Raw genomic sequence first — 57,671 nt, forward strand, 5'->3', positions numbered from 1 at the left:
CGTGTCCGTGTCTTTCAATCATCTCTTCAAAGGTGTGGATATTGCCGACACGCACTAAGTGATACAACTCTTGGCGAGAGTAAGCGAAATGCCCGCAGATGTGATTTTTGACTTCAATACCACGTTTTTTGAGTTCAGATACTAACGTATCTTTGACGATTTGGGCACAACCGCCACAGCCTGTACTGGCCTTAGTGCAGATCTTGATGTCTTCATAAGTCATGGCCCCATTGTCCACGGCTGCGCAGATTTGACCTTTACTAACGTTATAGCACGAGCATAGCGTTGCGCTATCGGGCAGATTCTCTACGCCCATAACAGGCTTTTCGACATTCGGTAAAATCAAACTTTCAGGTTGTAGTGGCAAATCAATACCGTTTAAAAACAACTGCAGCAGATTGCTATAATCTTCCGTATCACCCACAAGTACCGCACCCAGCAAGCGTTTGCCATCGTCCGAGGTGACTAACTTTTTATACACGCCTGTTTTTGGGTTTTGGTAGACAAAGCTTAAACTGTCTTTGATTTTGCCATGGGCATCGCCAATACTGCCGACATCGACGCCCATGAGTTTAAGTTTGGTACTCATGTCCGCACCGTCAAATAGGCTGTCATGCTCGCCTGCCAGTTGTGACGCACACACGCTTGCCATAGTGTAGCCTGGGGCGACTAGCCCATAAATTTTATTGTCCCACAACGCACATTCACCAATGGCATACACGTCTGGCACGCTGGTTTGGCAAGTGTCGTTGATAACGATACCACCACGCTCACCCAGCTTGAGTCCAGAGCTGCGAGCAAGACTGTCTTGAGGGCGAATCCCTGCGCTAAACAAAATCAAATCAGTATCAAGTAGCGTACCATCGGCAAATTGCATGGTTAAAAAACTGGCGTCATCGTCATGGTTATCGATGATTTTTTGGGTGTTTTTGCCTGTCAAAACGGTGACGCCCAAGTCTTCGATTTTCTTTTTCAGCAACTCACCACCTGCAGTGTCAAGCTGAACGCCCATCAATTGTGGGGCAAACTCGACTACATAGGTGGTTAAACCCAGTGTCACTAAGGCTTTGGCGGCTTCTAATCCCAATAAACCACCGCCCACAACCACGCCACGCTGTACTCGAGAATTGGCGGCGGTGGCGATGATGGCGTCTAAGTCATCAATAGTGCGATACACATGGCAGTGGGCATGGTCATTGCCCTGTACGGGGGGTACGAACGGATACGAGCCTGTTGCTAGCACCAATTTTTCAAATTCTAAGGTGTTGCCCTTGCTGGTGATAAGGGTTTTGGTTTGCGCATCAAAACTTGCGACGCCTTCACCCAAATGCAAAGTAATGCCCGCTTGCTCATAGTTTGCCAAATCCACTAAATTAAGCTGACTGGCGTCTTTGTGTTCAAAGTAACTGGATAAATAGACACGGTCATATGCTGGGCGTTTTTCTGCACTAAATACATGAATTTGATAAATTTGGTGCAAGTTTTTTTCAATCGCTTTTTCGATAAAGTGATGACCGACCATGCCATTACCGATGACGATAAGATTTTTCATGCTTTGTCCTTGATTTAACGCTGGTTTATTCTTCATAAAGCCATCATGATATTAAATGGCTATAGATTAAAATTTTGGAAATAGTGAATTAGAAGTTAGTTGCTTTCGATTTAGCAGTCCCTTAAAAGCAATCTTGCGAAATGCTTCTAAGGGATTTATTAGGGGTAATTACATTCTTAAAAATGGTGATAAAAACTATGCAATGCGTTTGGTTAAGCTTTTATTCACTGTAGTATTATCCATGGCAACTAAACTACGTTTTGCACCTGTTTTATAGTGAGTTGCATAAAGGGTTAAGCCAGTAAAGGTAATGCCACCAACTAAGTTACCAAGTGCTGTTGGGATTTCATTCCAAACTAAGTAGTCCATGATAGAGAAGTTGCCACCCATAATTAAACCAAATGGGAATAAAAACATATTTACCACTGAATGCTCAAACCCCATAAAGAAGAACAACATGATAGGCATCCACATCGCGATAACTTTGCCTGAAACGCTACTTGATACCATGGCACCAACAACTCCCATTGAGACCATCCAATTACATAAAACCCCGCGTAAAAAAATAGTAAGCCAACCTGAGACACCATATTTAGCATAGCCAAGAGTACGGGCTTCACCAATATGAGCAATCTTGTCACCTACAGGTCCAGCAGGTGTATTGAAGCCATAGGTAAAAACAAAAGCCATAATAACTGCGACAGTGAGTGCGCCTGCAAAGTTACCCAAGAATACCCAACCCCAGTTTCGAAGGATTTTATTGACCGTGACGCCTGAACGTTTATCAAGTAGGGCTAGAGGAGTTAACATAAATACGCCCGTTAAGAGATCGAAACCCATTAAATACAACATGCAGAAACCGACTGGAAATAATAACGCTCCTAATAGAGGTACCCCTGTTTGTGTGGCTACTGTGACGGCAAATACTGCTGCCAATGCTAAAATAGCACCAGCCATGTAAGATCGAATCAATGTATCGCGTAAAGACATGGTTAGTTTTGATTCACCCGAATCAACCATTTTAGTGACAAACTCTTTTGGGGATAGATAAGACATACCAAAACTCCAACATAACTGAGAAAAATAGAATTCACTAAACTCACTTTGCAATCATTAATTAATAATTACAAAACAGTGGATGCAACTGGTGTGCCAAATTAAAATGTATAGCTAGAATACTTATTAAATAATTGATTAAAATATTGAATTAAAAGTAAATATATTTTTTTAATATTTTCATAAAATTTATATAAAAGGATTAATTTAAAGATTAATATTTAGAATTATTACTTAATTTTTTAAAATATAATCAATCTAATCTTGTGCATCCATATCTTTTTGGTGCAACTTATCAATGATGTTTCATCAAATTTTCAATAATTTCCCCATAACTTTTCGGTAGTTTAGAATTACGGTATTTAGAACGTAAACTCATTTGGCATGGCTTTTGCTTAACTAAATTTGAAGACTTTTTCTTCATAAATCGCTTATACAGTTAAATGACATAAATTGCTTTACCTAATTTAGCAGGAGACTATGATGATTAAAAATCGCCTAGAAGTAACAGAAAAAATTATTGCCACCAAAGTTTCTAAAGGTCTGACCTGGGAAAAAGTTGCTAAAGAAGTGGGACTTAGCAAAGAATGGGTTACTGCCGCTTGCTTAGGTCAAATGACCTTAAATGATGAACAAGCAAATAAAGTAGGTGACTTATTTAATTTAAATGAAAATGAGATAAAGTGGTTAAAGGTTGTGCCTTATAAAGGTAGCTTGTCAACAGCGGTGCCTTCTGATCCATTGATTTACCGCTTATATGAAGTGATTAGTGTGTATGGTTTAACAATAAAAGAGTTAATTCATGAAGAATTTGGCGATGGGATTATGAGTGCGATTGATTTTTCGATGGACATTCAACGTGAAAACAATCCTGCAGGAGACCGCGTCAAGATCCTGTTATCAGGAAAGTTTTTACCTTATAAAACTTTTTAATTGATTAAAGACCTTTGCACAAACCAGCGACCTTCTATCGACACCAATTTCAAACTCAACTAAAAACTGGAATTGGTGTTAAAAGATAGAAAACGTCACCGAATTGGCATAAAAATCTCCTAAATTACAGTTAATTAACGTCTATTGGCTAACATTACCAACCAATTGTAGTGGTCAACTAATTTTGGACAGATAGTAGTTACTCAAAAATACTCGATAAAATCCCTTACCGTCCTATTTTTTTCCGTTTTCTGTGCTAATCCCTTAAATATCAAAAATTAAACACGTCGTAGTCGCATGTGCATACACTTTACCATCTATCCCAACAATTCTTCCTTCAGCAACCTGTAGTGGCATAATAAACCAAGACAGTTAATAAGAGATTATAATACCTTAAGTAGAGGAATAATCTCATGACAAAAGTTAGAAATCAATACTCAGCAGAATTTAAACTTGAACTCATCAAATTGATTGAAGAACAAGGGCAAAAAGTACCCGATGTTGCCAGTCAATACAATGTTGGCAAATCAACTTTGGAAAAATGGCTACAACGATACCGTGCAGAACAATCAGGCAAACCATTAGCCACAGGTAGAGCTATCACACCCGAACAACAAGAAATCCAACGACTGAAAAAAGAGAATGCCCAGTTAAGGTTGGAGCGAGATATTTTAAAAAAGGCATCCGCTCTATTGGCACAAGACAGTCTCGGATTTCGCTAATAGAGCAAACGGCTAAATCTGAACCCAAAATCAGTAAAGTAAGACTGTGTCAGCTATTTGATATACCAAGGAGCACTCATTACACCCTAAAAAAGCCTAAACTGCCCAGCTTGGAGCAATTGAATCTAAGAGTCTGGGTAAAACAAGCCTTTGAAGCCTCAAAAGGTTCAGCAGGAGCTAGAAACATAGCCCAAATTGTTAGTAGCAAATATCAGATTAAACTAAGTCGTTACAAAGCTCGGAAAATCATGCAGGAACAGGGACTAGTCAGTCGTCAACGAACCAAACACCCTTACAAACACGCTGACAAACCTCACCGCATTCACGATAATGTACTGAATCGTGACTTTGCCCCAACTGCTCCAAATCAAGTGTGGACAGGCGATGTTACTTATATTCGCACCAAAGCATGTTTTTGCTATTTAGCAGTAGTAATTGACTTATTCTCTCGCAATATCGTGGGATTTGCGATGAGCGACAGTCCTGATAGCAGATTGACAGTGGAAGCTCTCAAAATGGCTTACACAGTTCGATTGAATCCACAAAATGTGTTATTTCATTCTGATCAAGGTACGCATTACACCAGTCGTACTTACGCCGAAGCGGTGGCAAGATGTGCGGGTATGAAACACAGTATGAGTCGTCGTGGTAATTGTTGGTATAATGCACCAACGGAGCGATTCTTTAGAAGTTTTAAGACAGAGTGGATGCCATTAAATGGCTATGATGATTTAGCTCAAGCAAGAATTGATGTGGCAAGTTATATAATCGGTTACTATAGCCAAATTAGACCCCATAGTTTTAATAATTATTTAACACCAGTCGAGAAAGAAAAGCAATTTTTTAGTGAAAATCTCTTAGATACTGTCTAATATTAGTTGACCACTACAGATTGCTTTTGATTAAGTAATTGCACAATCTTTAATCGGGTGGGGTCGCTTAACGCCTTAAGAAAATCTGATTTATTCATATATTTACATATCCGAATATATAGTTTATGATATATCCGATTTTATCATTAATGATAGGGTGTAGGCTATGAAATTTTTACTGTTTCTAGGTAGTGTAAGAGAAAGCACACCGCCTAGACCTGCTCGCTTGGGCTATCGTGTGGCATTGGCTTGTGAACAATATCTACGCATGGCTTACCCCGATATTGAAATTGAGCTGATAGACCCATTAGACCCTATAATTAAGCCCGTCTTTGAACAAGCCGTTTTTAAATCTCAATTTTCCTATGCTCAAGGTAAAGCCCCTGTTGGCTTAGAACAGTTGGCTGAAAAGATTAGCCTTGCGGACGGGTATGTAATGATTAGCCCCGAATACAATCATTCCCTTAGCCCTGCGTTGGCTCATTTGCTCAATCATTTTGGTAGTTCTCGCTTTGCATTTAAACCAAGTGCGATTGTGACCTATTCGGCAGGGCAATGGGGTGGTATGAGGGCAGGGGTGGGTATGCGAACGTTTTTAGCAGAGTTGGGCTGTTTGTCTGTGTCGGCTATGGTGCATTTGCCCCACGCTCAAAATGTATTTGATGAACAAGGGCAGTTTTTACCTAATGTGGACGTAAACGCTTGGCAAGGTTATTTTGGGCGGACGTTTAGTCAGTTGGTTTGGTGGGCGACTGCGACTAAAAATCACCGTCAAAACGTCAATCCAAACGATATTGTACCGCCATTTTTGACAAATCCAAGTGAGCGTAATGCCCCAAATTGATAGGTTTTTACATGTGGTTAGCCATTAGTTTATTTATTATCACGCTGATTTTGGTGATTTGGCAACCCAAAGGCTTAGGCATTGGCTGGACTGCCAGTATCGGGGCGGGATTGGCGTTGCTACTGGGCGTAATTACGCTTGCCGATATTCCTGTGGTTTGGGATATCGTGTGGAACGCAACTTTTGCTTTTATTGCGATTATCATTATTAGCCTGTTACTAGATGAAGCAGGGTTTTTTCGCTATATCGCCTTGCACGTTGCAAGATTAGCAAAAGGTAGCGGTAATCGATTGTTTGCGTTTATTGTGCTACTTGGGGCGGTGGTATCGGCATTGTTTGCCAATGATGGTGTGGCTTTGATATTAACACCCATTGTCATTGCGATTTTAACCACGTTACGCTTTTCCCCTGCGACTACCCTTGCTTCTATTATGACAGCAGGGTTTATCGCTGATACCGCTAGTATTCCGCTCGTGGTGTCTAATTTGGTAAATATTGTGTCGGCTGACTTTTTTAAAATCCCTTTTACCGATTATGCCAAAGTGATGATACCAGTAAACGTGGTAGCGGTTGTCACCTCATTATTGGTATTGTATGGGTTTTATCATAAAGACATTCCTACGGTTTATGCGTTGGATTTAATCGAAAACTCACAATCAGCTATCGTGGATAAAAATACCTTTATCATGGGTTGGGTGGTGTTGGCGTTACTTTTGTTGGGTTTTTTTGTGCTTGAGCCTATAGGTGTACCCATTAGCTTCATTGCAGGGGTTGGAGCTTTGGTGTTGGTTGTGGTAGCGAAAATGGGTAAAAAAATAACGGTGCTACCGATTGTCAAAAATGCCCCGTGGCAAGTGGTGATATTTTCATTGGGTATGTATTTGGTGGTGTATGGTTTAAAAAATGCAGGGCTGACCGATTATTTAGCTCATGAGTTAAGCCAACTCGCTAATCATGGCATGATGACAGCTACAGTAGCAACAGGGTTATTATCGGCAGGGCTTTCATCTGTAATGAATAATATGCCAACGGTGCTAATTCAAGCTTTAGCGATTGATGAGGCGACTATCCATGATCCCATGATAAAGCAGGCCATGATTTATGCCAATGTAATAGGCTGTGATTTAGGCACAAAGATTACGCCGATTGGCTCGCTTGCAACGTTGCTGTGGTTGCACGTGTTAGCTAGTAAAAATATCACCGTAAGTTGGGGTTATTATATTAAAGTCGGTATTATTTTAACCTTGCCTGTATTGGTAGCAACTTTGGTGGCATTGGCAGTTTGGTTGCCGATTGTTCAATAAAATAAAAAGGAAAATTGATGAACCAAAATACCCTAAATGACCCAACCACACCGCAACTGGATAATATACATTTTCATGCCCCTGTGGTGGCAGATTTTAATTTAAACCTATCAACCACACCCCCTAAAATCCTACTGTTATACGGCTCATTGCGTGAAACCTCTTACAGTCGTAAAGTAGTTGAGGAATCGGCTAGAATTCTTAGCAAAATGGGGGTAGAAACCAAAATCTTTGACCCTAGCGGTTTGCCATTGGTAGATGATACCGCAACCAACCCACAAGGGACGGAACACCCCAAAGTCAAAGAATTGCATGAGTTGGTAAACTGGTGTGAGGGCATGGTTTGGTGTAGCCCCGAACGGCATGGGGCAATGACAGGCATTATGAAAACCCAAATTGACTGGATTCCGCTATCGATTGGGGCAGTTCGTCCAACCCAAGGTAAAACCCTCGCCATTATGCAGGTGTCGGGCGGTTCACAATCGTTTAATGCGGTCAATCAATTACGGATTTTGGGACGGTGGATGCGAATGCTCACCATTCCTAACCAATCATCAGTCGCAAAGGCATTTTTAGAATTTGACGATAATGGGCGAATGAATCCGTCAAGCTATTATCAGCGTATTGTTGATGTGCTAGAGGAATTAATGAAATTTACCCTACTGACACGGGATAATAAAGATTACTTGGTAAATCGCTATTCGGAACGGATAGAAAGTGCCGAAGCATTAATGAAACGAGTAAATCAAAATCAACTTTAATAAGGATAAGACCATGCAACATATCACCATTTACCACAACCCAAACTGCGGTACCTCACGCAATACCCTTGCTTTTATTAAACATCAAGGCATTGAGCCAACGGTTATTCACTATTTGGAAAATCCGCCTACCGAGCCAACCCTGCGTGATTTGATTGCCAAAATGGGGATTACGCCTAGGCAATTACTGCGGGTCAATGTTGAACCATTTTCCGAACGTGGGTTAGATAACCCTAATTTGACTGATGATGACATTATCCAAGCCATGTTAGCCGAGCCAATCTTAATCAACCGCCCAATCGTGGTAGCTGAAAATGGCAAAAAGCAAGGGGTTAAGCTGTGCCGTCCGTCTGAGGTGGTGCTAGATTTGATTGATATGCCTTTAACTCAAACTTTTGTCAAGGAAGACGGGGAAAAGATTGAGCCGAAATCTTAAGTAAGAATTGGCAGTAAGCTGTCCTATTATGAGCTACATATAGATACCCAAGTATTATATGTTACCTCTACCGTATTGCCTCTAGCTCTGTCGTAGATAGTTTAATTCCTTCTTCTATTAAAGTGGGTGCGAATTGTAATGAATGAATTACTTTGCACTTATCGACAGAATCTTGTTGACAATTGCTCATTGTGTGTAATAAGGCTCGAATAGTTTGTAATTGCTGTATTTTTTGTTCAATCTGTGCCAAATGGCTAGCAACTAGCTTATCCGCTATCACACAGCTTTGGTTGGGATTTTGCTTAAGTTGATTAAAAGCCTTAATTTCTTGCATTGTAAAACCTAATGAACGACAGGTTTTAATAAATTCTAATTGTTCAATGGCATGCTGGTTAAAATAGCGGTACGCATTTTCGCCTCGACTGGCTTTATTTATCGCCCCAATTTTCTCATAGTAACGGATAGTTTCGATATTAATCCCTGTTTTTTTACTTAACTCGCTGATTTTAAATATAGACATAAGTGACCTTTTCGTATGACTTGGATTATTATTACTTGACCCTGTAGTGACTACAGGGTTTATAGTAACAGGTAATCTTTAATAAAACCATTAGAAAGGTGTCGTATGTCAAAAAATTGTTGCTGTACCGACGAGGAAGAAAAAATCATAACCGCTAGCCATGGCAACCATGAGGGTCACAGTAATGAAGATGGGCATGACCAGTCGCATGACACAGGTGACAAAACCACGTTTCAGCTTTTTTTACCAGCGATAATTGCCTTTGTGGTATTAGCCATTGGGCTAGTGCTTGACCATGTGATAAAACCTGTATGGTTCACGGAAATACCACGCTTTATTGTATATGCCATTGCTTATATTCCTGTGGGCTTTCCTGTGTTAAGAGAGGCTTTTGAAAGTATCAAGTCTGGCAATTGGTTTTCAGAATTTTTTCTGATGGGTATTGCGACCATTGGGGCATTTGCCATTGGCGAATACCCCGAGGGTGTTGCCGTCATGCTTTTTTATACTATAGGGGAAATCTTTCAAGCAATGGCAGTACAACGTGCAAAGGGAAATATCAAAGCTTTGCTTGACCAACGTCCTGATGAGGTCACCATCATTGAAAATAACCAACCCAGCATTGTTAAAGCTATATCCGTGGGTGTCGAACAAATTATTCAGCTAAAAGCAGGTGAAAAGCTAGCACTGGATGGGGTCTTACTTTCTGATACCGCTTCATTTAATACCTCGGCTTTGACAGGGGAAAGTAAACCCGATACCAAACGTCAAGGCGATGTGGTATTGGCAGGGATGATTAATTTACAAAATGTGGTGCAAATTAGAGTTACGACTGCTTATCAAGATTCCAAGCTGTCTAAAATTTTAGCCTTAGTGCAAGATGCGACCCGCCAAAAAGCCCCGACTGAGCTTTTTATCAGTAAGTTTGCCAAAATTTATACCCCGATAGTAGTTGCCTTAGCGATTGCTATTACCCTTGTACCCTATTTCTTTGTGGCTGATTATGTGTTTAGTAATTGGCTGTATCGGGCTTTGGTATTTTTAGTCATATCTTGCCCTTGTGCTTTGGTGATTTCGATTCCGCTTGGCTATTTTGGTGGTATTGGGGCAGGTAGCCGTAATGGAATTTTATTTAAGGGCAGTAATTTTTTAGATACCCTAGCGACCATTGACAATGTGGTGATGGATAAAACGGGAACGATGACTGAGGGGGTGTTCAAAGTCCAAGAGGTAAACATTGAGCCAGCCTTTGACCCAAATATGATGCTAGGCTATCTAAATGCTATAGAAAGCAAATCTACGCATCCCATAGCTACCGCAGTCCACGAGTATGTTGGGCAAGTCGATAGCACGATTGCCCTAGACAATGTGCAGGAGATTGCGGGGTATGGTTTAACCGCTAGTATCAAGGGGCAATCTTTTTTAGCAGGAAATGCAAAATTATTGGATAAATTTAATATTCAATATCCTAGCGAAGTGGCTCAAAGTATTGATACTGTCATCGTTATGGCGTATGCAGGGCAATATGTGGGCTTTCTTACCATTGCCGACCAAATCAAAGCAGATGCTTCTCATGCCGTTGATACCTTAAAACAGCTTGGGGTCACGACTACAATGTTAAGTGGTGATAAAACCGCCGTAGTAAAGTCAGTCGCCGACAAGTTACACATTGAACGTTATTTCGGTGATTTATTGCCTGAAGATAAAGTAACCCACTTAAAAACTATCAAAGACCAACCTTCTAATAAAGCCAATAAAAAACAAACCGTGGCATTTGTGGGAGATGGAGTGAATGATGCTCCTGTCGTCGCTTTAAGTGATGTGGGTATTGCTATGGGAGGCTTGGGCAGTGATGCCACAATTGAAACCGCTGACGTGGTCATTCAAGATGATAAACCATCAAAAATTCCAATGGCGATTAATATTGGCAAACAAACCCGTAAAATTGTTTGGCAAAATATTACCTTGGCATTTGTGGTCAAAGCTATTGTATTAATATTGGGTGCTGGCGGTGTGGCGACGATGTGGGAGGCAGTATTTGCTGATGTGGGTGTGGCTTTATTAGCCATTATCAATGCCATGCGAATTCAACGTATGGACTTTGTGGATAAACGCTAATGTGGTATATCCATTTAATTATTTAATCAAAATTTTAACTAAAAATGGCTACTCGTCTATAAGGAATTTTTCATGAAAAAAACTACACTTACCCTAGTGACTACGCTACTTGCTCTTTCAGCCACGTTGGTTGCTTGTGGACAACAAACCACCACTAATTCAAATAATAGCCAAACTCCCACTACAACTAATGCCCAATCTACACCACAAGGCGAATCTGATACTATTACTGCCAAGCAAGTCGCTACAGATACCTTAGTACGCTCGCATTCACCTATTATTGGTAAGGTAGATGCCCCTGTAACTATAGTAGAGTTTTTTGACCCTTCATGTGAGGCGTGTCGGGCAATGAATCCGTATGTTAAACAAATCATCAATGAGCATAATGGTAAGGTAAGGCTGGTGCTACGTTACACCTTATTTCATAAAGGCTCTGAACAAGTGGCTCGTATTTTAGAAACTGCCAAAGAACAGGGTATATACGAACCAGTTTTAGCAGCGGTATTTGAAGCCCAACCGCAGTGGCATGACGACGAAACAGTTAAAGCGGCTTGGCAAGCGGCTATCAAGGCTGGGCTTGATGAACAAAAAGCTCGTGCCAGTATGAATAGTGATAAAATTAACCAAGTACTGAAACAAGACATGGACGATGCCAAAACTATTAAAATCTCAGGTACACCGACTTACTATGTCAATGGCAAGTTGCTAACTAAACTATCACCCGATGGGTTACAGGCAATGGTTGCCAATGAAGTCAAAACCACAGCCAAACCATAAAGAGTTCGTTAAGTCGTCATTTACCTAATACCTAAATTTATCGAGTTGTTATGCAGCCGTCGAAAAACACCTTAAGTGATATTAAAAATCCCCAAACTGCTTGGCTATGGTATGGCTTAAGTGCGTTGGTGGTTGGGATTGACCAACTTTCCAAGGTATATTTTGAAAATAACTTTCAGTTATACCAAACAGTATCGGTCATTGAGCCAATCTTTAACTTTACCCTAGCCCATAACTATGGAGCTGCCTTTAGCTTTCTTGCTGACCAAGGCGGTTGGCAACGTTTCTTTTTTAGTGGGTTAGCATTTGGCGTATGTGGATTTATTATTGTCTATTTAAGGCGTTTACCCCGTGATACAGGGGTGTTATCAGCAGGATTGGCATTGATAATGGCAGGGGCGTTAGGTAACTTGATGGATAGGGTGCGTTTAGGCTATGTGGTTGATTTTCTACATGTGCACTATGCGAATGTGTGGAACTTCCCGATTTTTAATTTGGCGGATGTGGCGATTAATCTTGGCGTAGTATTGGTATTGATAGATAGCTTTTTTTTGGAAGCTAAACGTCGAGAACCACCTATGATAGATGCTTAAATAATATCTATAAATTCAATTAAGCTACAAACCGAAAATACGAATCAAGATATGAGTTATAAGTGCCAGCAATATGATAACTAAAAATATAATTTCCTCCTATCAACGAAGTTATTTTATTTCGTTAGTTCAACTATTAGCTATTGTTTTTATCATAGCTATCAAGGTAACTCCAGCCCATGCTATAAATTTGTCTGATATTTTTAGTTCAAATAACGCCAATACGACCAATCCATCCAAACCGTTGCCCGTTCAAGAGGCATTTGCGATAACAACGACCCAGCAAGGTAATCAGCTCACTATTCAGGCAGATGTCAAAGATGGCTATTTTGTATATCAAGATAAGCTCAAACTTGAATTACCTCAAGGTGTGAATGCCACACCTTTGGTTTTTGACCAAACTGCCACGTTTGTGAATGACCCCAGTTTCGGGCGTGTACCTATTATTGATAAAAGCTTTACTGCTAAAACGACACTTTCTGTATTACAACCTATGCAAGCACAGCCTGCTATTGTGAAGTGGCAAGGCTGTGCTAAGATGGGACTATGTTACCCTCCTGAAAAAGTGAATTTCACCTTACAGCCTATCACGCCACAAGCCGCTAGTGCTGTGCCTACGACCCTACGTCCATCGCCCAATAATACCACTCCTGTTATCACAGACAAGGCCCCACTCTCGCCACCTATCACGACCGACATCACAGCTCAACATCCCTCACAGGGTGACAATGATATTTTTGGATTGAGTCGGCATACAGGCTGGGCATTACTATTGTTATTTTTGGCAGGGTTGGGTTTATCATTTACGCCATGTGTACTACCAATGCTACCTATCGTGGTGAATATTGTGGCACGTCAGCATAGTCCTTCTGCTAAAAAAGGCTTGTTATTAACAGGTAGCTATGGTGTGGGTGTAGCAACCAGTTATGGATTAGTGGGGGCATTGGTTGCAGTATTTGGGCAATCGCTTGGCTTGATGAATATGCTCCAAGAGCCAATTATTTTACTAAGCTTTGCAACGGTGTTTGTGCTTTTGGGCTTGTATATGCTTGATGCCATACCATTTCCCCTCTCTGCTCGATTGTCACGCTTAGGTCAAACAATAAGTAATATAGGTACAAGCCGTCTAGGAAGTATGTCGGGCAGTTTCATTACAGGATTTTTTTCAGCCATGGTTGTGTCGCCTTGTGTATCCGCCCCGCTTGCAGGAGCATTGGCAGGGGTAGCTACTTTGGGTAACCCTGTAATTGGGTTTTTTGCTTTATTCCTTTTAGGGCTTGGACTTTCTACACCTTTGATTATTTTAGGTGCAACACAGGGAAATTTTATGCCAAAAACAGGAGAATGGATGGTATGGGTAAAAACAGGTTTTGCTTTGATGTTATTCGCTGTGGCTTTAGTAATGATAGAAAGGGTTTTGATATCTCATTTCATGTTAGGGATATGGGCGATATGGTTTATGGTCGTGGCAACATGGCTATGGCATTGGCAAGGTATTGGACAAAAACAAGAACCATCACACGGACGAATAGTAATCAAGGCAATTGCCCTTATAACGGCAATTTGGGCAAGTATTTTATTAATTGGAATGGCATTGGGTAGTCAAGATAGCTGGCAACCCCTAAAAACCATCAAAACATCAAGTGTTGCAAGTAGCATCACAGACCAATCACCAAAAATCACTAAGATATATAAAATGAGCGAGTTAAACCCTATTTTAGCGAACAATCCAAAGGTTTTAGTTGATGTAACTGCTGATTGGTGTATTACTTGTCGAACTATGGATAAAACGTTATTTGAAACACCACCAGCCCAGCTTAATGATTGGCAAGTAATAAAAATGGATGTCACCGATGATACAGTGGATAGTAAAGAAGTGTACCAAGCATTGGACGTATTTGCTCCGCCTGCTTTGTTATATTATCAAGAAGGTAAACTTGTTGCTCGTCAAGATGGTAATGTAGAACGGGAGGTATTTGAAAAACAATTAGCTCAATTAAATGATAAGCTAAGAATACCAAATATAGTACGATAAGAATGAACTAGCCCAAAATTCGAACCATATAGGGCGGTAATGACATTTGTTTAGTTTCTTACCCAATTTACCATAATAAGAAAAACACATCATTAACAAAACCTGTGGAAAACATTAATTTATGAAAAAGTTTATCCTTTTAACCGTGTCAATCGCAACGCATTCATTAATACCGAAATCGAACTTAACGCCATCGCCCCTGCCGCTAACATCGGATTAAGCAAGCCCACCATGGCAAAGCCAATGCCTATCATATTGTAAATAAAAGCAAAAAACAGGTTTTGCTTAATATTTCTTAATGTGGCTCGGGCAATCGTTACCGCTGACAACACATGGCTAATAGAGTGACTGCCATCGCCCATCAAACGAGCCGAAGCACTGTGTTGGGCGATATCCGTGCCATTTTGTACCGCAAAGCTAGCGGTAGCCGTTGCCATGGCAGGGGCATCATTTACGCCATCGCCAACCATCGCCACTTTTTTGCCATTTTGCTGTAGTTCGCTGATTTTTGTGGCTTTATCCCGAGGTGAAAGTTCGCCAATCGCGGTATCAATTTTGACTTGTCCACCTATATAATCGGCAACCGATTGTTTATCACCGCTTAACATTATTGTGGTTAAGCCCAGTTTTTTAAGTGAGGCAATGGCGGTCATACTGTCCGCTTTCAAGCTATCTGCAAGGGCAAACATGGCAATCGGTACGTCATTCACGCTAACGGCAACAAGGCTTGCAACTTGCCATGTTTTTTCTGCCAAAATCTCTTGCGGTAACGTCATATTGGTAAAAGCAGGGCTACCGACTTTTACCAAGCCAATATCTGCAATGTCGCCTTGTATGCCTTTGCCTGTCACATTTTCTACGTTATTGACGGTAAAGGTATTTTCCAAGTTAAAGGTTTTAGCATAGTCAAGCATGGCAGTCGCTAATGGATGATTGGCATGGGTTTCAAGCGTGGCGGTGATTTGAGCGATTTCGGCTAAATTTAACTCTTCATCAAACAGATAATGTGCTACGACTTGCGGTTTGCCTTCGGTAATCGTACCTGTTTTATCCAAGGCAATGGTATCCACCGAGCCAGTCGCTTCTAAGGCTTGGGCATCTTTAAACCACACCCCATGCCGAGAAGCAACGCCCATCCCTGCCATAATCGCAGACGGCGTGGCAAGCCCCATGGCACACGGACAGGCAATCACCAACACCGCCACGGCTCGCATTAAGGCGGTATCAAACGAGCCAAGCACATAAAAATTGCCGATAAACGTGAGTATCGCAATCACCACCACCACAGGCACAAACACCCCTGCCACACGGTCAGCGATACGGGCGATATTGGCTTTACTGCCTTGGGCGTCATTGAGGGCGGTAATCATGTCGCCAAGCTGGGTTTGGCTCCCAATGGCGGTTGCCCGATATTCGAGTGTACCGCTGGACAGCATTGCCCCTGCCATCACGTTGTCGCCGTTTTTTTTGGGAATCGGCAAGGATTCACCTGTGAGATGACTTTCGTCACACCACGCTTCGCCCCCTGTAACAGCAGTCACCACACCATCACAGGCAATACGGTCACCGTGTTTTGCCAGTAAAATCTGCCCGATTTTGACCTTGGATAACGGCGTTTGTTGCCAGTCATTTCCCACTTTTAGCAAAACATTACTTGGTGTGAGTTCTAGCAACAGATTAATGCTGTTTAAACTGTGTTTTTTGGTGCGTTCTTCCAGATATTTGCCCAATCGCACAAAGGCTATGACCATCACCCCTGCCTCAAAATACACATCAGGCATAGCGTGAGCCGTATCGTGCATGGCGTGCGAACTCTCCATAGTTAGCCACACATAAGTCGAATACGCCCAAATGGTCAGCGTTCCCAATACCACTAATACGTCCATATTGGCAAGTCCACCTCGAATACTCGCCCACGCACTTTTATAAAATGGCAATGCCAAACCAAACTGAACAATCGTGGCTAAAATAAACTGCACCCAAATCGCGGGCATAAAGTCGTGTTTGCCAATCATCATGCCCAGCATACCCCACAAAAACGGCAATAAACACAGCCAAATCAATATCAGCCGAAGGGGCGGTGTGACGCTTTCTGTGGCTTTGTCTTGGGAAAACATCGCATCGGCTTGCTGAATGTGGGCGGTATAGCCTGTTTTCTTAACCCAGTCTAGCACTTCATCGGCATTGGTTTGGCTGTCGTCAAAACTCACATGGGCGGTTTCATTGGCATAATTCACCGTTGCTTCAAGAATGGCAGGTTTTTTATTCAGCACCTTTTCGATACGATTGGCACAGGCTTGGCAAGTCATACCACCAATATCAAGATTGATAGTTTCGGTCGTCATGGCAGTTTTTATTTCCTTAAAACATTCATTGCTAAAGGTAAAATACGCCTTTTAAATGAATTAAAAGGCGTATTATTGGTATTTTGATAAAAATAAGAAATTGATGATACTTTTAACTCGCTTCAAATCCTGCATCTTCAATGGCTTGTTTTAAGGCAGTTTCATTGGTTTGGCTATCATCAAAGTTAATCACCGCATTGTTTTGCTCTAGGCTCACATCGGCTTGCTGTACGCCTGTCACTTGATTAAGGGCGTTGGTGACGCTTTTGACACAGCCACCACAGGTCATGCCGTTAATGTTTAGGGTAGTGGTTTGATTACTCATAGTCGTTCCTTTGGTTTTATTAAAGTGGTTTAATTATTTAATTATTTAGTTTTTTTACTGTCAAGCCATGCTTGCATTTGCTTAATTTCAGGGTCTTGGGCAGATTTTATCTGCTTGGCAAGTTGTAGCATCTCTTTGTCTTTGCCCATTTTTAATTCCGTATTCGCCATGTCAATTGCCCCTTGATGATGTGGTATCATACCTTTGGCAAAGGCAACATCGGGGTCACTGTCCATAATGCCTTGCATCATGGCATCATGGCTTTTCATATCCATTTCAGGCATAGCGGTATTAGTAGGGGCTTTGTCATCTTTGTGTTTGCTAAGCCACGTTTGCATTTGTGTGATTTCTATTTGTTGGGCTTTAATAATATTTTCTGCCAAGGCTCGCATTTCGCTGTCTTTGCCGTATTTTAGCTGAATTTTTGCCATATCAATCGCCCCTTGATGGTGGGCAATCATACCTGTAGCAAAAGCAACATCAGGGTTAGCAATATGGCTGGCAGACATCATCTGTTCGTGCATGGTGTTCATGGATTGCATATACTCGGCAACGTGGGCAGGTTGGCTAGCAGTAGGACTGCTTGCTGTTCCCATGCCATTCATTTTGCTCATATCATGTCCTGCATGGGCGGTTTCATTTGTCTTTGTGGATGCTACTACGCTACTGGCGCTACTTGCGGTTACTGGATTAGTTGATTTCTCAGTTTTGGTAGGCTGATTGCAGGCGGTTAATAGGGCGATAGAACTGAATAAGGCTAAAGCTTTGAATTTGGTAGAAAGTACGTTCATACGTTTTTCCTTTTGTTAGTCGGAGATTTAATTTATACTCAGTATAAAGCTTAACACTATGTTAGGGTCAAGCTATTTCTTTGTTATTCTTTTGTAAAAGGAAATATAGTGAATATTAAACAGGTAGAACAAACCACAGGCTTGACCGCTCGCCAAATCCGAGAGTATGAAAAAATCGGGCTAATTCCTGCGATTACTCGCACACCGTCAGGTTATCGGGACTATTCACAGGATAGTATTGAGCGTTTACAATTTATTAAACGAGCGAGAGACGTAGATTTTTCGTTAGCAGAAATCAAGGTATTACTGGCAATGCAGGACAATCCATGTCGTAATAATAGTGAGGTTAAAGCCTTAACCACACAGCATATTGTGACATTAAACGAAAAAATCGAGCAATTACAAGCCATGAAAAGCACATTACAAGTTTGGCATGATAGTTGTAAAGGGGATGGGACGGCAGAATGTGGGATTTTAGATAAATTGGCTATTAAAGAGTGAATATTGCTTATTAGGGGTCATCTAAGAATTCGAACCATATTGTACGCTAAGGAATTTTGTCGAGTATTTTCAAAATTGAGACTATCTCATTCGCCTAAAAAACACCGCCCACTACCATCGTCTTACTTCATTTAACAACATTATCAAATAAGTCTAATCTAACATTCGTCACCCAAACTGTCAGAGACCCACAATATTAAGCCAAAAACGAGACCCAACTATGCCTACTTTATCGCCCCAACATCATAAGATTTTTACCACGGATAATCACCAACTTGCCGCATTTACGTATGGTGATAGCACTTTACCGCCTTTGGTATTGGTGCATGGCTATCCCGACCGCCATACGGTTTGGGAAAAAGTCATACCCCATCTCATTGCCGATTTTTTTGTGATAGCCTATGACGTGCGAGGGGCAGGGGAGTCAGACTGTCCGACATATATAAAAGCGTATCATTTATTACAACTCAGTGAGGATTTGCAAGCCGTGGCAAAGCAGCTGCTTGGTGATAAGCCGTTTCATCTTGCTGCCCATGATTGGGGTTCAATTCAGGCGTGGGAAGCGGTGACTGACCTAAAATTGGCGGGCAAAATTTTATCATTTTCTACCATTTCAGGTCCTTGCCTTGACCATGTGGCACTTTACTTACGCAGTATTGGTTCTCAGCCTGCCAAGCTGTTGTCGATACTGAGTAAATCTTGGTATATCGGCATGATGCACTTGCCCTTTCTCGCACCTACTTTTTGGCAAACTTACTCACCTAAGCAATGGCAAAAACACGTTCAAAAGCTAGAAAACACCCAGGATATTCCGCTTGATACCTTGGTACAAACGGATGGCAAACATGGGATAGCCCTGTATCGGGCGAATTTTTTACCCAGAAACTTACGCCCTCGTCAGCGTTTTGCCCATAGCCCTGTGCAAGCGATTGTTTTAACCCAGGATAAATTCGTTAGTGCTGACTACATTGATGCCATGCCACAATGGGTTAAAAATTTTCAAAAGGTTAGTGTCAATAGCAACCATTGGGGCATATTAAGCCAGCCCAATGTGATTGCCGAACATATTCGCCACTTTGCCAGGCAGTTTTAATTAGCCCAACCAAATAGCAGTGCCTATTAGGATTATTTTTCAGTTGTGATATGTCTAAAAACGCTGGTTTTTTAGACAGTTATCCCATTATCAATTTTAGAAATACTCGACAAGATTCTGTAGCGTACTATTTTCTCCGTTTTCTGTGCTGACCCCTATATTAAGGTTTTTAACTAAAGAGTTTATCAAACGATGAATTGGGAACTTTGGACATTGGCGGTATCGGCGTTTACGTCGGCAACGGTGTTGCCAGGCACATCCGATATCGCTTTAACTGCTTTGCTCTTACGAAATCCTAACGATTGGCTAAGTATCTTTTTGGTTGCCTCAGTTGCCAATAGCTTGGGCGGCATTGTATCGTATGGACTTGGCTATTGGCTACCCAAACGCCACCGCATTTCTGATAAAGCCAAACGCCTATTCGAGAAATATGGTGTTTGGGCATTATTATTATCATGGATGCCTGTTATTGGTGATTTATTGCCGATTGGGGCAGGTTGGTTGCGATTGAATGTTTGGCTGTCGGCGGTAATGATATTGTTGGGTAAAAGTATTCGGTATGCGGTTTTGACTGTTTTGGTACTAGGAGGCGGTTGGGCGTGAGGGCTATACCGCGTCAGGTTCGCATAAGGGATGGGTAACCTATTAGAAGTCAGCATAGAATTCGAACCATATTGTACGCTAAGGATGTAAATACCCCAAACTTAAAACAAGATCAAAGTAGAAACATTAAGCCACCTGTTTAAACTCAGCAGGTGTCATATCATTCAATGAATCATGCGGTCGTTCGTAGTTATAAACCTCGATCCATTCATCCGTTAATTGTCTGACCTCATTTAAATTATTGAACAAATAACAATCTAACACCTCATTTCGATAGCTACGATTGAATCGTTCAATATACGCATTTTGGTATGGGCAGCCAGGCTTAATGTAATCAACCAAAATACCATGCGCTGCTGCCCAATCTGTGAAGATATTTGAGGTAAACTCACTGCCATTATCAACGCGAATCTTGTTGGGATAGCCATGCCACTCGGCTAACTGATCCAAATAGCGAATCACCCGTAGTGACGGTATACTGGTACCAATATCAATGCCTAATAGTTCACGGTTATAGTCATCAATAACATTAAAGGTGCGAAAGCGGATATTGTTATGCAACTTGTCACTCATAAAGTCCATTGACCAAGTATGCCCCAAGCTATTTGGTACTGTCAGTGGCTCGGGAGCACGTGTAGGCAGTCGCCGTTTGGCTTTGCGACGCAGATTGAGTTTCATCGCTGTATAGACCCGATATACGCGCTTATGGTTCCAGACATACCCAAGTTTACGTAGCCGCTTATAGCACTTTGGAAATCCCCAGCGGGTATGCTTGTCAGTGAGCTCGGTAAGCTTATCAACGATAGCGTCGTCATCGTTAAGTTTAGGCTCATAGTAGTAAGCAGTTCGGCTGATACAGACAATCTGACAGCTAACCACGATACTAATATTATGCTGTGCCTGTAGTTGTTGTGCTAATGCTTTACGCTCGACTACAGGCACTATAGCTTTTTTATGATTTCTGCCTGTAGCTGCGATTTTAGGCTTAAGTCAGCATACATTTGCTTAAGCCTGCGGTTTTCTTCTTCGAGTTCTTTTAATCGTTTAACGTCAGAGGCTTCCATGCCACCGTATTTGGCTTTAACTACGCTAGCGCTTCGCCTTGCGTCACTAAAACTGAACCGTCCTGGTTTTATCAGAGACAGGTTTACTTGAGTCAGGCAGCATAGCCTGACGGAATTAATGAACGATAGTAGTTATTTTCCGCATTAATAGGCGACAAATATCCATTAGTAGAGTGCAGCCGTTCATGATTGTACCAGTGTACCCAATCGAGGGTAGCCAGTGCAACATCATTCACACCCTCCCATTCTTGTTTAAAATAATCAATCACCTCCGTTTTATATAGCCCATTGACGCTTTCAGCTAAAGCGTTGTCGTAAGAATCGCCCTTTGTACCAACCGATGCAGCAAGTTTAGATTGTTTAAGCCGTTCACCATATTTAATCGACAGGTACTGGCTACCTTTATCGCTATGATGAATCACGCCACTCGGTCTGCCACGAGCATCTAACGCTTGATTTAGGGCATCGAGTACCAGTTGGGTATCCATACGGGCTGAGACCTTCCAACCAACGATAACCCTTTTAAACACATCAATGACAAAGGCGGTATAAACCCAGCTAGATTTTGTCTTAATGTAGGTAAAGTCAGCCACCTGAGGAGCACTGCTCCGCAAGAGTCTTTTCTTGTTTGGGGCATCAGCGGTAAAGTTGCGTTTGACCAAGTCAGAAGGTTTGTCGTGGTCGTCTCGCTGCTTGGTGGTGATTTTACCTTTGCCCCGCCAAATGCCTTGGATGCCCAGTTTTTTCATCAGTCGTTCAACGGTGCAGCGAGCAAGCTTTGGCAAGCCGTTTTGTTTAAGGCTGTGCCATATTTTACGGATACCATAACGACAGCCGCTGTCTTGCCATATTTGTTTGATTTGCTCCATTAAATGCTTGTCGCTTTGTTTACGTCGGCTTTGCTTCTCTGGGTTTTCCTGCTCGTCTTTGATGCGATAATAGGTTGATGGAGCGATTGGCAGAATTCTGCAAATCGACTCGACTCCATAGTTGTCTTTTTCGTCATCAATGAATTTAATCATTACTTCGGTTTGCGGCCCTTCTCCGCCTGGGCGAAAAAAGCGGCGGCTTTACGGATGATTCCGTTGGCTTGTTTAAGCTCACGGTTCTCTCGCTCTAACTCGGCAATACGAGCAGCTTGGCTTTCTGTGGTTACAGTTACGGGGTTTTGCTTGGATAGGTGCTTTTGATGCCATGAACGTAAGGTTTCAGGTGTGCAGCCCTTGCGCAGCATGCTGCTCAGGTGCGATGGCTTGTATTGCTGCCCAAAGTGAGGGATGATTTTTTTGTGATTCAATCAGTAATTTGACGGCTCGTGTCTTAACTTCTGTTGGGTATTGTTTGCTTTTCATAAGGGTATTGTCTCAGAGTTTTAGGTCTCCGACAATCCCGGGACGGTTCACTTTTGATCTGCCCGCATTCACGCTAACGCTTTGTGGTACCCCATCAAATCCAATGTCCGCACTAACGCCAGCATTGGTTTGTTTGCCTGTGTATATGGCGGTATCCGGACGGCTTCTGGCTAAGATGGCCCCGTCGATATGACTGGTCATGTGATCGCCTGTGACGACCGCACCATCTAAGACAAGATCGCCACCAATGTTTTGATAGGTATTGCCACCGACTGTGACATGGCTATTGGTATTGGTGGTTGTTTCAACATTGCCATAGCCTTTGGCGGTATTGGCATTGACGGTAAAGCCTTGGCTTTTACTATCGGCATATACACCAACCCCAAAGCCGCTTGATTTATTGCTGCTACGCTCATAGCCTTTGCCTGTGGCGGCTTCATATACCACGTCGCCTTCAATGTTGTTGTACAAATCGCCTTTAACGTTTAAGTCACTACCGGTGGCTACAAAGTCGCTGTCTTTGCCTTGGATGTTAAGGAGATCGTTGTTGGCGGTGATTTATGAAATTTAATAATCGACAAAATCCCTTAGCGTACATTATGGTCCGAATTCTCAGATGACCCCAATTACAATGTATAAATAAAAGCGTCAATCAACTGATGATGCCCAGAGACACTGACGTTTAAGTCGTGAATACGCCCATCGGATAAGCCATATATCCAGCCATGCACTGATAGCTTTTCGCCCCGATGCCAAGCGTTCTGCACAATCGTGGTATGGCAAACGTTGGTCACTTGGCGTTTGACATTAATTTCACAGAGTAAATCCACCTCTTGCTCTGGGCTAAGGTGTTGAAAAGCATCGTCATATTGATACCGCATCCCTTTTAACGCACGAAGCCAATTGTCAATCAAGCCATATTCTTGATGACCTAATGCTGCCTTGACCCCCCCACAGCCATAGTGCCCACAGACGATGATGTGCTCAACTTTGAGTACATCCACTGCATATTGCAAAACGGACAGCAAATTCATGTCCGTAGCCACCACCATGTTGGCGACATTGCGATGCACGAACAGCTCTCCAGGCATTAGGCCGACCACTTCATTGGCAGGGACACGGCTGTCCGAACAGCCTATCCACAGGTATTTGGGGTGCTGTTGGCGGGATAATCTTGGGAAATAATCCGGGTCACGGGCGGATAGAGCCTGCGACCAAAATTGATTGTTGTCAATAAGATGTTGTAAGGGGTTGGCTTGGTCGGTCATGGGCTATAGCAAGGTGGTTGATTTAACATCACCTTATCAAATTATGCTGATTTAGCCCATGCCTATTTGGGTGGAATGGATTAGCTAAAAGTGGTAAATAGATTGTTAATGACAGCTCACTTCTGATACTGCTGTACAGCCCAGACGGCGGCTTCGACACGGGTACGCAGTCCGACTTTGCCTAGGATATGCTTGACATGGACTTTGACCGTGGATTCAGCAATGCCAAGCTTATTGCCTATCATCTTGTTGCTTAAACCCTCAGCTATCATCTGTAACACTTGCTGTTCACGTTCGGTCAAGTCAAAATTGTCTGCGGATTTGGCAGGTTTTCTCATGGCTTGTGCCAATATCGGGGCTAGGCTTGGGCTGATGACCAGCTCATCCCGCAGGATTTTGTGGATATCTTTGATAATATCTTCAGGCTCCATGTCCTTGAGCAGATAGCCGTCCACGCCCAGTTGCAGAGCGTCTTTTACGTCTATACTGTTGTCGGACACGGTGAACAGTAGCACTTTGCCCTCTATCTCACGCTCACGGATTTTCTTTAGGGTCTCAAGTCCATTCATCACAGGCATATTGTTGTCTAATACAATCAAATCCACGCTGTGATTGGCAAGGTATGCCAGTGCCTCTTCACCATGATTGGCTTCGGCAACCACGCTGATATTATTCTCAAAGCCTAGCAAATCGGCAAGCCCACGCCGTATCATCGGGTGATCATCAACCAATAAGAGTTTGGCAGGGCTGGTGGCGGTATAGACTTTGATTGACATTATGTTTCCTTATTTTTCGTTGAATCCGCCTAGTTATGAGGTGGGTTAAATTGAAATAAAAAACCGTTCGCCCTGAGCTTGTCGAACGGTGAAGGTTTACGTTGATGGTTCGACAGGCTCAACACAAACGTAAACTGAACTATGATTGCTACCTTTAACCACTATTCTATTTTCTGCTGAAACGCTTGGGGTAAAAACTGCACCCGAACGGCTGTGCCATGCGGTAATACCTTGTTGATTTGACACTCACCGCCAAGGCTATGGCTACGTTCTTGCATGATGGTCATGCCGTAGTGGTGCTGACCGTCATCTTTGGGCTGTAGCCCCACACCGTCATCTTGGATGTGTAAGCTTACCACGCCTTGTTGGTTTTGCGATAGGCTGATGTGGGCATTTTTTGCCTGTGCATGGCGGTTGATGTTGGACAGGGCTTCACGGGTAATTTGTAATAAATCAACTTGCTCAGTGGCGGTCAGATTGATGCTCATCAGGCGATTGTCCAAATGCACGGCAAATCCGCCTTTGTTGGCGAACTCATCGCCTGCTTGTGCCAAGGCGGTATCAAAACTGCCTTCTTCTATCTTTAAGCGGAAAGTTGCCAATAATTCACGCAGTTGGCTATATGCCCCATTCAGACCGTCTTTGGTTTGTGATAATACTTGCTCAATTTTGTGGTTATTGGGGTTTTGGTTATCTTTGAGCAAGGTGGTGAGCATACTGACTTGCATTTTGAGATACGATAACGACTGTGCCAGTGAGTCATGTAGCTCTCTTGCCATGGTGTTGCGTTCTTCCGACAAAATTAGCTGATGCTCTTGTTCCCGCTGCTTTTGCCCTGCAAACATCAGTCCAATGAGGTTGGCAAGGGTGTTTAACAATTCATTTTCATCAAAAGAGGGTTCTTGACTATCGGCAAAATTTTGCCAGTTTTGTTCATCCAATAACCTGATACGATTGACAGGTGATGGCTTTTGGGAAGTAGCAGAGTTTGTGGGCTGGGGTTGTTTGCGGATGCCCTTGCCGTGATGATGGCGTGGCTTGACCAGTAATTCACCCCACTGGGTTTGTAGGCTGTTTATCGGATATACCCAAACGCCCTCATCATGCTTGATGTCACAGGTTTGGCAACGTGCTTGGGGGCAAAAACTTCGCCCAAGATGTCTTTTATCACGAATGCCCAAGCTGTGCATCGCCATCGCATCTTTGAAGTTATCACTGTGCAAATTAGCATCATGTAGGCACAGGCTAATGTCAAAATTGGGCAATACCACACCAAACTGCTCAATAAGTACCTGTAGCCGTGCATAGGCAACTGGCTGTTGGTTAAGCTGTTTGGCAAAGTCATAGAGTAAGGTCAACGCTTGGTTACTTTGGGTAAGGTGGTAGGTTTTTTTGGCAACTTCGGCTTCTAGGTTGTTTTGGTAGGCTTTGAGGGTACTGGTCATTTGGTTAAAAGAATCACCCAACTCATTAAACTCTTCATAACCTGCGATATTAACGCTGGTGTCTTCCCCTTTACCAAATTGTTGTGTCGCCTTACGCAGTTGCCCAACAGGAATCAATACATTTTGTTGCATCTCATGTAACCCTGCCAACATGATAATGATGGTAAGTAACAACGCCCCAATTTGTAAGTTCTGTTGAAGCGATTGTCGATGCTCATTGCGGGTCTGAATTTGTTTGACCAACTTGTCAACATTATCAATATAGCGAAGTGAAATCGCATACAAGGCATCGCTATTGCCCTCTCTAACGCTCGTTTCAAGTGCTGGCTGAAGCTCTGTTGTCCAAATCTGCCGAATGGTGTCAATTTGCTGATTAATTTGGTTATCCCGATTGCCTTGCGACTGCTCATAATGAGCCAACTGGGCAAGACGACTTTGCATATCTTGGGTAAGTGTTGCCAGTAGCTCATCTTTACTCAAATGGCTGTCAATTGGCTGTGAAGCAGGAATACTTCGGGATAGAGCATCATTGGGTGATAACTGTTGGGATTGTATTTCGGGTTGTATTTGGGGTTGCGATTGTACTTGTGACTCATGGTTGGTGGATTGGTTAGCTAATGCTTGGGCATTGGCTGGGGTTTGTGCTGGTCGATTTTCTTGTTTTACCACCAAATAATTAATGCGGTAAGTCGCCATCCGCATCGAACCTGCGGTATTGACCGCCTCAGCATCTGACTGAGCAATCCATGCCAAAATCCCGCTAACCATCGCCATACCGACTGCCATCACCATGACAATCGCCACCGCACACCATGCCCGAACAGGCAGTGAGTTGCTAATACTGGGCAAAAAACGTGAACGAAATACTGACTTTTGCAAAACTACCCCTAAATAGTTGTGATGGCAAAATCGTATAGGCTTTTACCTAACTTGCGTAAGAGTTTAGCATAAATAATTGAAAACTAGCGACTTTATAAAATAATCCCATCGCAAAAGCCATACTACTTTAGCAGTAATTTGCATCATTATTGCCCTTGCCAGTCGCAGGTTTCGCCCCTGCCAGACCGGCAAAACCCCTTCATACCTTGCTATGATATTACCCATACACCCATTTTGTGTAAGCTGGAGCATATCATGGCAAGTCTAAAAACCAAACAATATATGGTGCTGACCTCATCCACTATCGCCTTTACGGTATGTTTTATGGTATGGATGATGTTTGCGGTACTGGGGATTCCCCTCAAAAAATCGTTGGGTCTAAGTGAAACCGAATTTGGTCTATTGACTGCGATTCCTGTGTTGACAGGCTCACTGGTACGGTTACCGATTGGGCTGTTGACCGATAAATTCGGTGGTCGGATTGTATTTTTTATTTTGATGTTGGCGACTGTGATTCCGATTTACTGTTTGTCGTTTGCCACCGAATATTGGCACTTTTTGGTATTAGGTCTGTTTGTCGGTTTGGCAGGTGGTTCATTTACCGTGGGGATTGCCTATGTCGCCAAATGGTTTGAACCACAAAATCAAGGGTTGGCAATGGGCGTCTTCGGGGCGGGGAATGCAGGTTCGGCACTTACCAAACTCATCGCCCCCAGTATCATCGCCATTAGCACTTGGCAATTATTACCCAAAGTCTATGCGGTGATGATGTTGGTGACGGCAATTGGATTTTGGTTTTTGACCTTTGACAACAAAGAACACCGCACCGCCAGTAATGCCAGTATCGGCAGTCAATTAGCCGTGCTAAAAGACCCAAATGTGTGGCGTTATAGCCAGTATTATTCGATTGTGTTCGGGGGTTATGTGGCGTTGGCATTGTGGATGACGCACTATTATGTGGATGAATATGGTTTTAACCTCAAAACTGCGGCGTTTTTGGCAGCTTGTTTTAGTTTACCTGGCGGTGTACTGCGTGCGTTGGGTGGCTGGTTATCAGACCGTTATTCGGCTCATACCGTGACTTGGTGGGTGCTTTGGGTGTCCATGTTGATTCTATTCGTGTTGTCGTATCCACAGACTGACCTTGTGGTTCAAACCGTTACTGGCAATAAAAGCTTCCATTTAGGCTTAAACTCCACCCTATTCACCGTGTTGATTTTTGCCCTTGGCATTACCTTTGCGATTGGTAAAGCCTCGGTGTTCAAATACCTGTCTGATGACTACAAACAAAACATGGGAGCAGTGTCAGGCGTGGTTGGTTTGTTCGGTGGTCTAGGTGGCTTTATCCTACCCATTATGTTCGGTATGGCGGTGGATATCACAGGCATGCGTAGCTCTGCGTTTATGATTATGTTTGGCGTGGTGTGGGTGTCGCTCATTTGGATTTATATGAGTGAAGTGCGTCCTACTATGGAAAAAGGGCATCAAAAACAAATGGCGTTGAAAAAAGCTCAAAGTTAAATGCTGGCTTAAATACTGGCGAAACCAAAAACCCACAAGTTATCTTGTGGGTTTTTTATGTTAAACCTTATCTACCCCCAAAGGATAATATTGCCCCTGAAACCTAGCCCTTGGCATAAGATTTTTTTGCTCAAAAAACCATTATGCTAACAAGGTAAAAAATCCTTTTGAGGCAAATCAAACGCACCCCAAGGGTATATTAGAGGCTCTTATGAACAACGAACTAAAAGGCGGTCGCCGTATTGACGATTGGCGACCCGAAGACGAAAAATTTTGGGCAAATGGTGGTAAACAAACCGCCACACGCAACTTATGGATATCCATTCCCAACTTACTACTGGCGTTCTCCGTGTGGGTGATTTGGTCAGTGGTCGTGGTGCGCATGCCAGACGCAGGCTTTCATTTTGACAAAGCCCAACTCGCTTGGCTAACTGCTTTACCTGCCTTATCTGGAGCGACGTTGCGGATTTTTTATTCGTTCCTTGTGCCAATTTTTGGCGGACGTAAACTCACCACCCTTGCGACCTTATCACTCTTGATTCCGACCATTTGGATGGGCTTTGCATTACAAGACCCAAATACCCCTTTTGCCACTTTTGCTATCATTGCTTTGCTGTGTGGGTTTGGTGGGGCGAACTTTGCCTCTAGTATGTCCAATATTTCGTTCTTTTATCCAAAATCGCAACAAGGCACAGCGATGGGCTTAAACGCTGGTTTGGGTAATTTGGGTGTGTCGGTCATGCAGTTTTTAGTCCCTGCGGTGATTGGCGTGGGTATCTTTGGGGCGTTGGGCGGTGATGCCCAAACCACTGCCAAAGGCACGACCATGTATCTACAAAACGCTGGTTTTGTGTGGGTACCTTTGATTATCATAGCTGCCCTTGCCGCTTGGTTTGGTATGAATGACTTGTCGTCTGCCAAAGCGTCTTTTAAAGACCAATCGGTGATTTTCGGTCGTCAACAAAACTGGATTATGTGTATCTTGTACCTTGCGACTTTTGGTTCGTTTATTGGGTTTTCGGCGGCATTTCCGATGTTGATTAAACACTCATTCCCAGATGTGAATCCGCTTAAAGTGGCGTTTTTAGGACCTTTGGTTGGTGCGTTATTCCGTCCGTTCGGTGGCTGGCTTGCTGACAAATTGGGCGGTGCAAAAGTCACCTTAATCAACTATGGCGTGATGGCATTGGCAGTAATCGCAGTAATGTACTTCCTAAAAGTAGGGAACTTTGCAGGGTATTTTGCGTGCTTTATGGTGCTATTTATCACCACTGGGATTGGTAATGGCTCGACTTTCCGTATGATTCCTGTGATTTTCCGTACTTTCCATGAGCGTTTGGGCGGTGCAGATTGGCAACTCAATGCTCGTAAAGAGTCAGCAGCGGTGGTTGGTTTTACCTCAGCCTTTGCGGCGTATGGTGGGTTCTTTATCCCTAAAATGTTCGGTTCAGGTCTTGGGGCGAATGGCACGTTTACCGCATTGATTGTGTTTTATGTGATTTGTATGGTGCTAACATGGTGGTACTATAGCCGTAAAGGGGCTGAGTTTCCAAGTTGATTTTAGAACCTGTTCACAATCTTTTCAATAATAAAGCGATGAAAGCAAGACTGGTAAATTGAAGGCTCGAATTTAAATGACGCTCACAGTTTTTCCATAGACGTCTATTTTTTTCAAGCCAAGCAAACGAACGTTCTACAACCCATCGCTTTGCCATGACTTTAAACGTATGCAGTTCATTTCTTTTGGCAACCTGTTCTGAGTACATACAACAACCCACAAAATACGTCATAAAGCTCAACCGTTCTTGGTTTGGCCCTCTTCCGAGCACTTTCTAAAATAGGTAGTATGTGCTCGAATTGTTTTCGGCTAATGTCGCTTGGATAGGCTTTTCTCATGGTGAATAATTCGGTTATTAATCAATTATGTAGCTTATCCTAGTTTGACCCTTGCAACGTTATCCAATGTGGCAAATGCACTTGGCAAAAAGCTAAAGGTTGAATTTGTTGATGATTTGGCAATGGCATAACAAATAGTACTTGCAAATATCTCTCCCGAGTAGCTTGTCCAAAGTAAATCTTCCCCTATTACTCCCAAATGAGTATTGTTGCGATTGGTGAATCGGTGCAAAATAAACTTGAGTAAAGCACTGGGAATTCACCATGTCCACCAAAATACCGACCAAAACGTCATCAAAACTGCCGACCAACCTGCACGCTATCGCATCCGCTAGTTACCCCCCCAAATCCCCACACCCTATCCTAAACTTAGGCTTTCGGGTGTTCTTTGTCGGGGCATCGGTGTTTGCCATTATCACCATGGGGCTATGGCTTGCGGTATTGCAAGGCTGGACAGGCTTTACACTGACCGCTTTCACGCCTTTTATGTGGCACGCCCATGAGATGATTTTTGGCTATGCGTTAGCGGTCATCGCAGGATTTTTGCTCACTGCGGTGAAGACATGGACAAATCAGCCCATGCCATATGGGTGGCGGTTGTTTGCGATATTTCTGCCTTGGGCATTGGCAAGGCTGACATGGGCGTGCTTACCGCATCTGTCGTCTGATATCACAGCGATTGGGCTAAGGCTTGCCAGTGGACTGGATATTCTTTGGTGGTCGCTGGTTTGCGTAGCGGTGTTTACCCCGATTATTCGGGTACGTCAACGTCGCCAAATCGGTATCCTTGCCAAACTTGCTTCGCTATGGCTTGCATTTGTTATCTTCGCTATTGGGGCATGGCGTTCCGATATCGCATGGCAAAAGACAGGCGTGTATCTAGCGTTTTATCTAATTATTGGGGTAGTGCTGACCATTGGACGACGGGTCATGCCGATGTTCATCAGCAATGGTATCAATCATCATCTGCCCAAAAACGCTCCCAAAGTAGAACTCAAAAACGCTGTATGGGTGGATAGGGTCAGTCTGTTTGGCTTTCTTGCCTTTATGTTCGCAGACTTGTGCGGCCAGCCTGTGGTTGCGTCACTGTTTGCCCTTGTCACAGCATTGGCGAATGGCTATCGGCTGATGGGTTGGTATCACAGTGGGATGTGGGGCAAGCCGTTGGTATGGTCGCTGTTTGTAGCGTTTGGCGGTATGGTGGTGGCATTGGGGCTGTTTGCGGTGTTGCCTTGGGCAGGTTTTGCCCATAGCTTTGCGGTGCATACATTGGCATTGTCAGGGATTGGGGTGATGACATTGTCGATAATGAGCCGTGTGAGTCTAGGGCATACAGGGCTGTCGGTGCATGAGCCACCTAAATTGGTCGGGGTGATATTAACGCTTATGGTCGTGACTATCGTTACTCGTGGGCTGTTGCCGATTGTATTGCCCGCTTACTATACACAGCTGTTGACTGTGTCGCAGGTGTTATGGCTTATCAGCTTTATACTGTTTTTGTGTGTGTATCTGCCGATTTTAAGCAAGCCTAGAAAGGACGATTTATTTGGTTGAATTTAAATCTTCAAAAGTAAAATATTGCGTACCAAAACAAAATTATCTTATTAACATAAAATCTTGTAGCATAAGTTAGTAAAGCGTAACACTCGGAAAACTAGAACAAATTAGTTTTAAAAGCTTTAGACTAAGTGATTGAACTTCAATCACTTAATTAGACTGGTTATCATACGACCTTTGCTTTTCAATCAAATCTTGACAACACATCTGCATAATATAATTGAACTCCCAAGTGCCGTTTTTTATTTCTATATATTCACCATTGATATGAACCCAAAAAGTAAAAATATTGTGATTCTATGAACTAGAATCTATTTGGACTTAGCCCCAACCCATATACTGAACTGAAGCTTTTATAGGGTCAGTTGAGTATTGTGCTATAGCATACTGTCCATTCGGTGCTACTATTTTACGCTCTTTAACCCGATAACCATCTTCAAGCATTACATTATAAACTCGAACACGTTTTAACTTTTTAAGAATATCCATAAAAGTTTTTAATAATTTTACATCTAAATTTGAAAAATTCAATAAATTCATATTTATTCATTTCAATAATCTAATACCCCCTAAGTAGTAGTGTTCACCACCCTATAGCCGATAGGCAAGACACTTTACACCTCCTATACTCATGCTAGATATAACCTTACCATCTAGATGAGGATAGCAAAATGAGCCATCTACTCGACCAATTTAAATTTTTTACCAAAAAAACAAGCGAATTTGCTGACGGTCATGGCGAAGTGCGTGACGAAAGCCGTGACTGGGAAAACAGCTACCGCAGTCGTTGGCAATACGACAAAATCGTCCGCTCGACTCACGGTGTGAACTGTACTGGCTCATGCTCATGGAAAATCTACGTCAAAAACGGTCTAGTCACTTGGGAAACCCAACAAACCGACTACCCACGTACTCGCCCAGACCTACCCAACCACGAACCTCGTGGCTGTCCTCGTGGGGCAAGCTATAGCTGGTATATGTACTCAGCCAACCGCCTAAAATACCCAAAAGTGCGTAAACCGCTACTCAAATTATGGCGTGAAGCCAAAGCCCAATTTGCCGACCCAGTCGAAGCATGGGGCAGTATCGTGTCTGACCCTGCCAAAACCGCCCAATACAAATCCAAACGTGGTTTGGGTGGCTTTGTGCGTTCAAGTTGGAGCGAAGTGAACGAAATCATCGCCGCCTCGAATGTCTATACCGCCAAAACCTTTGGCCCTGACCGTATCATCGGCTTTTCGCCGATTCCTGCGATGTCAATGGTCAGCTATGCTGCAGGTAGCCGTTATTTATCATTAATCGGTGGCGTGTGCTTGTCATTTTATGACTGGTATTGTGACTTACCACCTGCTAGCCCAATGGTTTGGGGTGAGCAGACTGACGTACCAGAATCTGCCGATTGGTACAATTCTGACTATATCATCGCTTGGGGGTCAAACGTACCGCAAACTCGTACCCCAGACGCTCACTTCTTTACCGAAGTGCGTTATAAAGGCACAAAAACTGTCGCCATCACCCCTGACTATGCCGAAATCTCAAAACTTTGTGACCTATGGCTTAATCCAAAACAAGGCACAGATGCCGCCCTTGCTCAAGCCTTTAGCCATGTGATTATCAAAGAATTTTATCTCAAACAACCAAGTGATTACTTCGTTGATTATGCCAAACGCTACACCGATTTGCCGATCCTTGTTATGGTCGAAGGCGAAGGTCGAGAGTTGCGTGCAGGACGTTTCTTGCGTGCGTCTGATTTGACAGGCAACCTTGAGCAAGACAACAACCCAGAATGGAAAACCGTTGCCATCAATCAACATGGCGAATTGGTATCACCACAAGGGTCGATTGGCTACCGTTGGGGCGATGCCGAACGTGCCGACAAAGGCAAATGGAACTTGGAAGCTCGTGACGGCTCAACTGGGGCTGAGATTGATTTAGCGTTAAGCCAAAAAGACAGTGGCGAAACCGTGGAAGTCGGTTTGGATTATTTTGGCGGTGACGAACACCCTTACTTTACCGCAGTCGCTGGCGATGCCATTCAGTATAAAACTATCCCTTGTCGCACCATCAACCTTGCCAATGGTCAAACCGCCAAAGTCGTGACCGTGTTTGATTTAATGGTGGCAAATCTTGGCGTGGCAAATGGGGTTGGCGGTCAGCACGTTACCGATGATTACAATGATGCCACCGTCGCAGGCACACCTGCATGGCAAGAAGCCATCACAGGCGTAAGCCGTGAGAAAGTGATTCAAATTGCCCGTGAATTTGCCGAAAATGCCCACAAAACGCACGGTAAATCCATGATTATCATTGGTGCAGGGATGAACCACTGGTATCACCTTGACATGAACTACCGTGGCGTGATTAATATGCTCATGCTGTGTGGTTGTATTGGTAAATCTGGCGGTGGTTGGTCACATTATGTTGGACAAGAAAAACTACGTCCACAATCTGGCTGGGCCCCATTGGCATTTGCTCTTGACTGGCACAGACCACCACGCCACATGAACGGCACAAGTTTCTTCTACAACCATTCTAGCCAATGGCGTTATGAAAAATTGTCGGCTCATGAATTGTTGTCACCACACGCCAACAAAACCCATTTCCCAGAGCATATGCTCGACTACAACATTCGAGCCGAGCGTGCAGGTTGGCTACCATCTGCTCCACAGCTAAACCGCAACCCACTCACCATTGCCAATGAAGCCAAAGCAAAAGGCATGAAAGTGGAAGATTATGTGGTCGAAAGCCTACAAAATGGCTCATTAAGTTTTGCCTGTGAAAGCCCAGATAATCCTGCCAACTTCCCACGCAATCTGTTTATTTGGCGTTCAAACTTGCTTGGTTCATCAGGTAAAGGGCATGAATATATGCTCAAATATCTCTTGGGTACAAAAAATGGCGTATTGGGCGATGAAACCGTTGCCGAACTACGTCCGCATGAAGTCGATTGGGTCGAAAACGCCCCCACAGGCAAACTTGACCTTGTGACGACCCTTGATTTTCGTATGTCGAGTACCTGTTTATATTCAGATATCGTGTTGCCAACAGCGACATGGTACGAAAAAGACGACATGAACACCTCGGATATGCACCCATTTATCCACCCATTGACTGCCGCCACCGACCCTGCTTGGGAATCAAAATCAGACTGGGAAATCTACAAAGGCATTGCCAATGTATTCTCACAACTGTCAGCGACCCATCTTGGCGTACAGACCGATGTCGTCACTTTGCCCATGCAACATGACAGCGTTGGCGAATTGGCACAGCCATTTGGCGGTACAGACTGGAAAACCGCAGGCGAAAAACCTGTTCCGGGTAAAAACTGTCCACATATCAAAGTTGTGGAACGTGACTATCCAAGCACCTATGCCAAATACACCGCCTTGGGTACGTTAATGGACACTTTGGGTAATAACTCCAAAGGCATGGACTGGGACACCAAAGAAGAAGTGGCACAACTTGGCGAACTAAGCTACACCGTTACCGAGCCGACTGTCGCACAAGGTCGCCCTCGTATTAACACCGCTATTGACGCTGCCGAAACCATCCTGATGCTTGCCCCAGAAACCAACGGTCATGTGGCGGTCAAAGCATGGTCAGCCTTGTCAAAAAATACAGGGCGTGACCACACCCATTTGGCAAAATCGAGCGAACACGAAAAAATCCGTTTCCGTGATATCGTGGCACAACCTCGCAAAATTATCTCAAGCCCAACTTGGTCTGGACTAGAATCGGAAAAAGTCAGCTACAACGCAGGCTACACCAACGTACACGAGTTGATTCCTTGGCGTACTATCACAGGTCGTCAGCAGTTTTATCAAGACCACCCTTGGATGCAGGCGTTTGGTGAGCAGATGCAACAATACCGCCCACCGATTGACACCAAAACCGTTGAGCATTTTAAAGGCTACAAAACCAACGGCAATAAAGAAGTGGTATTAAACTTCTTAACACCGCACCAAAAATGGGGCATTCATAGTACCTATTCTGAAAACTTGCTAATGCTGACCCTTTCTCGTGGCGGTCCTTGTGTGTGGATGAGCGAAATTGACGCACGCAAAGCTGACATCGAAGACAACGACTGGATTGAAGTGTTTAACGCAAACGGCTCAATCACCGCTCGTGCCGTGGTGTCGCAACGTGTCAAAGAAGGCATGACCATGATGTACCATGCCCAAGAAAAACTGGTCAACATCCCAGGCTCAGAATCCACAGGCACTCGTGGCGGTATTCATAACTCAGTCACTCGTGCGGTGCTAAAACCCACTCACATGATTGGTGGCTATGCCCAACAAGCCTATGGCTTTAACTACTATGGCACAGTCGGCTGTAACCGTGACGAATTTGTGTTGGTACGTAAAATGGCAAAAGTCGATTGGCTTGAAGGCAAACCCGATGACGAATTGCCTCGCCCATTACCGACTACGTTGGATTAAGATGTCATTAACCCCACCCCAACCCTCCCCTTAGCAGAGGAGTGAGCGGTTCTCCCCCTGCCAAGGGGGATTTAGAGGGGTTAAATAGAGGATGATTTAGAATTATCTAGCTTTTTTAAAGCGTAGTCTAAATATAGGCTACTACTTTAGCATAATGAACCACTCAATTTATCCCCTTTGGCATGATGTTTTTGGCAAGCCGAGGGGGATACAATAAAAAAATGACAAATACCCAAATTTATGCTCGCCCCACTGATGCGGTCAGCCATAAATTAGGCAACCCATAAGGAATTTTTTATGAAAATTCGCTCACAAGTCGGCATGGTGCTAAACCTTGATAAATGTATCGGTTGTCACACCTGCTCTGTCACCTGTAAAAACGTCTGGACCAGTCGTGAAGGCATGGAATACGCATGGTTTAACAATGTCGAATCCAAACCTGGTATCGGCTACCCCAAAGAATGGGAAAACCAAGCCAAATGGAAAGGTGGCTGGATTCGCAACGCTGACGGCTCAATCAACCCAAAAATCGGGGGCAAATTCCGCATTCTCGCCAATATCTTTGCCAACCCAGATTTGCCAAGTATTGACGACTACTACGAACCGTTTGACTTCGATTACCAACACCTACACACTGCCCCGATTAGCGAACACCAACCGATTGCTCGCCCACGCTCACTGATTACAGGCAAGCGGATGCAAAAAATTGAATGGGGTCCCAACTGGGAAGAAATTCTTGGTTCAGAATTTGCCAAACGCCGTTTGGACAAAAACTTTGACAACGTCCAAGCCGATATCTACGGTCAATACGAAAACACCTTCATGATGTACCTACCACGCCTGTGCGAGCATTGCTTGAACCCTGCGTGTGTTGCCTCGTGTCCAAGTGGAGCGATTTATAAACGTGAAGAAGACGGCATTGTGCTGATTGACCAAGAAAAATGTCGTGGCTGGCGGATGTGTATTTCGGGCTGTCCTTACAAAAAAATCTACTACAACTGGAAGTCGGGCAAATCCGAAAAATGTATCTTCTGTTACCCTCGTATCGAAAGCGGTATGCCAACCGTATGTTCCGAAACCTGCGTAGGGCGGATTCGCTATCTAGGCGTGCTATTGTATGATGCCGACAAAATCAAAGAAGTCGCTGGTATCGCCAACGAAAAAGACCTTTACCAAGCCCAACTTGACATTTTCCTTGACCCAAATGACCCTGCGGTCATCGCCCAAGCCCTAAAAGACGGCGTGGATATGTCGGTCATCGAATCCGCTCAAAAATCGCCTGTGTATAAACTGGCAATGGACTGGAAATTGGCATTGCCATTGCACCCAGAATACCGCACCTTGCCAATGGTTTGGTATGTGCCACCACTATCGCCGATTCAAAACGCCGCCGAAGCAGGCACAGTCGGTATGGACGGCTTGATTCCAGATGTCGATAGCTTGCGTATTCCTGTCAAATACCTTGCCAATATGCTGACCGCAGGCGATGAAGCCCCTGTCAAATTGGCACTCAAACGCTTACTTGCCATGCGTAGCTACAAACGCTCACAACTGGTCGATAAAGTTGATGCCCAAAGCGTGCTAGATAGCGTAGGTCTGAGCAAACACCAAGTCGAAGAAATGTACCGCTACCTTGCGATTGCCAATTACGAAGACCGTTTTGTCATCCCAACCGCTCACCGTGAAGAAGCCCTAAGCGATGCGTTTGCCGAGCGTGGTGGCTGTGGCTTTACCTTTGGCAATGAATGCAACGGTGACAGCGATTACAGTATGTTTGGCAATAAAAAAACCAGTCGCCGTGACATGATTGACACCGTGCAAACTTGGGAGAACTGATATGAGTGACGCTACCCCAACGGTTGAAAACACCAATATTGAGCAAACCAATATTCAGAGCAACAGCCATGATATGAAACTGTTAAAAGTGATTAGTTTGCTCATGGATTATCCCAGTCACGAACTGTTTGCCGATGACACGTTAGACGTTTGCAAAGACTTGGTAAAAAATTCACGCTTGATTAGCCCAGCAGTGCGAGGCGAAATCGCAGACTTGATTGACAGCTTGACAAATTTGGGTGAATTAGAAGCCCAAGCCCGCTATGACAGCCTATTTGAACGTGGTCGCACCTTGTCGCTATGGCTGTTTGAACACGTTCATGGTGAAAGCCGTGACCGTGGTCAAGCCATGGTCGATTTAATGGCTCAATACGAGCAAGCAGGATTTGCTATTGATGCCAAAGAATTGCCAGATTACATTCCGATGTACCTTGAGTTTTTGGCATACCAAGCCGTAGCCACAGATGACGAAATGCAAGTCCGCATGGACATTGCCGATGTCAGCCATATTTTGGCAGTGCTTGGGGCAAGACTTATTGATAAACAAAGTGAGTACGCCAGCTTATTTAAGGCATTATTGCAAGTCGCAGGACAGCCGTTAAGCTTGATTGATGACGAGCTTGCCAATATGAATAAATCCGAAGCGGTCAAACTTGCCGAAGACAGCCTTGAAGCCATTGACAGCGAATGGGAAGAAGAAATGGTGGACTTTTTGGGTGCAGAGCAAGAGCGTTGCCCCTCCAACCAAACCCAACAACATATCGCCCAAACCCTTGGACAACAAGCCCAACACAACAGCGTTGCCCCTGTGCATTGGGTCGATTTTGACCAAACTTCTAGTCGTGCCAACAGTCAGTCTAATGAATTACAAAGTCAATCAAATCATCTAAAAAATAACACCCTCAAAGAAGGAGTCCAATGATGAACGCAGAAAATTGGATGCACGTTTTTTTATACGGTATTTACCCTTATATCGCCATCACCGTGTGTATTTTCGGCTGTTGGGTGCGTTTTGACACCTCACAGTACACATGGAAAACCAGCTCAAGCCAAATGCTTCAACCTCGCAATATGCGTGTGGCAAGCAACCTGTTTCACATTGGTATTTTGATTGTGTTGTTAGGGCATTTGTTTGGTATGTTTACACCGCACGCCGTGTATGAACATTTTATCGCCGCTCCGCAAAAACAAATCATGGCAATGGTCGTGGGTGGCGTGTCAGGGGTCGTGTGTTTGTTTGGTTTAATCATGCTGATTATCCGCCGTTTTTCTGACCCTCGTATCAGCCATACCTCGACCTTTGGCGACAAGGCGTTATTGATTATCTTGTTGGCTCAGTTGTTGTTAGGTCTTGGCACGATTTTTGTATCAATGGACCACATGGACGGCGTGATGATGATGAACTTGGCAAGCTGGGCTCAAAACTTGGCGATTCTTCGCCCTGTGTATGCTGCCTCACTGGTTGAGCAAGCTGGGATTGTGTATAAACTACATATGTTCTTGGGTACGACTTTGATTTTATTAGTGCCGTTTACTCGCTTGATTCACATTATCTCTGCACCGATATGGTACTTGGGTAGACGTTATCAAATCGTGCGTCAAAAAACGGCTCAATAATCAAACCATGAATTAAAAAACTGATTTGTTGTTTTCCCAGTTTCCACGGATAGAACACTCCAGCCGTCTATTCGTGGTTTTTTTTAGCAAATATCATCAACGCATTAGACTTCTGAAGAATCTTTTTGAGGCTGAAAGATTGAGCCACTCTGACATAGCCTAATGGACATAGCCTAATGGTCGTCTTTTAATAATACTCACGTATTTTTTATAGCCAAAGCAGTTAATAATTGATACAAAAACCGCTTGCCCTGAGCCTATCGAACGTGCTCTACCCCATTTCGTTAAGCTCATCACAAATGGAAATGTACCATTGTTATAATTCTGCCACTATGCGTTAACTATAGAGGAAATTGAATTATGAAACAACAAACACAGACCACGCATGATAGTTTATCAAATCAAGCTAACATCAATCTATCTAACCCAATGCCACCTCATTTTGACATCATTATCGTTGGAGCAGGACCTGCAGGCTTAAGTTTTGCCAAAGCCATCGCACAGACAGGTTTACAAATTGCAATTGTCGAAAAAGCTTCTGAAGACAGCCTTGCTAATCCACCTTATGATGGACGTGAAATCGCTTTAACCCACGCCTCCAAAGATCTCATGCAACAACTGGATATTTGGCAAAAAATTCCTAATGACGAAAAACATATTTTAAAAGATGCCAGTGTGTATGATGGTAACTCAACTTATCATCTATACTTTGGCAAACCAAAAAGTGTCAGAGGACTTGCCATTGAAGGGTTAGGCTATTTGGTATCTAATCACTTGATTCGCAAAGCTTGCTATGAAGCGACCAAAGTCTGTGACAATATCACTTTACAGTGTGACAGCGGTGTCAAAAATGTGCAGACAGCGTCACGCTTCGTTACGGTAACATTAGATAACTTGCAGACAATCACTGCCAATATGCTTATCGTAGCAGATAGTCGCTTCTCACAAACTCGTCGCCAATTAGGTATCACAGCAGATAGCCATGATTTTGGACGAAGTATGATTGTGTGTCGTATGTCACACACCCAGTCTAATCAGCACAGAGCCGTTGAATCATTCTACTATGGGGTAACAGTGGCATTATTACCGATGACTGAGCAGATGACCAACTGCGTGATTACGGTAAAAAATGAACAAGCTGAGTATTTATTGGGCTTATCACCCACTGCCTTCGCCAAAGAAATTGAGGGTTACATTGACGGTAGCCTTGGCGAAATGCGATTAATCAGTAGTCAACATCGCTATCCATTAGTGGGGGTGCATGCCAATCGTTTTTATGCCAATCGCAGTGCAGTTATCGGTGATGCCGCAGTGGGTATGCATCCTGTCACAGCTCATGGATTCAATTTGGGTCTGCATAGTGTTGAAGTATTATCTAAACTTATCAAACAAGCTGTAGCCAACCAATCTGATATCGCCTCACCCGAGCTATTAGCAAAATATCAACGCCAACATATGTTATTGACTCGCCCAATGTATCACGGTACGAATGCAATGGTGACATTATTCACCACAGAAAACAAACCAGCCAAGGCAATTCGTTCATTGGTATTGCGGGTTAGCAATAATTTACCACCGTTAAAATCTTTGATTACTAAACAGTTGACAGGCTAATACCGTTAAGACAAATATGCTGTCAAAGCATTGTTCCAACAGCCTTATCTATCGCCTTATAGACAACCAAAAAAGCAGCTCAGCTCTTTCGTGGTTGTCTATTTAGCCACATCATCTGAATAGGGACATGCCCTAGTAGCATGGCATAATCACAATGGAGTATTTTTTAAATCATTGATAATTGTCATAATGGGGAAACTTTATAAAATTACAATTTCATACGATTCTAAGGAAAATCTCCATGAGCGTTGCTACCTTTAACCCCCAAAACCAAACCAATTTAGACACCCAATCACCCAAATCAACATGCTGTGGCGGTGGTACTTGTGGATGTGCAGGTGGTGACAAACAAACACACGAACATCACCATCATGAACATACTCATAACCATGACCATCATGATGAATTTGATGATGGCATTCGTATCATGCCAACCTCAGATGACCTCAAACGCCCCCACAGCGAAAAAGAACTCATCGAAGAGGCACTAGCTGAGGCGAAACGCCCCGATAATCTAATCGCCAGTAGTCGCCAACAAATCCCCAATATCAGCGTCAATGGCGTGGTCATCGACCCCACCGCCATCGCCCAAGAAGTGCAATATCACCCAGCCAACAGCCAAGACGAGGCGTTATTTTTATCCGCCCAAGCCCTGGTCATCCGAGAACTCCTCAAGCAAGCCGTGTATGCCGACCCCACATTGGGCGAATCCGCTTGGCAAGCCGATGAAGAAACCGCCATCAGCGACTTGATTGATAAAAACGTCCAACCCACCATACCTAATGAAGGTAGCTGTCGCCAGTTATTCGATAGCAACCCACAACGCTACGTCACTCCACCGCTGTTGACGGTACGCCATATTTTATTGGCTTCGCCACCCGATGCAGGAGAAGAACGTATCGAGCTAAAAAAACAGGCGACAAACCTAATTGAAACCCTGCAAAACAGCCAAAATCGGGACGCTGACTTTATCCAATTCGCCCAACAATACTCATTGTGTCCCTCAAAAGACAACGGCGGTGATTTGGGCGAAATCGTCAAAGGTGAAACCGTTCCAGAGTTCGAGCAAGCGGTGTTTGGTTTGCCTGTCGGCGTGTCGGTCAATCCCATCGAAACTCGCTATGGCGTGCATATTGTTGAGGTGTTAAGCCGTGAAGACGGTCAAGCCTTGAGTTTTGCGCAAGCCATGCCGATGATTGCCAATGAATTGACCCAACAATCGTTTCATCATGGTTTGACGGACTTTTTGTTCAAACTTAGCCATAATGCTGATATTCAAGGCATGAATTTGCAAATGAATGAAGAAAATGTGTATCGTGGGTGACAAAAGTTTTAAAAAACCCACAGCTTGTAGGGTGGGTTAGTCGTATTTTTTGGCGTAACCCACCAGACTAAATGATTGATTTTATGATTAAATTGGTGGGTAACGCTTTGCTAACCCGCCCTACTTATTTGAATGTATTAGAGATGAAGTATGATATCCGTCCAAGATTTAAAATCCGCCATTACCGAACGTTGCCAACAATATTTAGCCGAACATCCGCTCAATCAGCGAGCGACCCAAACGCTACCACTATTGCAAGCCAAAAATCATATTTTGGCACAAGACATCACCGCCAGTTTTGACATTCCACGCCAAAACCTATCCGCAATGGACGGTTATGCCTTTGCCAAGGGTAGCGAGCTTGCCGAACACACCGCTCTGACTATCGTGGGTGAATCGGTCGCAGGCAAGGCATTTGACGGTGCATTGCAAGCAGGGCAAGGCGTGCGGATTTTTACAGGGGCGGTCGTGCCGAGCGATTGCGACACCGTGGTGATGCAGGAGAATACCAATTTTAACGATATTAAAGATAGCATTGATAAAACCCAGCGCTATGCCATTACGCTAACTAAAACCGCCACAGTCAGCTCAAATATCCGCTATCAAGGCGAAGAAGTGCAAACAGGCGAAACCGTCCTAACCATTGGCAAACGCCTGAATCCCACTGATATCAGCCTATTGGCAAATCTAGGCGTGGCTCAAGTGTCGGTATTTGCCCCTTTGACCGTGGGTATCATCGCCACGGGGGATGAGTTGGTACAAATCGGCGAGCCACTCACCCATTTGGCAAAGATTTACAATTCCAATACCCCAACGCTGAAATCCTTGCTCAATGAATTACCCATTATTATCAAAGATTATGGCATTGTTGCCGACACGCTTGAGGCGACTCGAAACACGGTACAGCAAGCAATTAGCGAATGTGATCTGATTATCTCAACTGCAGGGGTATCGGTGGGCGATTATGACTTTTTAACCACGGTGATTGATGATTTGGGGCAAATTAACCATTATAAAGTGGCGATGAAACCCGGAAAGCCGTTTGTGTTTGGAGAGTTTAAAAAAGCCGAAAAAACCGTTTTGTATTTTGGTTTACCCGGAAATCCGTTATCGACGGTGGTCGGTTGTTTGCAGTTTGTCAAACCTGCGTTATGGCGACTGTCAGCGGTCAATAAAATGGATCTGCCAAAGCCATTACGGTTACAAGCCAAAACCACCCATAACATCAAAAAAGCGGTTGGCAGACAGGATTATCAACGAGCGATTGTTGCCCAAGACGATGAGGGGAATTTAAGCGTCACGCCCTTATCCGCTCAAGATTCGCACCGTATCAAGCAGTTAAGCCAAGCGAATTGTTTGTTGGTATTACCGCAAGACAATGCAGGGGTGACGGCAGGTGAATGGGTGACGATTGAGCCTTTTAGTTGGAACTTTCAATAATTTTAATTTTTAAAACTGTTAAAAATACACTACATTGGTGAAATGATTTTGGATATCAATAAATTTTCCATCTTTCAAAACAATAGTAGGTGGGAAAAAATTGATATCCTTAAATTCATTAATAGCTTCATCTATAGAGATAATTTCAGGATTTCTAAATTTGAAAAAACTTAACTCTCTTAAATGCTCATGAAATATCTCATCAACGAATTTAAATTTATTAATTTCTTTTTGGTCAAAGTCATCAGAATTTTCTAAATAATTTACAAAATCCGAAAACAAAGTTTCTATAATGGCATATTGTGCATTATCAATATATTGGAGTTTTTCCATTCTGACTACATCACTCCAGTCATCATAGGTAAATAAAAAACCTTGTGAACTCTGTTGTAACATATTGTCGTAATTTTTACCAAGCATAAGCTCTTTTACTGATTGAAAAGTATTAAGCATTTCTGACTTAATCAAAGGATGTAATTTTTTCATAGTTGTTGGTTTTTGGCTTGATAATTAATGATTAGATTATACAAAATTCCTTTAAATCTTAATACCGTCTTTATCTGTACCGCTAAAGTAGTAGTTTGCGTTACTAATGGTGAATGGTATTCTTACTAAAAACTTGTTACAGTAAAATTTCAGCCATTACCGAGGCAACGCCTAAAGCTCACCATGAAAACCATCACCACCCACCCAATGCCTGTAGGCTCAAGCCCTACCGCTCATCGTTATGCCCCCAAATCAACGCTGGTGGACGGTTTTCATAGACAACTCAATTACTTACGCCTGTCAGTCACCGATTTTTGTAACTTCCGCTGTGACTATTGTTTGCCAAACGGCTATACCGCCAACGGTGGCAAACGCCCCGATAATGAACTTTCCCTGAATGAAATCAATACCTTAGTACAAGGCTTCGCCGAATTGGGTACAAGCAAAATCCGCTTAACAGGCGGTGAGCCGTCCATTCGCTCTGACCTTACCGATATCATCGCTTTGACCAAAAGTCACGGCATTGCCACGGTGGCGGTGAGTTCTAACGGCTATAAACTCGGCAAACACCTATCCGCTTGGCACACCGCAGGGCTAAACCAGCTTAATCTTAGCATTGATAGCTTTGACCCCATGCTGTTTAAACAAATCACAGGCTTTGATATGTTGCCGACTTTATTAGGTGATATTGATACACTACTCGACAGCACCGATATTCGCCTAAAAATCAATGGCATACTCAAAGCCGATACCGCTTTTGACAATTTATTATCCGCCCTAGACTATGCCAAAACTCGCCCTGTGACCTACCGCTTTATTGAGTTTATGCAGACTTCGGACAATGGCAAGCTGTTTTTTGCTGAGCATACCAATGTCAGCCGAATCCGTGATTATCTACTGGAGCGTGGCTGGGTGGCACAGGTGCGAGCCAGTGATGCAGGACCTGCGACCGAGTATCGCCATGACGATTATGTCGGCAAAATCGGCATTATCGAGCCGTATGCCACGCATTTTTGTGATTCGTGCAATCGCTTGCGAGTGAGCAGTCAAGGCAAGGTGCATTTGTGTTTGTTTGATAAGGCAAGCTATGATGTGCGTGAGTTTTTGGCGAGTGGCGATGTGACTGGGCTAAAAAGAGCGGTGCAAAATCTAATGCCGATTAAGCCAGAACATCACCATTTACATGAACAAAATAGTGGGTTGATGAATAATCTTTCTATGATTGGTGGTTAAAAGGTTTTAAAGGTTTGTAGATTCGTAGGGTGCGTTTTACGCACCGTTTACCCACCGAAATTCTTTAAAAAAACATGGGTGAATTGACGATTTGTACTATGTTGAAAATATGCGAGAATGGCATTTAAGCGAAATTTAGCCCCTTTGATAAAATGAGAACCTAAATGCCCAATTCAATCCAGTTACCACAGTTTATCGGCACACTCACCGAAGTACGAGCAGGCAAAGCCGACTTATTTACTCGTGAAAAATTGAGTGCGATTAACAAATATCCCATTAAAGAACCTGTAGCGGTCAATTACATGGGATTGCTGACAGACGAGCAAGCCGACCGCAAACATCATGGCGGACACCTAAAAGCCCTACATCAAATGTCCACCGTCACTTATGCCAAAATCAACGCCCAATTTGACCTAAACGTCAGCATTGGCGCATTGGGCGAAAACTTGACCGTGACGACAGACGGTGAGCCAATGTCTGAGGCTAATGTTTGTATTGGTGACGTCTATTTATTTGGAGAAATAGGACGCTATGGCGATGATGATAACAACAGCGTCAAGCTAAAAATCGTGCAACCACGCCGACCTTGTTACAAGATTGACGACCAAGTTCAGCAGTATGGCGTTGCCTCATTTTTGACGGATATCGGTGGGGCTGGGTGGTATTTTAAAGTGGTGCAAGACGGTGAGCTGATACAAGGTTTGTCTGTGTATTTGGTAGAACGCCCCTATCCCTTTGCCGACCTTGCTACGCTGTGGCAGCTGGCTAACCAAAAAGGCAATCTTGATAGCGAAACAGTCGATAAATGGCTTGCGATTGATTGTTTAGAAGATAGTTGGAAAAAAGTACTTGCCAAAAAACGCTTGTCGAGCGGCTAACACCAAATCCAAAAAAAAGACAGGGCGTAAGCCTTACACCCCTACAGCTAACAACAAGGAACTCAAAATGACGAAACCTGCCAAACCTTTTATCCCGCTAAATATCGCTGTACTCACCGTATCCGACACACGCACGCTAGACGAAGATACCTCTGGTAAATACCTAGCCGATAGCCTAGTCGAGGCAGGTCACACCCTTGCCGAACGTGCCTTAACGACAGACTGTATTTACCAAATCCGTGCCATGGTCAGCAAATGGATAGCCGACCCCAATGTCCATGCAGTCATCACCACAGGCGGTACAGGGTTTTATGTCCGTGACAGTATGCCAGAGGCGGTGTCGCCTTTGTTTGATAAAGAAGTACAGGGCTTTGGCGAAATGTTCCGTGCCTTGTCAAAAGACGAAATCGGTATGTCCACGCTCCAATCTCGTGCGGTGGCAGGTATGGCGAATAATACAGCGATTTTCTGTTTGCCAGGGTCAACTGGTGCGTGTCGCACTGGTTGGGAAGGGATTTTAAAAGAGCAACTCGACAACCGCACTCGTCCGTGTAACTTTGTACCGCATCTAATGCGTGTCAACCCAACACATGATTGATTTGGCAGGAATTGTGATTTTGGCAGGGGGCGAATCTACTCGAATGGGTTCGCCAAAAGCCCTGTTAACATTGCCAAACGGTGAAACCTTGCTAGAGTGGCATATCGATCATGCTAAATCTTTAAGTACGCAATTAAGGCATGAAACAAATTTAAAAGTGCCAGTGATGATAGCGGATAATGGCAAAAATTTTTATCACCCAAGCTATTTGGAAAAAGGCAAAGTAATTGTGATTGCTGACGAATTGCCAAGCGATGACAACGGTAAAGGAGCAGGGGCATTATCTGCGATTGCCAATGCAATGTTGCAAGTGGTTTATCCTGAAGATTATTTAATGGTGATTAGCTGTGATTGTTTGATTGGTGCAAATCAGCTTTATCATCAGTTGTTTGATAGAGCAACTAATAAACATGAAGATGTTATTTATCTAAAGGGTGAAAAAGATTACCCACTATTAGGGCTATATCGCACTGATTTATTGCTTGAGCTTTATGACTATTTAGATAAGGGCAATCGGTCGGTGATGAAGTTTTTGGTGGATAAAACGGTAAAAATGGTTGAGTTGCCAGATCCTTGGGTAAACTTGGCGAATTTTAACACGAAAGATAAGTTTGAATTGGCTTTACAAAAATTAGAGAATTAAAAAATGACAAATCATTTAACCCATTTAGATGCAAACGGCGATATCGCAATGGTCGATGTATCCGCCAAAACCGCCACCACACGTACCGCCACCGCCACAGGGCAAGTCATATTCCCTGCCGACATCTACACCGCCATCAAAAACGCAGACGGCATGACAAAAAAAGGCTCAATCACCCAAACCGCCTACATCGCAGGTGTCATGGGAGCAAAAAGCACCTCAGACCTGATTCCCTTATGCCACCCACTGCCACTTGATAGCGTAAAAATGAGCTTTGACTATGGCGACAGCGACCACGCCATCACCGTGACCGCCACCGCCAAAGTCACTCACAAAACAGGCGTAGAAATGGAGGCTTTAACCGCTGTGTCAGTCGCCTGCCTTACTATCTACGACATGACAAAAGCCATTTCGCACGACATTATTATCAGCGATATCAAACTATTAACCAAAACTGGGGGGAAGTCAGACTATGCCAACCAATAATGTGCAAACTAATGATACGCCAACCAATAAGCAAATTGAGGTTTTATACTTTGCTAGTCTTGCCGAACAAGCAGGTAAGGACGAAGAACGACTAAGTTTTGACGGTGATAGCTTGGTCGCCTTGTATCAGCAATTAACCGAGCGTTACAACTTTCGCCTTGCTCAACACAAAATTGCCGTGGCGATAAACCATGAAATTACCGATTGGGATACCCCCATTCAACAGGGCGATATTGTCGCTTTTATTCCGCCTGTGGCAGGGGGGTAGGTTTAATTTGGACAAACCCTACCCCAACCCTCCCCTGATAAGGGGGAGTTAGAGGGTGTCTAATAGATTAAAAATTGACATTGTCTATTTATTCCACCTAAAAATAACCTAGAGAACACCATGAGTTCATTACATAAAGGTTCATCCATTATCAGTATTAGCGAAAATGAAGCCTACGACATCGCTATCCAACAAGGCTTTGCCCTACTCGATAAACCCATTAACGATAGACGACTAAAACTCGCCCTACTCAATGATCAAAGCGGTGCATTAGCCACCTTTGAGGGTTGGGTACGCAACCATAATAACGCTCGCCCAGTCACCAAGCTGACCTATTACGGCTACGAAAAACTGGCAATTAACCAAGGTGAAAAACTTATCACACAAGCCAAACAGCAGTTTGACATCATCAATGCGGTGGCGATTCATCGGATTGGTGACTTGGCAATCGGTGACATGGCGGTATGGATTGGCGTGACGGCTCACCACCGCTACCCTGCGTTTGATGCGTGCCGTTGGTTACTCGATGCCATCAAAGCGGATATCCCTGTGTGGAAACAGGAATTTTATGCCGACAGTGAAGAAAGTTTGTGGTTGAGTAATAATGGTTAGAAAGGATAAATAAAAAAGATGCCCACCGCTATTTTAAGTGTTTTATTCTTTTTATCCGCTTTGTTATATTCATCCGTTGGGCATGGCGGTGCATCTAGCTATTTGGCGGTCATGGGAATTGTCGGCGTCGAGCCTGCGATGATGAAACCGACGGCATTGTGCTTAAATATCCTCGTGTCTGCAATTGCGTTTTGGCGGTTTTATAGTGGCAAAAATTTTTCGTGGCAGATTTTTTTACCACTAGCGGTGACTGCTGTACCAATGGCATTTATTGGCGGTATGACCCATTTGCCAAGCTACTTTTACAAGCCGATTGTGGGGGCAGTATTGGTATTCTCTGCCCTTTATTCGTTCAAATCTGCCAAAGTTTTAACCGCTGACCATTCGATAAAACCTGTGTCACAGTGGCTGTTGGCTGTGGTCGGTTCGATACTCGGTTTGTTGTCAGGTTTGACAGGTGTGGGCGGTGGTGTGTTTTTGAGTCCGATTTTGTTGTTTAGCAACTGGGCAAGCCCAAAAGTAGTGGCAGGAATTGCCTCGGCATTTATTTTGGTTAATTCGATGTCTGGGCTGTTGGGATTGCTGATGACAGGCGGTAAGCTCCCATGCGAATTACCGATTTGGTTGGCGGTGGCATTGGTGGGTGGCTTTGTCGGAGCGACTTATGGCAGTAAACGCCTTGCCGACCCAATGCTCAATAAATTACTGGCGGTAGTGTTGCTCATTGCAGGAGTAAAGATGTTTGGTATTTTTGAATACATGGCGAATTACTTTTGGTAAAAAGCACAAATTAACACACTTTATCACTGACGTATTTGGTTTATATGTCTTATGATAAGACGATTCGGTTCGCTCTTTAGCGAGGATACATATGTCACTTAAAGACTGAACTATACTTGGATTGTCGGAGACCTAAAACTCTGAGACAATACCCTTATGAAAAGCAAACAATACAGGGCAGAAGTTAAGACACGAGCCGTCGAATTACTGATTGAATCACAAAAAGATTATCCCTCACTGTGGGCGTCCATCCAAGCCATAGCGCCTGAGCAGCATGCTGCGCAAGGGCTGCACGCCCGAAACTCTACGCTCATGGCATAAAAAGCACCTAGACCAGCAAAATCCTGTTATCGTCACTACTCAAAGCCAAGCCACTCGCATTGCAGAGCTTGAAAGAGAGATTAAGGAGCTTAAACAAGCCAACGAAATCATTCGAAAGGCAGCCGGTTTTGCTGTGTATCCATATGAGCGGATTTGACCATTAGCTCACAGCGATTGTGGTGCTGTTTTCGCTTGCTCATGCCTCGCTTTAGCCAGTCATAGTAGCCTGATAGGCTGACTTCAAATACGGTCGCCATACGTTGTATGCAGTATTTCAATCGATTCTCTTGCATAAAGGCGTACTTGGCTATTGATACTCGAGCATAGTGTAAATACCCCAAACTTAAAACAACATCAAATTAGAAACATTAAGCCACCTGTTTAAACTCAGCAGGTGTCATATCATTTAGTGAATCATAGGGTCGTTCATGGTAAGCCCCATGTGAAATATCAATCCAACGTTTGACGATATCTTAACATTGCAACTGTACCAACAATTATGAGTATCGCAACCAATGCAAAAAACTCATTCGCTAATAAATTTAAGGTGGTACCTTTTAGCATAATACCCCGAACAATGCGTAGAAAGTGGGTCAAAGGTAGGATCTCCCCTATATATTGAGCCCATCTAGGCATACCTTGAAACGGAAACATAAAACCAGACAATAGCATCGAAGGTAAAAAGAAAAAGAAAGTGAGCTGCATTGCTTGCATTTGTGATTTTGCAATTGTACTAAAAGTAAAACCTATCGCTAAATTCGTTAATATAAACAACCCTACGCCCAGTGCAAATGAAGAGCCAGAACCAACAAATGGCACATGAAATAACATATCACTTGCGAGTAAAATAATGATAGTTTGCACTAGACCCATCAGCACATAGGGTGTGATTTTACCAATCATTACTTCCAGTGGTTTACTGGGCATTGCCAGTAAATTTTCCATCGTGCCTCGCTCCGCCTCACGAGTCATGGCGATGCTAGTAATCATGACCATCGTCATCGTCAAAATCACTCCCAGCAATCCTGGCACAATGTTAAATTGACTGATGCCTTCTGGGTTATATTTATTATGCACCACCACATTGATAGAACTAGGTTTGGATTTTAAGTAGTTTAACGAACCTGTTTGAATATCTGCTAATGTTCGCTCTACAATCGGACTAATTTGAGCCACTGCCATTGCTGCTGCTGCAGGATCAGTCGCATCGGCTTCTAATAATAAGCTCGGTTTTTCGCCTCTCACCCAAGCCTTGCTAAATCCTAATGGAATGGTTAAAACAAAGTTCACTTTTCCTGATTGTAATAAGCTGCTAGTGTCTTGTAATGGGGCAGTGCCTCGATAAGCATTTAAAGTATTTACATCAGCGACGACATCAAAGTAATCCGACTGAGCCATATTGCTAATAATACTACGGGTGATTTCAGTATTTTCCTGTAAATAAATAGCGGTTGGTAAATGCTTGGGATGGTTGTTAATGACGAATCCGAATAGTATGAGTTGCATGATAGGTATCATTAACAGCATAGCAAAGGTAAGCCTATCCCGCTTCATTTGAATCAATTCTTTGATTAAAATGGCTTGAATACGACTAAATGACAATCTGTGCGACCTATGGGTATAATGAGCCATTAGCGACTATCCCCACCCGTTTGCTTTTCTAACGCAATAAACGCATCTTCAAGTGTTGGGGTCACTGTTTGCCAATGAATGACAGATTGCCCTCTTGATTGCAAAATTTGATTTAATGCGACAAAGTCTTGTTGCATGGCTTGGCTATTATGCCCACTGACTTTGATTTTATCAGCATAAAAACTGGCTTCTTCGATACTAGGCAGTGCTTCAATTTCTGACAGTAAACTTCGAATATTATTTTCTGTAGGACTTTCAGGCTGGGTTGACTGCATTTCGGGTGTGTAATTGTTCGTGGTTTCAAATGAAATCAGACCCGATTGTTGAATAATCTCATTGACCGTACCTTGAGTAATTAGCTTGCCATATGCCAAATACACAATATGGTCGCAGCGTTCTGCCTCATCCATATAATGGGTCGAGACCAATACTGTCAGTCCTTGCTCGCTTAAACGGTGGATTTGTTGCCAGAAGTCTCGTCGAGCTTGCGGGTCAACGCCCGCAGTTGGTTCATCAAGCAGCAGTAATTTAGGCTCATGCATGGTCACCGCTGCTAGTGACAATCTTTGTTTCCAGCCGCCTGATAAACTACCCGCCAGTTGATTTTGGCGTTTTTCTAACCCTAACTCAGCTAAGGTTTTTTCTACGATTTGTTTGCGATTTGGTAATTCATACAACCTTGCAACAAAATCTAAATTCTCTTTAATGGTCAAATCTTCCCAAAAGCTAAATTTCTGGGTCATATAGCCTGTCAAGTTTTTGATTTCACGAGATTGTTTGACCACATCAAAGCCCAGACAACTCCCCTCTCCGGATGTCGGTTCTAATAATCCACATAGCATACGAATTGTCGTGGTTTTACCCGAACCATTAGGTCCTAAAAATCCCCATACTGACCCTATAGGCTGTGCAATTGATACATTGTCTACAGCGACTTTGTCACCAAACTTCTTGCATAAATTTTTGACATCAATCGCTAACCCTTGGGCTTGGTTAATCATTGATAAAGGCTCTATCTTGCTATTAGAAGCTGAATAGGTAGAGGGTGCCATAAGATTTATATCCTTCATTTTTATTCGAGGATGACTTGTACAGGCTGACCAACTTGCAAATTGGGCGTATCTCCTGTGGAATTAAGTACCCCTTCCACTCGAAAGGTGAGTTTGTCAGCGTTTTCATTGCTGTAGATAACAGGCGGTGTGTAACTTGCTTGTGGACTTATATAGTTAATGGTAGCGTTTGACAGGGTTTGTTGACTTGCAATGGACTGTATCTTCACTACCTGTCCAACTTTTAGCGTTGATAATTTATCTTGGGGTATATAAAAGATAATTTTGCGACTGGACTTGGGCAGAAGTTGGACAATTGGTTGACCCTGAGTCACGTATTCACCTGTATGATAATATACTTGGATAACTTCGCCAGCCAATTCGCTGTCCACATTCAGTTGGCTTAAATCATATTGAGCTTTTTCTAACGCCGCTTTAGCCGCTTTACTGGTGGCAATTGAAGCATTTTGGGTCTGCTGTCTAGCAGGTAGGTTGGCTGCACGGATTTGTGCTTGTATGCTATCAACCGCCGCTTGTGCTGTTCTAACTTGGGTTACCATTTCATCGACTTGGACTTGTGCTACTGCATCTGAGCGTTGCAGCATTTGATATCGCTCGAGCGTTTGTTTAGCAAGCAATAATTGAGCTTGAGCGGCTTTAAACTGAGCTTGCAAACTGGCGATTTCCTCAGGTCTAGCACCAGTGGTCAGATTTTGGCTTTGGGCAATTTGAGATTGTAGTTGAGCATCGGCTTGATTGACGGCAAATTGTTCAGCATCACTGCGATAGTTAAATGCCAATTGTCCACGATGGAGGGTATCACCAAGATTGACGGTAACAGACTTTAACCACCCACTGCGAGGAGCAACTAGATAGCGATAATCGCCTTCGATATAGCCAACAGTGCTATGTGTCGCTGAAATTTTTTTGGTATCAAAAACATGACTAATTTGCTCACAGCCTATCAAAGAGAAAGCCATTATCGTCAGTGCAGCGGTAGAGAGAAATTTTTGCATTGAGAGACCAAGCTCCTTACTTATTATCATTCTTACCATCATTTAATTTTAAAAGTACTGAAAGGCACAAGTCATTAAAGCTAATTGGTTTTAAAATAAATGAGTAAATAAAAGCTTTACTCTTTTTCATGTTGCTTGCTAGGTATTTGTCACCAGCATCAACTTTATTTAGCTACTGTCAGATAATTTATTAACATCTTTTGGTGGATCTGCAATAATGCTTGAATTCTTGCCCTATCCGCTTGTTTATCTTCACCAAAAAATAATACTTGCATTAATACGCTTAAAATAAACGGTGATATGATAATTTGAGCAGTAATTATAGGCTCAGGCACATTCAGCAACTTTTTTTGATGGGCTTTTTCCAAAAATAACGCCAGTTGGGACAAAGCGACATCGATGATATTTTGCTTATAATGTTGCACAATGACAGGAAAATTTTGGCTATCCCCTATCATAATTTTAATTAATTTAGGCAACTGAGTATCAACTAATATGTAGATAATTTCATCAAACAAACCACTCAAGATTTTTTCAATGGACTGCTCAGACTCATCGAAATCTTGTAAATGTTGAGTAAGTTTGTGAACACTGCTTAAAGCCAGGCGTTCGATTAATGCTAAAAATATGGATTCTTTATTCTCAAAATATAGATATAACGTGCCTTTCGACAGCCCCGCTTGTTTAGCAATATCTTCTAAACGGGTCGCATGGAAGCCTTTTTGAAAAAATATTTCGATGGCAGCATCGAGTAACTTTTCACGACGTTGGGCTTTTTCAAACTCTGTGGTAGCTCGCTGTTTTATCATTTAATTATCATCTTGACTTTTACTAATGTATTTATCAGTATTATATCATTAAATAACTTACCAGTCAGTAATTTATTTTGCAAGTTTATTATTGCTTGAAACGAGGTTTTAATGATATCCAATTTAGTGATGTATGCCGAAAAAAACGGAAGAAAATATTTGGTAAACTAACAACCTAAACAGGAGTTTACCATGACTAAGAAAAGAGTAGAATACAGCGAAAGTTTCAAAGCCGAAGCCATCACCAAAGTTAAAGAAAATGATGATAATGTCAGCCTAACTGCAAAAGAACTTGGCATACCCATGCAAACCTTAGCGAAATGGCAAAAAAGTTTATTCCGTATTTGACAACAGAGGTCACTACACCCCCGACATGAATATTGTAAAGCCATCATTAAAATCTTGTTAAATTCATCAATGAATGAAAATCTCGTTATCTGTTATTTCCATATTGAAATTGACTGTTTGAATTACTGTTCACTGACAAACCATTGAGCAAAATTTAGCTGACTGATAGAATGAAATTAAATATAACAATAAATAGAGATAAAAATTATGCAAATCGTTCGCGGACAAAGACTTAAATTATCAGATGTATTAGGTAACCAATTAACCTTCAACTTAGAAATAACAATACCCGCTACTTTATCCCTTGACGTTGCACTGTTTGGTTTGGATAGCCAAAGTAAACTTAGCAATGAAGACTACATGATTTTTTATAACCAACCAAAAAGTCCTTGTGGCAGTCTTGAGCTTAAGCAAAATGATAGCCAAAAAGTCAGTTTCGGCACTAATTTAGGCAGTTTAAACCCACAAATTGAACGACTGGTCTTGACCCTAACGGTTGATGGCACTCAAACCATGTCACAACTGCCCACCACGGTCATCAACCTACAAAATCAACAGCAAACTGTAACAAGCTTTCAGCTTGATGGCAGTATGTTTAATCAAGAAAAAGCTTTACTAGCACTCGAGTTATATAAAAAAGATCATATTTGGCGTATGAGTGCGGTAGGTCAAGGATTTAACGGCGGATTAGCAGCTTTGATTGAGTATTTCGGTGGCGAAGTCGCTAGTAATAATCAACCTGATAATCTAATTAGCCAAAGTGCAACTGACAATCCTGTCAATTTAAAAAAAGTGATTTTAACTAAGTCAAATAGCTCTATCAATTTAAAGAAGAAAGATGGCTTTGGCAAAATTTCAATTAATTTGAATTGGAATCGCGATAGATTGAAAAAAGTTTCTAACCTAGGTATTGATCTAGATTTGGGTGCGTTTATTGCCTTAAAAGATGGCGGTAGGGACTGTATTCAAGCAGTAGGCGGTCAATTTGGCGCTTTTAATGATTACCCTTATTTGGTTTTACGCAACGATGACCGAAGTGGTCAAACCAAGGATGGTGAGTGGATTGATATCAATGGGAAGCATTGGGATAAAGTTGAAGAAGTATTGATTTATGCCTTTATTTATAGTGGTATCCCGCATTGGCAAGAAACGGATGCAATCGTCACCATACAAATTGAAGGACAACAATCTATTGAAACTCAATTAACCGAAGGCAATAATCAACTTGGGATGTGTGCCATTGCTCGATTAACTAATGAGAACGGTGCAATAAAGGTCGAAAGAATCAACCGTTACTTTAACTCCCATCAATCGATGGATAATGCCTTCGATTGGGGCTTTTCATGGGTAAGGGGATGTAAGTAATTCAAGTTATTAAGTTAAATGCAAAATTTAATCCCCTGTATAAACGGTGCCAGATAGAAACTAAATCACTGTACTTTAATTCAACTTGACACAGTTTTTTGAACGCCATCCTATACAATTGTCTATATTTTTAGTGTTGCGAAATTAGCCTTTTTGCTTGATTGGCTTTAAAGTACTCAGCTATTTCAGGCAAAAACACACGACGTCCTTCCTCTGCTTTTACATAGCTTTGTTCCAATTGAGCCCCATGCTTGAGCATCAGATCGACAGCATAAGCATTATCTTTTTCAACAGCTAGCATGAAGGGTGTATAGCCTTTTATTGGATACTGAGCTGTATTTTGATTTGGATCGGCACCATATTGTCAAAGTAACTCAAAAATCTCGTAGGCATCGCAAACCTTCTTGTCTCCAAGAGAGATTCGCTTCACCTCCTCAAACAATACCTTTCTAGGGTCATGGCTTGGTAGGCTCTGGAGTTGCTTATAAATTTCAATATCGCTACCACCGTTAGAATGACGTCTAATCGAATCTGCAAGATATTTATCATTTGCTTGCTCAACTTTATGACCATTCAATAGGCCGATCCCACCTAAATTTTGGTAAAGCATAGAAATACCATAAAGACCTGTAATATTAGGATTAGCCCCATTTTCCAATAAGAGTTTTACGAGTTTTGGTAGATTTTCCTCAACAGCGAGGTTTAAGGGGCAAGTTTGCTTTTTCGCTGTACGCTTATTTAAAAGCTCTTTATCAAAACCACATTTGAATACATATTGGATGAATGCGTATGTTTCATCGGATTTAGCTGTAATGTGGTTTAATGCCAATAGCACAATACTGTCGTTATTTGAAGTTAAAGCATTTATGTGGGCACCAGCTTCAATGAGCTTTATAGCCGTAGAAAAATCTCCAATAGCTACAAAGTAGTGAAGTTGA

General features: G+C 43.0%; 52 protein-coding genes, 5 pseudogenes and 1 other annotated feature (1 of these 58 running past the window's edge). Of the genes and pseudogenes, 34 read left to right on the forward strand and 23 right to left on the reverse strand.

Annotated features, from left to right (window positions below):
• Positions 1-1,552 (reverse strand): nitrite reductase large subunit NirB (gene nirB, locus RT422_RS09875; RefSeq protein ID WP_313422099.1); only part of this gene is annotated, 1,552 nt, incomplete at its 3' end.
• Between the two features lie 195 nt (positions 1,553-1,747).
• Entirely contained in the window at positions 1,748-2,608 is an 861-nt protein-coding gene (locus RT422_RS09880; protein WP_313422100.1) for a formate/nitrite transporter family protein, read from the reverse strand.
• A 483-nt stretch (positions 2,609-3,091) separates the two neighbouring features.
• Between RT422_RS09880 and cynS the strand changes: the two genes are divergently transcribed.
• The 6 genes from cynS (at position 3,092) to arsC (ending at position 8,480) form a co-directional block, all read left to right on the forward strand.
• Entirely contained in the window at positions 3,092-3,541 is a 450-nt protein-coding gene (gene cynS / locus RT422_RS09885) for a cyanase (RefSeq protein WP_313422121.1), read from the forward strand.
• 413 nt (positions 3,542-3,954) lie between these two features.
• Positions 3,955-5,135, forward strand: a protein-coding gene (locus RT422_RS09890; RefSeq protein WP_409520124.1) for an IS3 family transposase whose coding sequence is annotated in 2 segments (ribosomal slippage) — positions 3,955-4,228 and positions 4,228-5,135 — 1,182 coding nt in all. Because the reading frame shifts where the segments join, the coding sequence is not laid out codon by codon here.
• Between the two features lie 166 nt (positions 5,136-5,301).
• Positions 5,302-5,979 (forward strand): NADPH-dependent FMN reductase, encoded by a 678-nt coding sequence (locus RT422_RS09895; RefSeq protein ID WP_284035123.1) that lies wholly within the window; start codon positions 5,302-5,304, stop codon positions 5,977-5,979.
• A gap of 11 nt (positions 5,980-5,990) precedes the next feature.
• Positions 5,991-7,283, forward strand: coding sequence for an arsenic transporter (locus RT422_RS09900; RefSeq protein WP_313422101.1), 1,293 nt, complete (start codon positions 5,991-5,993; stop codon positions 7,281-7,283).
• Between the two features lie 17 nt (positions 7,284-7,300).
• Positions 7,301-8,044, forward strand: a complete 744-nt coding sequence (gene arsH, locus RT422_RS09905; RefSeq protein ID WP_050325866.1) for an arsenical resistance protein ArsH — start codon at positions 7,301-7,303, stop codon at positions 8,042-8,044.
• 13 nt (positions 8,045-8,057) lie between these two features.
• Positions 8,058-8,480 (forward strand): arsenate reductase (glutaredoxin), encoded by a 423-nt coding sequence (gene arsC, locus RT422_RS09910; protein ID WP_050325867.1) that lies wholly within the window; start codon positions 8,058-8,060, stop codon positions 8,478-8,480.
• Positions 8,481-8,547: 67 nt separating this feature from the next.
• Here the strand turns inward: arsC and RT422_RS09915 are convergent, their stop codons facing one another.
• Positions 8,548-9,000: a MerR family transcriptional regulator gene (locus tag RT422_RS09915; RefSeq protein WP_036594787.1), complete on the reverse strand. Its 453-nt coding sequence runs from the start codon at positions 8,998-9,000 to the stop codon at positions 8,548-8,550.
• 105 nt (positions 9,001-9,105) lie between these two features.
• Here RT422_RS09915 and RT422_RS09920 point away from each other — a divergent pair, with 105 nt between their 5' ends.
• From RT422_RS09920 to dsbD, 4 genes are all read left to right on the forward strand, one after another.
• The gene (locus RT422_RS09920) at positions 9,106-11,118 is read left to right on the forward strand and encodes a heavy metal translocating P-type ATPase (protein ID WP_007116051.1); all 2,013 of its coding nucleotides are present in this window, start codon (positions 9,106-9,108) and stop codon (positions 11,116-11,118) included.
• 72 nt (positions 11,119-11,190) lie between these two features.
• The gene (locus RT422_RS09925) at positions 11,191-11,895 is read left to right on the forward strand and encodes a DsbA family protein (RefSeq protein ID WP_007116050.1); all 705 of its coding nucleotides are present in this window, start codon (positions 11,191-11,193) and stop codon (positions 11,893-11,895) included.
• Positions 11,896-11,945: 50 nt separating this feature from the next.
• Complete coding sequence (gene lspA, locus RT422_RS09930; RefSeq protein WP_007116049.1) at positions 11,946-12,488, forward strand: signal peptidase II; 543 nt, start codon at positions 11,946-11,948, stop codon at positions 12,486-12,488.
• Positions 12,489-12,561: 73 nt separating this feature from the next.
• Complete coding sequence (dsbD, locus tag RT422_RS09935) at positions 12,562-14,523, forward strand: protein-disulfide reductase DsbD (RefSeq protein WP_313422102.1); 1,962 nt, start codon at positions 12,562-12,564, stop codon at positions 14,521-14,523.
• 131 nt (positions 14,524-14,654) lie between these two features.
• On the opposite strand, the gene RT422_RS09940 is transcribed toward dsbD, so the two are convergent.
• From RT422_RS09940 to RT422_RS09950, 3 genes are all read right to left on the reverse strand, one after another.
• Complete coding sequence (locus RT422_RS09940) at positions 14,655-16,868, reverse strand: heavy metal translocating P-type ATPase (protein ID WP_138018155.1); 2,214 nt, start codon at positions 16,866-16,868, stop codon at positions 14,655-14,657.
• Between the two features lie 112 nt (positions 16,869-16,980).
• Entirely contained in the window at positions 16,981-17,193 is a 213-nt protein-coding gene (locus tag RT422_RS09945) for a heavy-metal-associated domain-containing protein (protein ID WP_007116046.1), read from the reverse strand.
• A 41-nt stretch (positions 17,194-17,234) separates the two neighbouring features.
• The gene (locus RT422_RS09950; protein WP_007116045.1) at positions 17,235-17,984 is read right to left on the reverse strand and encodes a DUF305 domain-containing protein; all 750 of its coding nucleotides are present in this window, start codon (positions 17,982-17,984) and stop codon (positions 17,235-17,237) included.
• A gap of 108 nt (positions 17,985-18,092) precedes the next feature.
• On the opposite strand from RT422_RS09950, the gene RT422_RS09955 reads away from it, so the two are divergent.
• The 3 genes from RT422_RS09955 (at position 18,093) to RT422_RS09965 (ending at position 20,181) form a co-directional block, all read left to right on the forward strand.
• On the forward strand, positions 18,093-18,485 hold the full coding sequence (locus RT422_RS09955) for a MerR family DNA-binding protein (protein ID WP_284035121.1): 393 nt from the start codon (positions 18,093-18,095) through the stop codon (positions 18,483-18,485).
• 220 nt (positions 18,486-18,705) lie between these two features.
• A complete protein-coding gene (locus tag RT422_RS09960; RefSeq protein ID WP_076777057.1) occupies positions 18,706-19,578 on the forward strand; it encodes an alpha/beta fold hydrolase in 873 nt (290 codons plus the stop codon).
• Between the two features lie 192 nt (positions 19,579-19,770).
• Positions 19,771-20,181 carry a YqaA family protein gene (locus tag RT422_RS09965; protein WP_007116042.1) on the forward strand — a complete coding sequence of 137 codons (411 nt, stop codon included), beginning with the start codon at positions 19,771-19,773 and terminating at the stop codon, positions 20,179-20,181.
• Positions 20,182-20,307: 126 nt separating this feature from the next.
• On the opposite strand, the gene RT422_RS09970 is transcribed toward RT422_RS09965, so the two are convergent.
• The 7 genes and pseudogenes from RT422_RS09970 to RT422_RS09995 form a co-directional block, all read right to left on the reverse strand.
• The gene (locus RT422_RS09970) at positions 20,308-21,123 is read right to left on the reverse strand and encodes an IS3 family transposase (RefSeq protein WP_313422103.1); all 816 of its coding nucleotides are present in this window, start codon (positions 21,121-21,123) and stop codon (positions 20,308-20,310) included.
• The gene (locus tag RT422_RS12175) at positions 21,123-21,365 is read right to left on the reverse strand and encodes a transposase (protein WP_409520125.1); all 243 of its coding nucleotides are present in this window, start codon (positions 21,363-21,365) and stop codon (positions 21,123-21,125) included. The genes RT422_RS09970 and RT422_RS12175 overlap by 1 nt, the downstream gene beginning before the upstream one ends.
• Positions 21,338-22,597: pseudogene (locus RT422_RS09975) on the reverse strand (IS3 family transposase). Before RT422_RS09975 ends, RT422_RS12175 begins: the two are co-directional and overlap by 28 nt.
• Positions 22,193-22,309: a sequence feature (AL1L pseudoknot), on the reverse strand. Its footprint overlaps the pseudogene before it by 117 nt.
• Before the next feature lie 12 nt (positions 22,598-22,609).
• Positions 22,610-23,155, reverse strand: coding sequence for a hemagglutinin repeat-containing protein (locus RT422_RS09980; protein WP_313422123.1), 546 nt, complete (start codon positions 23,153-23,155; stop codon positions 22,610-22,612).
• Positions 23,156-23,223: 68 nt separating this feature from the next.
• Positions 23,224-23,865: a carbonate dehydratase gene (can, locus tag RT422_RS09985; RefSeq protein WP_050324476.1), complete on the reverse strand. Its 642-nt coding sequence runs from the start codon at positions 23,863-23,865 to the stop codon at positions 23,224-23,226.
• Positions 23,866-23,981: 116 nt separating this feature from the next.
• Complete coding sequence (gene narL / locus RT422_RS09990; RefSeq protein WP_313422104.1) at positions 23,982-24,641, reverse strand: two-component system response regulator NarL; 660 nt, start codon at positions 24,639-24,641, stop codon at positions 23,982-23,984.
• Positions 24,642-24,802: 161 nt separating this feature from the next.
• Positions 24,803-26,965 (reverse strand): histidine kinase, encoded by a 2,163-nt coding sequence (locus RT422_RS09995; protein WP_313422105.1) that lies wholly within the window; start codon positions 26,963-26,965, stop codon positions 24,803-24,805.
• A 282-nt stretch (positions 26,966-27,247) separates the two neighbouring features.
• Here RT422_RS09995 and RT422_RS10000 point away from each other — a divergent pair, with 282 nt between their 5' ends.
• Entirely contained in the window at positions 27,248-28,486 is a 1,239-nt protein-coding gene (locus RT422_RS10000; protein WP_313422125.1) for a nitrate/nitrite transporter, read from the forward strand.
• A gap of 211 nt (positions 28,487-28,697) precedes the next feature.
• Complete coding sequence (locus tag RT422_RS10005) at positions 28,698-30,044, forward strand: NarK family nitrate/nitrite MFS transporter (protein WP_313422106.1); 1,347 nt, start codon at positions 28,698-28,700, stop codon at positions 30,042-30,044.
• Between the two features lie 13 nt (positions 30,045-30,057).
• Here the strand turns inward: RT422_RS10005 and RT422_RS12180 are convergent.
• Positions 30,058-30,240: pseudogene (locus RT422_RS12180) on the reverse strand (transposase); the annotation flags it as partial.
• Between the two features lie 406 nt (positions 30,241-30,646).
• On the opposite strand from RT422_RS12180, the gene RT422_RS10015 reads away from it, so the two are divergent.
• Positions 30,647-31,936: an NnrS family protein gene (locus RT422_RS10015; RefSeq protein ID WP_313422107.1), complete on the forward strand. Its 1,290-nt coding sequence runs from the start codon at positions 30,647-30,649 to the stop codon at positions 31,934-31,936.
• Positions 31,937-32,260: 324 nt separating this feature from the next.
• Here RT422_RS10015 and RT422_RS10020 read toward each other — a convergent pair whose 3' ends face one another.
• A complete protein-coding gene (locus RT422_RS10020) occupies positions 32,261-32,479 on the reverse strand; it encodes a hypothetical protein (RefSeq protein WP_313422108.1) in 219 nt (72 codons plus the stop codon).
• A gap of 131 nt (positions 32,480-32,610) precedes the next feature.
• Between RT422_RS10020 and RT422_RS10025 the strand changes: the two genes are divergently transcribed.
• The 7 genes from RT422_RS10025 to glp all read left to right on the forward strand — a co-directional run bounded on the left by RT422_RS10025 (position 32,611) and on the right by glp (position 44,209).
• Positions 32,611-36,378, forward strand: coding sequence for a nitrate reductase subunit alpha (locus RT422_RS10025; protein WP_065253742.1), 3,768 nt, complete (start codon positions 32,611-32,613; stop codon positions 36,376-36,378).
• Positions 36,379-36,675: 297 nt separating this feature from the next.
• A complete protein-coding gene (gene narH, locus RT422_RS10030; protein WP_036596335.1) occupies positions 36,676-38,214 on the forward strand; it encodes a nitrate reductase subunit beta in 1,539 nt (512 codons plus the stop codon).
• Between the two features lies 1 nt (position 38,215).
• Positions 38,216-39,136, forward strand: coding sequence for a nitrate reductase molybdenum cofactor assembly chaperone (narJ, locus tag RT422_RS10035; protein ID WP_313422109.1), 921 nt, complete (start codon positions 38,216-38,218; stop codon positions 39,134-39,136).
• On the forward strand, positions 39,136-39,831 hold the full coding sequence (narI, locus tag RT422_RS10040) for a respiratory nitrate reductase subunit gamma (protein WP_313422110.1): 696 nt from the start codon (positions 39,136-39,138) through the stop codon (positions 39,829-39,831). Before narJ ends, narI begins: the two co-directional genes overlap by 1 nt.
• A gap of 360 nt (positions 39,832-40,191) precedes the next feature.
• Positions 40,192-41,445, forward strand: coding sequence for a 5-demethoxyubiquinol-8 5-hydroxylase UbiM (gene ubiM, locus RT422_RS10045; RefSeq protein WP_313422111.1), 1,254 nt, complete (start codon positions 40,192-40,194; stop codon positions 41,443-41,445).
• A 427-nt stretch (positions 41,446-41,872) separates the two neighbouring features.
• Entirely contained in the window at positions 41,873-42,769 is an 897-nt protein-coding gene (locus tag RT422_RS10050; RefSeq protein WP_313422126.1) for a peptidylprolyl isomerase, read from the forward strand.
• A gap of 150 nt (positions 42,770-42,919) precedes the next feature.
• On the forward strand, positions 42,920-44,209 hold the full coding sequence (glp, locus tag RT422_RS10055) for a gephyrin-like molybdotransferase Glp (RefSeq protein WP_313422112.1): 1,290 nt from the start codon (positions 42,920-42,922) through the stop codon (positions 44,207-44,209).
• Positions 44,210-44,227: 18 nt separating this feature from the next.
• Here glp and RT422_RS10060 read toward each other — a convergent pair whose 3' ends face one another.
• On the reverse strand, positions 44,228-44,695 hold the full coding sequence (locus RT422_RS10060) for a hypothetical protein (protein WP_203172801.1): 468 nt from the start codon (positions 44,693-44,695) through the stop codon (positions 44,228-44,230).
• 207 nt (positions 44,696-44,902) lie between these two features.
• Between RT422_RS10060 and moaA the strand changes: the two genes are divergently transcribed.
• The 9 genes and pseudogenes from moaA to RT422_RS10105 form a co-directional block, all read left to right on the forward strand.
• A complete protein-coding gene (gene moaA / locus RT422_RS10065) occupies positions 44,903-45,928 on the forward strand; it encodes a GTP 3',8-cyclase MoaA (protein WP_227522811.1) in 1,026 nt (341 codons plus the stop codon).
• 164 nt (positions 45,929-46,092) lie between these two features.
• Positions 46,093-46,806 carry an MOSC domain-containing protein gene (locus RT422_RS10070; RefSeq protein ID WP_060995907.1) on the forward strand — a complete coding sequence of 238 codons (714 nt, stop codon included), beginning with the start codon at positions 46,093-46,095 and terminating at the stop codon, positions 46,804-46,806.
• Positions 46,807-46,873: 67 nt separating this feature from the next.
• Positions 46,874-47,404, forward strand: a complete 531-nt coding sequence (gene moaB, locus RT422_RS10075) for a molybdenum cofactor biosynthesis protein B (RefSeq protein ID WP_128681807.1) — start codon at positions 46,874-46,876, stop codon at positions 47,402-47,404.
• A complete protein-coding gene (locus tag RT422_RS10080; protein ID WP_227522709.1) occupies positions 47,382-48,047 on the forward strand; it encodes a molybdenum cofactor guanylyltransferase in 666 nt (221 codons plus the stop codon). Before moaB ends, RT422_RS10080 begins: the two co-directional genes overlap by 23 nt.
• A gap of 3 nt (positions 48,048-48,050) precedes the next feature.
• On the forward strand, positions 48,051-48,533 hold the full coding sequence (gene moaC / locus RT422_RS10085; protein WP_313422113.1) for a cyclic pyranopterin monophosphate synthase MoaC: 483 nt from the start codon (positions 48,051-48,053) through the stop codon (positions 48,531-48,533).
• A complete protein-coding gene (moaD, locus tag RT422_RS10090) occupies positions 48,520-48,801 on the forward strand; it encodes a molybdopterin converting factor subunit 1 (RefSeq protein ID WP_284035141.1) in 282 nt (93 codons plus the stop codon). Before moaC ends, moaD begins: the two co-directional genes overlap by 14 nt.
• Before the next feature lie 120 nt (positions 48,802-48,921).
• Positions 48,922-49,413: a molybdenum cofactor biosynthesis protein MoaE gene (locus RT422_RS10095; RefSeq protein ID WP_100271303.1), complete on the forward strand. Its 492-nt coding sequence runs from the start codon at positions 48,922-48,924 to the stop codon at positions 49,411-49,413.
• A gap of 18 nt (positions 49,414-49,431) precedes the next feature.
• Entirely contained in the window at positions 49,432-50,193 is a 762-nt protein-coding gene (locus RT422_RS10100) for a sulfite exporter TauE/SafE family protein (RefSeq protein WP_313422114.1), read from the forward strand.
• Positions 50,194-50,349: 156 nt separating this feature from the next.
• Positions 50,350-50,644: pseudogene (locus tag RT422_RS10105) on the forward strand (transposase); the annotation flags it as partial.
• Here the strand turns inward: RT422_RS10105 and RT422_RS10110 are convergent.
• The 5 genes and pseudogenes from RT422_RS10110 to RT422_RS10130 form a co-directional block, all read right to left on the reverse strand.
• Positions 50,640-50,828 (reverse strand): annotated as a pseudogene (locus tag RT422_RS10110) (IS3 family transposase); the annotation flags it as partial. The pseudogenes RT422_RS10105 and RT422_RS10110 overlap by 5 nt on opposite strands.
• A gap of 136 nt (positions 50,829-50,964) precedes the next feature.
• Positions 50,965-52,146 carry an ABC transporter permease gene (locus tag RT422_RS10115; protein WP_284035142.1) on the reverse strand — a complete coding sequence of 394 codons (1,182 nt, stop codon included), beginning with the start codon at positions 52,144-52,146 and terminating at the stop codon, positions 50,965-50,967.
• Positions 52,146-53,198: an ABC transporter ATP-binding protein gene (locus RT422_RS10120; RefSeq protein ID WP_284035143.1), complete on the reverse strand. Its 1,053-nt coding sequence runs from the start codon at positions 53,196-53,198 to the stop codon at positions 52,146-52,148. The genes RT422_RS10115 and RT422_RS10120 overlap by 1 nt, the downstream gene beginning before the upstream one ends.
• A gap of 20 nt (positions 53,199-53,218) precedes the next feature.
• Positions 53,219-54,211 carry an HlyD family efflux transporter periplasmic adaptor subunit gene (locus tag RT422_RS10125; protein ID WP_284035144.1) on the reverse strand — a complete coding sequence of 331 codons (993 nt, stop codon included), beginning with the start codon at positions 54,209-54,211 and terminating at the stop codon, positions 53,219-53,221.
• 164 nt (positions 54,212-54,375) lie between these two features.
• A complete protein-coding gene (locus RT422_RS10130) occupies positions 54,376-55,020 on the reverse strand; it encodes a TetR/AcrR family transcriptional regulator (RefSeq protein WP_284035145.1) in 645 nt (214 codons plus the stop codon).
• Between the two features lie 192 nt (positions 55,021-55,212).
• On the opposite strand from RT422_RS10130, the pseudogene RT422_RS10135 reads away from it, so the two are divergent.
• Together RT422_RS10135 and RT422_RS10140 are read left to right on the forward strand one after the other, a co-directional pair.
• Positions 55,213-55,362: pseudogene (locus RT422_RS10135) on the forward strand (transposase); the annotation flags it as partial.
• Between the two features lie 213 nt (positions 55,363-55,575).
• Entirely contained in the window at positions 55,576-56,733 is a 1,158-nt protein-coding gene (locus tag RT422_RS10140; protein WP_284035146.1) for a TerD family protein, read from the forward strand.
• 130 nt (positions 56,734-56,863) lie between these two features.
• Here RT422_RS10140 and RT422_RS10145 read toward each other — a convergent pair whose 3' ends face one another.
• On the reverse strand, positions 56,864-57,055 hold the full coding sequence (locus RT422_RS10145; protein ID WP_336619887.1) for an ankyrin repeat domain-containing protein: 192 nt from the start codon (positions 57,053-57,055) through the stop codon (positions 56,864-56,866).
• 42 nt (positions 57,056-57,097) lie between these two features.
• Positions 57,098-57,671: the final stretch of an ankyrin repeat domain-containing protein gene (locus tag RT422_RS10150; RefSeq protein WP_284035148.1), read on the reverse strand. 1,481 nt of this gene lie beyond the right edge of the window; only the last 574 of its 2,055 coding nucleotides appear in the window; its start codon lies off the right edge, out of view; it ends in the stop codon at positions 57,098-57,100.

Source organism: Moraxella sp. CTOTU49803 (assembly GCF_032097965.1).
Lineage (GTDB): Bacteria > Pseudomonadota > Gammaproteobacteria > Pseudomonadales > Moraxellaceae > Faucicola > Faucicola tetraodonis.

Excerpts from the sequence above, each read along its gene's own strand:
- RT422_RS09880 (WP_313422100.1), bottom strand. The coding sequence starts at position 2,608 with ATGTCTTATCTATCCCCAAAAGAGTTTGTCACTAAAATGGTTGATTCG.
- cynS (WP_313422121.1), top strand. The coding sequence starts at position 3,092 with ATGATTAAAAATCGCCTAGAAGTAACAGAAAAAATTATTGCCACCAAA.
- RT422_RS09895 (WP_284035123.1), top strand. The coding sequence starts at position 5,302 with ATGAAATTTTTACTGTTTCTAGGTAGTGTAAGAGAAAGCACACCGCCT.
- RT422_RS09900 (WP_313422101.1), top strand. The coding sequence starts at position 5,991 with ATGTGGTTAGCCATTAGTTTATTTATTATCACGCTGATTTTGGTGATT.
- arsH (WP_050325866.1), top strand. The coding sequence starts at position 7,301 with ATGAACCAAAATACCCTAAATGACCCAACCACACCGCAACTGGATAAT.
- arsC (WP_050325867.1), top strand. The coding sequence starts at position 8,058 with ATGCAACATATCACCATTTACCACAACCCAAACTGCGGTACCTCACGC.
- RT422_RS09915 (WP_036594787.1), bottom strand. The coding sequence starts at position 9,000 with ATGTCTATATTTAAAATCAGCGAGTTAAGTAAAAAAACAGGGATTAAT.
- RT422_RS09920 (WP_007116051.1), top strand. The coding sequence starts at position 9,106 with ATGTCAAAAAATTGTTGCTGTACCGACGAGGAAGAAAAAATCATAACC.
- RT422_RS09925 (WP_007116050.1), top strand. The coding sequence starts at position 11,191 with ATGAAAAAAACTACACTTACCCTAGTGACTACGCTACTTGCTCTTTCA.
- lspA (WP_007116049.1), top strand. The coding sequence starts at position 11,946 with ATGCAGCCGTCGAAAAACACCTTAAGTGATATTAAAAATCCCCAAACT.
- dsbD (WP_313422102.1), top strand. The coding sequence starts at position 12,562 with ATGATAACTAAAAATATAATTTCCTCCTATCAACGAAGTTATTTTATT.
- RT422_RS09940 (WP_138018155.1), bottom strand. The coding sequence starts at position 16,868 with ATGACGACCGAAACTATCAATCTTGATATTGGTGGTATGACTTGCCAA.
- RT422_RS09945 (WP_007116046.1), bottom strand. The coding sequence starts at position 17,193 with ATGAGTAATCAAACCACTACCCTAAACATTAACGGCATGACCTGTGGT.
- RT422_RS09950 (WP_007116045.1), bottom strand. The coding sequence starts at position 17,984 with ATGAACGTACTTTCTACCAAATTCAAAGCTTTAGCCTTATTCAGTTCT.
- RT422_RS09960 (WP_076777057.1), top strand. The coding sequence starts at position 18,706 with ATGCCTACTTTATCGCCCCAACATCATAAGATTTTTACCACGGATAAT.
- RT422_RS09965 (WP_007116042.1), top strand. The coding sequence starts at position 19,771 with ATGAATTGGGAACTTTGGACATTGGCGGTATCGGCGTTTACGTCGGCA.
- can (WP_050324476.1), bottom strand. The coding sequence starts at position 23,865 with ATGACCGACCAAGCCAACCCCTTACAACATCTTATTGACAACAATCAA.
- narL (WP_313422104.1), bottom strand. The coding sequence starts at position 24,641 with ATGTCAATCAAAGTCTATACCGCCACCAGCCCTGCCAAACTCTTATTG.
- RT422_RS10000 (WP_313422125.1), top strand. The coding sequence starts at position 27,248 with ATGGTGCTGACCTCATCCACTATCGCCTTTACGGTATGTTTTATGGTA.
- RT422_RS10005 (WP_313422106.1), top strand. The coding sequence starts at position 28,698 with ATGAACAACGAACTAAAAGGCGGTCGCCGTATTGACGATTGGCGACCC.
- RT422_RS10015 (WP_313422107.1), top strand. The coding sequence starts at position 30,647 with ATGTCCACCAAAATACCGACCAAAACGTCATCAAAACTGCCGACCAAC.
- RT422_RS10020 (WP_313422108.1), bottom strand. The coding sequence starts at position 32,479 with ATGAATTTATTGAATTTTTCAAATTTAGATGTAAAATTATTAAAAACT.
- RT422_RS10025 (WP_065253742.1), top strand. The coding sequence starts at position 32,611 with ATGAGCCATCTACTCGACCAATTTAAATTTTTTACCAAAAAAACAAGC.
- narH (WP_036596335.1), top strand. The coding sequence starts at position 36,676 with ATGAAAATTCGCTCACAAGTCGGCATGGTGCTAAACCTTGATAAATGT.
- narJ (WP_313422109.1), top strand. The coding sequence starts at position 38,216 with ATGAGTGACGCTACCCCAACGGTTGAAAACACCAATATTGAGCAAACC.
- narI (WP_313422110.1), top strand. The coding sequence starts at position 39,136 with ATGAACGCAGAAAATTGGATGCACGTTTTTTTATACGGTATTTACCCT.
- ubiM (WP_313422111.1), top strand. The coding sequence starts at position 40,192 with ATGAAACAACAAACACAGACCACGCATGATAGTTTATCAAATCAAGCT.
- RT422_RS10050 (WP_313422126.1), top strand. The coding sequence starts at position 41,873 with ATGCCAACCTCAGATGACCTCAAACGCCCCCACAGCGAAAAAGAACTC.
- glp (WP_313422112.1), top strand. The coding sequence starts at position 42,920 with ATGATATCCGTCCAAGATTTAAAATCCGCCATTACCGAACGTTGCCAA.
- RT422_RS10060 (WP_203172801.1), bottom strand. The coding sequence starts at position 44,695 with ATGAAAAAATTACATCCTTTGATTAAGTCAGAAATGCTTAATACTTTT.
- moaA (WP_227522811.1), top strand. The coding sequence starts at position 44,903 with ATGCCTGTAGGCTCAAGCCCTACCGCTCATCGTTATGCCCCCAAATCA.
- RT422_RS10070 (WP_060995907.1), top strand. The coding sequence starts at position 46,093 with ATGCCCAATTCAATCCAGTTACCACAGTTTATCGGCACACTCACCGAA.
- moaB (WP_128681807.1), top strand. The coding sequence starts at position 46,874 with ATGACGAAACCTGCCAAACCTTTTATCCCGCTAAATATCGCTGTACTC.
- moaC (WP_313422113.1), top strand. The coding sequence starts at position 48,051 with ATGACAAATCATTTAACCCATTTAGATGCAAACGGCGATATCGCAATG.
- moaD (WP_284035141.1), top strand. The coding sequence starts at position 48,520 with ATGCCAACCAATAATGTGCAAACTAATGATACGCCAACCAATAAGCAA.
- RT422_RS10095 (WP_100271303.1), top strand. The coding sequence starts at position 48,922 with ATGAGTTCATTACATAAAGGTTCATCCATTATCAGTATTAGCGAAAAT.
- RT422_RS10100 (WP_313422114.1), top strand. The coding sequence starts at position 49,432 with ATGCCCACCGCTATTTTAAGTGTTTTATTCTTTTTATCCGCTTTGTTA.
- RT422_RS10115 (WP_284035142.1), bottom strand. The coding sequence starts at position 52,146 with ATGGCTCATTATACCCATAGGTCGCACAGATTGTCATTTAGTCGTATT.
- RT422_RS10120 (WP_284035143.1), bottom strand. The coding sequence starts at position 53,198 with ATGGCACCCTCTACCTATTCAGCTTCTAATAGCAAGATAGAGCCTTTA.
- RT422_RS10125 (WP_284035144.1), bottom strand. The coding sequence starts at position 54,211 with ATGCAAAAATTTCTCTCTACCGCTGCACTGACGATAATGGCTTTCTCT.
- RT422_RS10130 (WP_284035145.1), bottom strand. The coding sequence starts at position 55,020 with ATGATAAAACAGCGAGCTACCACAGAGTTTGAAAAAGCCCAACGTCGT.
- RT422_RS10140 (WP_284035146.1), top strand. The coding sequence starts at position 55,576 with ATGCAAATCGTTCGCGGACAAAGACTTAAATTATCAGATGTATTAGGT.